63 protein-coding genes (2 of these 63 only partly in view) are annotated in these 54637 nt (G+C 71.4%); 28 read left to right on the top strand and 35 right to left on the bottom strand.

Annotated features, from left to right (window positions below; genetic code table 11):
* The 6 genes in view from ITJ60_RS03905 to ITJ60_RS03880 are tightly spaced (at most 55 nt apart) and all read right to left on the bottom strand, a layout consistent with a single transcriptional unit that may run on beyond the window.
* On the bottom strand, positions 1-786 hold the start of the coding sequence (locus ITJ60_RS03905; protein WP_194646983.1) for an amidase. 882 nt of this gene lie to the left of the window's left edge; the window shows 786 of its 1668 coding nt (coding positions 1-786); its start codon is at positions 784-786; the stop codon falls past the left edge of the window.
* Positions 783-1694, bottom strand: a complete 912-nt coding sequence (locus ITJ60_RS03900) for a carbon-nitrogen hydrolase family protein (protein ID WP_194646982.1) — start codon at positions 1692-1694, stop codon at positions 783-785. Before ITJ60_RS03900 ends, ITJ60_RS03905 begins: the two co-directional genes overlap by 4 nt.
* On the bottom strand, positions 1691-2791 hold the full coding sequence (gene rutA, locus ITJ60_RS03895) for a pyrimidine utilization protein A (RefSeq protein ID WP_131846595.1): 1101 nt from the start codon (positions 2789-2791) through the stop codon (positions 1691-1693). Before rutA ends, ITJ60_RS03900 begins: the two co-directional genes overlap by 4 nt.
* Before the next feature lie 55 nt (positions 2792-2846).
* Positions 2847-3884, bottom strand: a complete 1038-nt coding sequence (locus ITJ60_RS03890; RefSeq protein ID WP_194646981.1) for an ABC transporter permease — start codon at positions 3882-3884, stop codon at positions 2847-2849.
* The gene (locus ITJ60_RS03885) at positions 3884-5497 is read right to left on the bottom strand and encodes a sugar ABC transporter ATP-binding protein (RefSeq protein ID WP_323749090.1); all 1614 of its coding nucleotides are present in this window, start codon (positions 5495-5497) and stop codon (positions 3884-3886) included. The genes ITJ60_RS03890 and ITJ60_RS03885 overlap by 1 nt, the downstream gene beginning before the upstream one ends.
* A complete protein-coding gene (locus ITJ60_RS03880) occupies positions 5494-6675 on the bottom strand; it encodes a sugar ABC transporter substrate-binding protein (RefSeq protein ID WP_194646980.1) in 1182 nt (393 codons plus the stop codon). Before ITJ60_RS03880 ends, ITJ60_RS03885 begins: the two co-directional genes overlap by 4 nt.
* Positions 6676-7283: 608 nt before the next feature.
* Between ITJ60_RS03880 and ITJ60_RS03875 the strand changes: the two genes are divergently transcribed.
* Positions 7284-7799, top strand: a complete 516-nt coding sequence (locus tag ITJ60_RS03875) for an NADPH-dependent FMN reductase (protein WP_194646979.1) — start codon at positions 7284-7286, stop codon at positions 7797-7799.
* Positions 7796-8299: a flavin reductase family protein gene (locus tag ITJ60_RS03870; protein WP_123673676.1), complete on the top strand. Its 504-nt coding sequence runs from the start codon at positions 7796-7798 to the stop codon at positions 8297-8299. The genes ITJ60_RS03875 and ITJ60_RS03870 overlap by 4 nt, the downstream gene beginning before the upstream one ends.
* 137 nt (positions 8300-8436) lie before the next feature.
* Here ITJ60_RS03870 and ITJ60_RS03865 read toward each other — a convergent pair whose 3' ends face one another.
* The 4 genes from ITJ60_RS03865 to ITJ60_RS03850 form a co-directional block, all read right to left on the bottom strand.
* Positions 8437-9513, bottom strand: coding sequence for an ABC transporter permease (locus tag ITJ60_RS03865; protein ID WP_194646978.1), 1077 nt, complete (start codon positions 9511-9513; stop codon positions 8437-8439).
* Complete coding sequence (locus tag ITJ60_RS03860) at positions 9510-10391, bottom strand: ABC transporter ATP-binding protein (RefSeq protein ID WP_123341174.1); 882 nt, start codon at positions 10389-10391, stop codon at positions 9510-9512. Before ITJ60_RS03860 ends, ITJ60_RS03865 begins: the two co-directional genes overlap by 4 nt.
* 342 nt (positions 10392-10733) lie before the next feature.
* Complete coding sequence (locus ITJ60_RS03855; RefSeq protein WP_194646977.1) at positions 10734-11438, bottom strand: response regulator; 705 nt, start codon at positions 11436-11438, stop codon at positions 10734-10736.
* Entirely contained in the window at positions 11420-12691 is a 1272-nt protein-coding gene (locus ITJ60_RS03850) for a sensor histidine kinase (protein WP_323749089.1), read from the bottom strand. Before ITJ60_RS03850 ends, ITJ60_RS03855 begins: the two co-directional genes overlap by 19 nt.
* A gap of 126 nt (positions 12692-12817) precedes the next feature.
* Here ITJ60_RS03850 and ITJ60_RS03845 point away from each other — a divergent pair, with 126 nt between their 5' ends.
* The 6 genes from ITJ60_RS03845 to ITJ60_RS03820 all read left to right on the top strand — a co-directional run bounded on the left by ITJ60_RS03845 (position 12818) and on the right by ITJ60_RS03820 (position 16780).
* Positions 12818-13003 (top strand): hypothetical protein, encoded by a 186-nt coding sequence (locus ITJ60_RS03845; protein ID WP_194646976.1) that lies wholly within the window; start codon positions 12818-12820, stop codon positions 13001-13003.
* Positions 13003-13185, top strand: a complete 183-nt coding sequence (locus ITJ60_RS03840; protein ID WP_194646975.1) for a hypothetical protein — start codon at positions 13003-13005, stop codon at positions 13183-13185. The genes ITJ60_RS03845 and ITJ60_RS03840 overlap by 1 nt, the downstream gene beginning before the upstream one ends.
* 220 nt (positions 13186-13405) lie before the next feature.
* On the top strand, positions 13406-15220 hold the full coding sequence (locus ITJ60_RS19240; protein WP_194646974.1) for an alpha/beta fold hydrolase: 1815 nt from the start codon (positions 13406-13408) through the stop codon (positions 15218-15220).
* An 8-nt stretch (positions 15221-15228) separates the two neighbouring features.
* On the top strand, positions 15229-15756 hold the full coding sequence (locus tag ITJ60_RS03830; protein WP_194646973.1) for a DUF5819 family protein: 528 nt from the start codon (positions 15229-15231) through the stop codon (positions 15754-15756).
* On the top strand, positions 15753-16511 hold the full coding sequence (locus ITJ60_RS03825; protein WP_194646972.1) for a class I SAM-dependent methyltransferase: 759 nt from the start codon (positions 15753-15755) through the stop codon (positions 16509-16511). The genes ITJ60_RS03830 and ITJ60_RS03825 overlap by 4 nt, the downstream gene beginning before the upstream one ends.
* A gap of 101 nt (positions 16512-16612) precedes the next feature.
* Complete coding sequence (locus tag ITJ60_RS03820; protein ID WP_194626511.1) at positions 16613-16780, top strand: hypothetical protein; 168 nt, start codon at positions 16613-16615, stop codon at positions 16778-16780.
* Between the two features lie 67 nt (positions 16781-16847).
* On the opposite strand, the gene ITJ60_RS03815 is transcribed toward ITJ60_RS03820, so the two are convergent.
* From ITJ60_RS03815 to ITJ60_RS03800, 4 genes are read right to left on the bottom strand one after another with little or no spacing between them, the layout of a single operon-like run.
* On the bottom strand, positions 16848-17159 hold the full coding sequence (locus tag ITJ60_RS03815; RefSeq protein ID WP_194646971.1) for a transcriptional regulator: 312 nt from the start codon (positions 17157-17159) through the stop codon (positions 16848-16850).
* Positions 17156-17566 (bottom strand): hypothetical protein, encoded by a 411-nt coding sequence (locus ITJ60_RS03810; RefSeq protein ID WP_194646970.1) that lies wholly within the window; start codon positions 17564-17566, stop codon positions 17156-17158. Before ITJ60_RS03810 ends, ITJ60_RS03815 begins: the two co-directional genes overlap by 4 nt.
* 28 nt (positions 17567-17594) lie before the next feature.
* Complete coding sequence (locus ITJ60_RS03805) at positions 17595-18290, bottom strand: ABC transporter permease (protein ID WP_194646969.1); 696 nt, start codon at positions 18288-18290, stop codon at positions 17595-17597.
* Positions 18287-19204, bottom strand: coding sequence for an ABC transporter ATP-binding protein (locus ITJ60_RS03800; RefSeq protein ID WP_194646968.1), 918 nt, complete (start codon positions 19202-19204; stop codon positions 18287-18289). Before ITJ60_RS03800 ends, ITJ60_RS03805 begins: the two co-directional genes overlap by 4 nt.
* Before the next feature lie 164 nt (positions 19205-19368).
* On the opposite strand from ITJ60_RS03800, the gene ITJ60_RS03795 reads away from it, so the two are divergent.
* The 3 genes from ITJ60_RS03795 to ITJ60_RS03785 all read left to right on the top strand — a co-directional run bounded on the left by ITJ60_RS03795 (position 19369) and on the right by ITJ60_RS03785 (position 21481).
* Entirely contained in the window at positions 19369-20451 is a 1083-nt protein-coding gene (locus ITJ60_RS03795; RefSeq protein WP_194646967.1) for a sensor histidine kinase, read from the top strand.
* Positions 20448-21050, top strand: a complete 603-nt coding sequence (locus tag ITJ60_RS03790) for a response regulator (RefSeq protein ID WP_194646966.1) — start codon at positions 20448-20450, stop codon at positions 21048-21050. Before ITJ60_RS03795 ends, ITJ60_RS03790 begins: the two co-directional genes overlap by 4 nt.
* Before the next feature lie 92 nt (positions 21051-21142).
* Positions 21143-21481 carry a YciI family protein gene (locus tag ITJ60_RS03785; protein ID WP_194646965.1) on the top strand — a complete coding sequence of 113 codons (339 nt, stop codon included), beginning with the start codon at positions 21143-21145 and terminating at the stop codon, positions 21479-21481.
* On the opposite strand, the gene ITJ60_RS03780 is transcribed toward ITJ60_RS03785, so the two are convergent.
* A complete protein-coding gene (locus tag ITJ60_RS03780; protein WP_194646964.1) occupies positions 21387-22613 on the bottom strand; it encodes an MFS transporter in 1227 nt (408 codons plus the stop codon). The two genes, ITJ60_RS03785 and ITJ60_RS03780, sit on opposite strands and share 95 nt — an antisense overlap.
* 53 nt (positions 22614-22666) lie before the next feature.
* Between ITJ60_RS03780 and ITJ60_RS03775 the strand changes: the two genes are divergently transcribed.
* Together ITJ60_RS03775 and ITJ60_RS03770 are read left to right on the top strand one after the other, a co-directional pair.
* Positions 22667-23227 (top strand): TetR/AcrR family transcriptional regulator, encoded by a 561-nt coding sequence (locus ITJ60_RS03775; protein WP_194646963.1) that lies wholly within the window; start codon positions 22667-22669, stop codon positions 23225-23227.
* Between the two features lie 119 nt (positions 23228-23346).
* Complete coding sequence (locus tag ITJ60_RS03770) at positions 23347-24240, top strand: alpha/beta hydrolase (RefSeq protein ID WP_228509699.1); 894 nt, start codon at positions 23347-23349, stop codon at positions 24238-24240.
* Between the two features lie 118 nt (positions 24241-24358).
* Here ITJ60_RS03770 and ITJ60_RS03765 read toward each other — a convergent pair whose 3' ends face one another.
* The 3 genes from ITJ60_RS03765 to ITJ60_RS03755 are packed head-to-tail and all read right to left on the bottom strand — an operon-like array spanning position 24359 to position 25980.
* Positions 24359-24841 (bottom strand): ATP-dependent zinc protease, encoded by a 483-nt coding sequence (locus ITJ60_RS03765; protein WP_194646962.1) that lies wholly within the window; start codon positions 24839-24841, stop codon positions 24359-24361.
* A 33-nt stretch (positions 24842-24874) separates the two neighbouring features.
* Positions 24875-25507: an RES family NAD+ phosphorylase gene (locus tag ITJ60_RS03760; RefSeq protein ID WP_194646961.1), complete on the bottom strand. Its 633-nt coding sequence runs from the start codon at positions 25505-25507 to the stop codon at positions 24875-24877.
* Complete coding sequence (locus ITJ60_RS03755) at positions 25504-25980, bottom strand: hypothetical protein (protein ID WP_148053910.1); 477 nt, start codon at positions 25978-25980, stop codon at positions 25504-25506. The genes ITJ60_RS03760 and ITJ60_RS03755 overlap by 4 nt, the downstream gene beginning before the upstream one ends.
* A 336-nt stretch (positions 25981-26316) precedes the next feature.
* Between ITJ60_RS03755 and rimK the strand changes: the two genes are divergently transcribed.
* Genes rimK through ITJ60_RS03735 form a run of 4 tightly spaced genes read left to right on the top strand, consistent with a single transcriptional unit; the run spans position 26317 to position 32418 of the window.
* Positions 26317-27495 carry a 30S ribosomal protein S6--L-glutamate ligase gene (rimK, locus tag ITJ60_RS03750; protein WP_123291758.1) on the top strand — a complete coding sequence of 393 codons (1179 nt, stop codon included), beginning with the start codon at positions 26317-26319 and terminating at the stop codon, positions 27493-27495.
* A 53-nt stretch (positions 27496-27548) separates the two neighbouring features.
* On the top strand, positions 27549-28655 hold the full coding sequence (locus ITJ60_RS03745; RefSeq protein WP_111084764.1) for a 3-oxoacyl-ACP synthase III: 1107 nt from the start codon (positions 27549-27551) through the stop codon (positions 28653-28655).
* Between the two features lie 8 nt (positions 28656-28663).
* On the top strand, positions 28664-31435 hold the full coding sequence (locus ITJ60_RS03740) for an alpha/beta fold hydrolase (RefSeq protein ID WP_228509832.1): 2772 nt from the start codon (positions 28664-28666) through the stop codon (positions 31433-31435).
* Positions 31432-32418, top strand: coding sequence for an NAD-dependent epimerase/dehydratase family protein (locus tag ITJ60_RS03735; RefSeq protein WP_194646960.1), 987 nt, complete (start codon positions 31432-31434; stop codon positions 32416-32418). The genes ITJ60_RS03740 and ITJ60_RS03735 overlap by 4 nt, the downstream gene beginning before the upstream one ends.
* Positions 32419-32500: 82 nt before the next feature.
* Here ITJ60_RS03735 and ITJ60_RS03730 read toward each other — a convergent pair whose 3' ends face one another.
* From ITJ60_RS03730 to ITJ60_RS03670, 13 genes are all read right to left on the bottom strand, one after another.
* The gene (locus ITJ60_RS03730) at positions 32501-33076 is read right to left on the bottom strand and encodes a gamma-glutamylcyclotransferase family protein (protein ID WP_323743123.1); all 576 of its coding nucleotides are present in this window, start codon (positions 33074-33076) and stop codon (positions 32501-32503) included.
* Between the two features lie 82 nt (positions 33077-33158).
* Positions 33159-33992, bottom strand: a complete 834-nt coding sequence (locus ITJ60_RS03725; RefSeq protein WP_194646959.1) for a hypothetical protein — start codon at positions 33990-33992, stop codon at positions 33159-33161.
* Positions 33982-34521 carry an RNA polymerase sigma factor gene (locus ITJ60_RS03720; protein ID WP_123341163.1) on the bottom strand — a complete coding sequence of 180 codons (540 nt, stop codon included), beginning with the start codon at positions 34519-34521 and terminating at the stop codon, positions 33982-33984. Before ITJ60_RS03720 ends, ITJ60_RS03725 begins: the two co-directional genes overlap by 11 nt.
* A 100-nt stretch (positions 34522-34621) precedes the next feature.
* The gene (locus ITJ60_RS03715; protein WP_194646958.1) at positions 34622-34813 is read right to left on the bottom strand and encodes a hypothetical protein; all 192 of its coding nucleotides are present in this window, start codon (positions 34811-34813) and stop codon (positions 34622-34624) included.
* Positions 34814-34851: 38 nt separating this feature from the next.
* Positions 34852-35268, bottom strand: coding sequence for an MFS transporter permease (locus ITJ60_RS03710; protein ID WP_194646957.1), 417 nt, complete (start codon positions 35266-35268; stop codon positions 34852-34854).
* Positions 35265-36350 (bottom strand): Asp23/Gls24 family envelope stress response protein, encoded by a 1086-nt coding sequence (locus ITJ60_RS03705; RefSeq protein WP_194646956.1) that lies wholly within the window; start codon positions 36348-36350, stop codon positions 35265-35267. The genes ITJ60_RS03710 and ITJ60_RS03705 overlap by 4 nt, the downstream gene beginning before the upstream one ends.
* Positions 36351-36426: 76 nt before the next feature.
* The gene (locus tag ITJ60_RS03700; protein WP_123341159.1) at positions 36427-36600 is read right to left on the bottom strand and encodes a CsbD family protein; all 174 of its coding nucleotides are present in this window, start codon (positions 36598-36600) and stop codon (positions 36427-36429) included.
* Positions 36601-36698: 98 nt separating this feature from the next.
* Positions 36699-37262, bottom strand: coding sequence for a hypothetical protein (locus ITJ60_RS03695; RefSeq protein ID WP_123339563.1), 564 nt, complete (start codon positions 37260-37262; stop codon positions 36699-36701).
* Complete coding sequence (locus ITJ60_RS03690) at positions 37259-37834, bottom strand: DUF6286 domain-containing protein (RefSeq protein WP_123673696.1); 576 nt, start codon at positions 37832-37834, stop codon at positions 37259-37261. The genes ITJ60_RS03695 and ITJ60_RS03690 overlap by 4 nt, the downstream gene beginning before the upstream one ends.
* 9 nt (positions 37835-37843) lie before the next feature.
* On the bottom strand, positions 37844-38161 hold the full coding sequence (locus ITJ60_RS03685; protein WP_123291765.1) for a hypothetical protein: 318 nt from the start codon (positions 38159-38161) through the stop codon (positions 37844-37846).
* Positions 38158-38349 carry a DUF2273 domain-containing protein gene (locus tag ITJ60_RS03680; protein ID WP_123291766.1) on the bottom strand — a complete coding sequence of 64 codons (192 nt, stop codon included), beginning with the start codon at positions 38347-38349 and terminating at the stop codon, positions 38158-38160. Before ITJ60_RS03680 ends, ITJ60_RS03685 begins: the two co-directional genes overlap by 4 nt.
* Positions 38346-38819, bottom strand: coding sequence for an Asp23/Gls24 family envelope stress response protein (locus ITJ60_RS03675; protein ID WP_194646955.1), 474 nt, complete (start codon positions 38817-38819; stop codon positions 38346-38348). Before ITJ60_RS03675 ends, ITJ60_RS03680 begins: the two co-directional genes overlap by 4 nt.
* 162 nt (positions 38820-38981) lie before the next feature.
* Positions 38982-40190 carry an AraC family transcriptional regulator gene (locus tag ITJ60_RS03670; protein ID WP_194646954.1) on the bottom strand — a complete coding sequence of 403 codons (1209 nt, stop codon included), beginning with the start codon at positions 40188-40190 and terminating at the stop codon, positions 38982-38984.
* A 114-nt stretch (positions 40191-40304) separates the two neighbouring features.
* On the opposite strand from ITJ60_RS03670, the gene ITJ60_RS03665 reads away from it, so the two are divergent.
* From ITJ60_RS03665 to pgi, 4 genes are all read left to right on the top strand, one after another.
* Positions 40305-40595: a metal-sensitive transcriptional regulator gene (locus ITJ60_RS03665; RefSeq protein ID WP_194646953.1), complete on the top strand. Its 291-nt coding sequence runs from the start codon at positions 40305-40307 to the stop codon at positions 40593-40595.
* 35 nt (positions 40596-40630) lie between these two features.
* Entirely contained in the window at positions 40631-40849 is a 219-nt protein-coding gene (locus ITJ60_RS03660) for a heavy-metal-associated domain-containing protein (RefSeq protein WP_323749088.1), read from the top strand.
* Positions 40846-43083 (top strand): heavy metal translocating P-type ATPase, encoded by a 2238-nt coding sequence (locus tag ITJ60_RS03655; protein WP_323749087.1) that lies wholly within the window; start codon positions 40846-40848, stop codon positions 43081-43083. Before ITJ60_RS03660 ends, ITJ60_RS03655 begins: the two co-directional genes overlap by 4 nt.
* A 167-nt stretch (positions 43084-43250) precedes the next feature.
* Positions 43251-44972 carry a glucose-6-phosphate isomerase gene (gene pgi, locus ITJ60_RS03650; protein WP_194646952.1) on the top strand — a complete coding sequence of 574 codons (1722 nt, stop codon included), beginning with the start codon at positions 43251-43253 and terminating at the stop codon, positions 44970-44972.
* 184 nt (positions 44973-45156) lie between these two features.
* On the opposite strand, the gene ITJ60_RS03645 is transcribed toward pgi, so the two are convergent.
* Complete coding sequence (locus ITJ60_RS03645; protein WP_194646951.1) at positions 45157-46059, bottom strand: LysM peptidoglycan-binding domain-containing protein; 903 nt, start codon at positions 46057-46059, stop codon at positions 45157-45159.
* A 140-nt stretch (positions 46060-46199) separates the two neighbouring features.
* Between ITJ60_RS03645 and ITJ60_RS03640 the strand changes: the two genes are divergently transcribed.
* The 4 genes from ITJ60_RS03640 (at position 46200) to ITJ60_RS03625 (ending at position 49744) form a co-directional block, all read left to right on the top strand.
* Positions 46200-46754 (top strand): hypothetical protein, encoded by a 555-nt coding sequence (locus ITJ60_RS03640; protein WP_194646950.1) that lies wholly within the window; start codon positions 46200-46202, stop codon positions 46752-46754.
* A complete protein-coding gene (locus ITJ60_RS03635; protein ID WP_123338485.1) occupies positions 46751-47554 on the top strand; it encodes a zeta toxin family protein in 804 nt (267 codons plus the stop codon). The genes ITJ60_RS03640 and ITJ60_RS03635 overlap by 4 nt, the downstream gene beginning before the upstream one ends.
* 40 nt (positions 47555-47594) lie before the next feature.
* Complete coding sequence (locus ITJ60_RS03630; RefSeq protein ID WP_159573412.1) at positions 47595-48128, top strand: hypothetical protein; 534 nt, start codon at positions 47595-47597, stop codon at positions 48126-48128.
* Between the two features lie 158 nt (positions 48129-48286).
* Positions 48287-49744 carry a sugar porter family MFS transporter gene (locus ITJ60_RS03625; RefSeq protein ID WP_194646949.1) on the top strand — a complete coding sequence of 486 codons (1458 nt, stop codon included), beginning with the start codon at positions 48287-48289 and terminating at the stop codon, positions 49742-49744.
* A gap of 91 nt (positions 49745-49835) precedes the next feature.
* Here the strand turns inward: ITJ60_RS03625 and ITJ60_RS03620 are convergent, their stop codons facing one another.
* The 3 genes from ITJ60_RS03620 to ITJ60_RS03610 form a co-directional block, all read right to left on the bottom strand.
* Positions 49836-50810 (bottom strand): zinc-binding dehydrogenase, encoded by a 975-nt coding sequence (locus ITJ60_RS03620; protein ID WP_194647082.1) that lies wholly within the window; start codon positions 50808-50810, stop codon positions 49836-49838.
* 27 nt (positions 50811-50837) lie between these two features.
* Positions 50838-51260, bottom strand: a complete 423-nt coding sequence (locus tag ITJ60_RS03615; protein WP_017885422.1) for an organic hydroperoxide resistance protein — start codon at positions 51258-51260, stop codon at positions 50838-50840.
* A 91-nt stretch (positions 51261-51351) separates the two neighbouring features.
* Positions 51352-51807 carry a MarR family winged helix-turn-helix transcriptional regulator gene (locus ITJ60_RS03610; protein ID WP_194646948.1) on the bottom strand — a complete coding sequence of 152 codons (456 nt, stop codon included), beginning with the start codon at positions 51805-51807 and terminating at the stop codon, positions 51352-51354.
* Between the two features lie 81 nt (positions 51808-51888).
* On the opposite strand from ITJ60_RS03610, the gene mvk reads away from it, so the two are divergent.
* The 3 genes in view from mvk to ITJ60_RS03595 are tightly spaced (each overlapping or abutting the next) and all read left to right on the top strand, a layout consistent with a single transcriptional unit that may run on beyond the window.
* On the top strand, positions 51889-52884 hold the full coding sequence (gene mvk, locus ITJ60_RS03605) for a mevalonate kinase (RefSeq protein WP_194646947.1): 996 nt from the start codon (positions 51889-51891) through the stop codon (positions 52882-52884).
* Positions 52884-53909, top strand: coding sequence for a diphosphomevalonate decarboxylase (gene mvaD, locus ITJ60_RS03600; RefSeq protein ID WP_228509698.1), 1026 nt, complete (start codon positions 52884-52886; stop codon positions 53907-53909). Before mvk ends, mvaD begins: the two co-directional genes overlap by 1 nt.
* On the top strand, positions 53906-54637 hold the 5' portion of the coding sequence (locus ITJ60_RS03595; protein WP_111084745.1) for a phosphomevalonate kinase. It continues 351 nt past the right edge of the window; only the first 732 of its 1083 coding nucleotides appear in the window; its start codon is at positions 53906-53908; its stop codon lies beyond the right edge, outside the window. Before mvaD ends, ITJ60_RS03595 begins: the two co-directional genes overlap by 4 nt.

Raw genomic sequence — 54637 nt, 5'->3', positions numbered from 1 at the left:
CGGCACGCGGATCGATCCGCCGGTGTCCGATCCGAGCGCCAGCGGGACGATCCGGGCGGCGAGCGCCGAACCCGACCCGGTCGACGAGCCACCGGTCCAGCGCTCGGGGTCCCAGGGGTTCCGCACGGCACCGTACCGGGCGTTGTGCGGCCCACCGCAGGCGAACTCCGTCGTGGCCGCCGTGAACACGGGGATCGCGCCGGCTGCACGGAGTCGGGCGACGACGGTCGCGTCGGCCGGGGCCACACGGTCGCCGGTCTGGAGCGAGCCGCTCGTGACGATGGTCCCCGCGACGTCGATGATGTCCTTCACGGCGAACGGGATGCCCTCGAGCGGTCGGGCCTCGTCGTCCGCCCAGCGGCGGGTGGACTCGGCGGCGGCCGCCTCGGCTCCGTCCACCAGGCGCAGGACCGCGTCCGACCAGACGTCGTCGCTCGTCCAGTGCGGGGCGAGTGCGGCCAGGACGGCCGACGGGGTGGTGGTGCCGGACCGGTAGGCGTCGAGGAGCTCGACGACCGTGGCAGCGGCGGGGTCGGCCGCGGCGTCGGCGGCGGCGCCGGTGTCGGCGGCGGGGCGGCACGCCGACGGCGCGTCTTCGGGCCTCGCCGCGGTCGGCGCAGCGTCGATCGCGGCGTCGAGCAGCCGGCCGAACAGCTGCGCACTGTGTGCCGGTTCCGCGCGCAGCGCCGACGGGGCGGCCGGCAGCGGGTTCGCGCGGCTGGCGGCCAGCGCCCGGTCGAGCTGCGGGGCGATGGTGCCGCGGACCACGGCGGCGACATCGGTCACGCCGGGACCGCCGCCGGTGCGTGGGCGTCGGCGAGGTACTGGAACACCCCGGGCTGGCGGTCGCGTCCGAGCGGGAAGTCGTGGCGTGCCGCCGCGACCTCGCCGACGTCGATGGTGGCCCGGATGATCGGCCCCGCCTGGTGGGCCGGTGCCGAGACGACCAGGTCGCCCCGCGGTGAGACGACCGACGACCGACCGAAGTAGCTCACGGTCTTGCCGTCGACGGTCTCCTCGCCACCGCGGTTGGGGGCGACGATCCACGTCTGCGTCTCGAGCGCGCGGACCTGCAGTTCCTGGGTGAACAGGGTCTCGCGGAAGCCCATCGACGACACGAGCACGAGCATCACCTCGGCACCGGCGGCCCGCGATGCGAGCCAGTACTCCGGGAAGCTCCGGTCGTAGCAGATGAGCATGCCGAAGCGGGTGCCGAGCGCGTCGAACACGACCGGTCCGGAGCCGGCGGCGAAGTAGTGCTTCTCGTCGACGTCGGAGATCGCGTTGGTCGGGATCGAGGTCTTGCGGTACGACGCCACCTGCTCGCCGTGCACGTCGGTGCCGTGCACGAGCGTGCCGTCGGCGTCGATGAGCACGGCGCTGTTGTACTGCGCGTCGCCCGCGTCCTCGTACAAGCCGAAGGCGACGGCGGTGCCCAGACGCTTCGCCGCGGCGGCGAACCGGGCGGTCGCGGGGCCGGGGACGGGCTGCGCCCAGGCCTTGCGGCTGTCGTTGACCACGCCGCAGAAGTAGGGCGTGGTGCAGAGCTCGGGGAACACGACGAGGTCGGCGCCCTCGGCCGCCTGTTCGAACAGGGCGATGAGCTCGTCGAGCGCGACGTCGCCGTCGGCCGGGGTCTGTCCGGCCTGGACGACGGCCACCTGGATGACCGGTCGGCTCACTGCGGCGCTCATGCGGTGACCGCGCTCGGAGCAACGGACTCCACGCCCTCGCGGGTGCGCATGAGCGGCTGGATGCGGGTGCCGAAGTCGTCCATGCCCTGCAGGAAGTCGTCGAACACGACCATGATGCCCTTCGTGCCCTCGACGACGGCGGCCTCGTCGAGCATGGCCGCGACCTGCTCGTACGAGCCGACGAGCGTGCCCATGTTCATGTTCACGGCGCCTTCGGGCAGCGAGATCCGCTTGGCGGTGTTGCCCTCCTCGCCCTCGGTGTCGGTGAGTGCCTGACCCGTCATCCACGAGATCGCCTCGACGTCGACGCCGTCGTTGTAGAGCGCCCACTTGGCCTGGGCGGCCTCCTCGGTCTCGTCGGCGATGATCATGAACAGCACGTACGAGCCGACGTCGCGACCGGTCTTCGCCCGCGCCTCGATGAGGGCCTTGTTCTGGTCGGCGTAGGCGGTCGGGGTGTTCACGCCGACGCCCATCGAGAAGTTGTAGTCGGAGTACTGGGCGGCGAACGCCATGCCCTGCGACGACTGCCCGGCCGAGACGATCGGGATGTGTCCGGTCGGCTTCGGCAGCATCTTGCAGTCGTTCATCGTGAAGTAGTCGCCCTTGAAGTCGGACTCGCCGTGCTCCCACAGCTCCTTCATGACCTGCATGTACTCGGTCTGGTAGGCGTAGCGGCGCTTGAAGTGCACGTCGTCGCCGGGCCACAGGCCCATCTGGTCGTACTCGGCCTTCTGCCACCCCGCGACGAGGTTCAGGCCGAAGCGACCGTGCGAGATCGAGTCGACCGTCGCCGCCATGCGCGCCGCGATCGCCGGCGGGATCGTCAGGACCGCGGTGGTGGCGAACAGGCGGATTCGCTCGGTGCGGGCGGCGAGACCGGCCATCAGCGTGAACGACTCGAGGTTCTCGTCCCAGAACCCGCTCGGGCCGCCGTACCCGTGCAGCTTGATCATCGACAGCGCGAAGTCGAAGCCGTACGCCTCGGCCTTCTGCACGATCTCGAGGTTCAGGTCGAAGGACGGCTTGTACTGGGGCGACGTGGTGGAGATGAGCCAGCCGTTGCTGCCGATCGGGATGAAGACTCCGATGTCCATGGGGGACTCGCTTTCTGTGGTGGGTGTCGAGCAGGGAGGGGGAGGACGAGGTGGGTCAGGAACGCTTCGCGGCGGCCTTGGCGGCGGTCGCGACGGAGTGCCGCCGGATGGTCTGCGACACGGCCACGGCGACGATGAGCGCGCCGCCGTAGAACAGCTGCTGCACGAAGTTGTCGGCGCCGAGCATCTGCAGGCCGACGACCCCGGAGAACAGGAAGTACACGGCGATGAAGGTGCCGATCGCGTTGAACCGGCCCGGGACGACGGCGGTCGCGCCGAGGTAGCAGGCGGCGAACGCCGGGAGCAGGAACGACTGTCCGCTCGACGGGTCCGCGCCGCCGAGCGTGCCGGCGTAGACGACCCCGGCGACCGCGGCGGTGAGACCGGCGCCGACGAACGCACCGACCCGGAGGCGTCGGACGTTCAGCCCGGACAGCTCGGCGACGGTGCGGCCGGTGCCGACGAACAGCAGCCGTCGGCCGACCGGGGTGGCGCTCAGCACGACCAGGACGACGACGGTGGCGATCAGGCCGTAGACGAACGCGAGCGGCAGGCCGGCGAGCCCGCGCCACCCGACCGTGGCCTGCACGAGCGCGGGGTCGATGCCCGTCACCGACGACGAGGCGCTCATCCACTGGATGATCCCGATCATGAACGTCGAGGTGCCCAGCGTGACGATGAACGAGTCGATGCGGAACCCGACGGTGAGCAGGCCGTTGACGAGCCCCACCACGACGCCGATGACGAGACCGGCGACGATCGCGGGCACGAGCGGGACGTCCATCTTCGCGTTGAGCACGGCGATGGTCATGGCGGAGAGCGACATCGTCGAGGCGCCGGACAGGTCGAACTCGCCCGCGGTCAGCGGGAAGAGGAACCCGAGCGCCAGGATGAGCAGCACCGACTGGGACCCGAGGATGTTCTGCAGGTTGCCGAGGGTCGGGTACGTGTCGGGCAGCGCGATGCTGAAGGCGATGACGATGACGAGCCAGGCACCGAGCAGGGCGTACCGCTCGGTGTGCCCCCACGAGAAGCGCGGGCGGGTCGGACGGACGATCGAGGTCTCGAGGACGGGGTCGGCGGTGGTGGACATCAGGCGTTCTCCTTGACGAGGGAGGGAACAGCAGCAGGGGACGGAGCAGCGGCGGACGGCGCAGCGGGTTCGGCCGCGTCGACGAGGCTGGCCACGACCGCGGCCGCGATGACGTCGCGGTCGACGCGCTCGTCGGTCAGCACGTCGTGCACGCGGCCGTGGGCGAGGACGACGACGCGGTCGCACAGCTGCGCGAGCTGGTCGTAGTCGGTGGAGGCGCAGACGATGGCGACGCCCTGCTCCGCACTCCGGCGGAGCATCGAGAAGATGGCCGCGCGGGCTCCGACGTCGATGCCCTGGGTCGGTTCCTGCAGCAGCACGAGCCGGGGGTCGTCCTGCATCCACTTCGCCAGGACGGCCTTCTGCTGGTTGCCGCCGGACAGCGTGCCGAACAGGGCGGACGGGTCGGCGGGTCGGACGTCGTAGTCGCGGACCAGTCCCGCGACGTGCGACCGTTCCCGCCCGGGGGAGAGGCCGAGCAGTCCTCGGAGCTTCCCGAGGACGGGCAGGGTGACGTTCTGCTCGACGGACAGGGTGAGCGCCCCGCCCTCGCGCTTGCGGTCGGCGGGGACGTACACGACACGGCGGGCGATGGAGGAACCGGGTGAGACCCGGGTCAGGTCGGTCGGGGCGGCCTGCACCCCGTCGTCCCGCACGGTGAGCGAACCGGTCGCGGGTCGTGCGCCGTACAGGCCGGGCAGCACGTCCTCGACGCCCGACCCGGCGAGGCCCGTGATGCCGACGACCTCGCCGTCGGCGACGTCGAACGACAGGCCGTCGACGACACCGACTCGGAGGTCGCGGACCGCCACGACGGCGTCACCGGTGGTCGCCGGGCGCGGGGCCCTGGCTGCGGCGCCGTCGAGCCCGCGTCCGACGATGAGCGCGACGAGTTCGTCGGCCGTCGTCGTGGCGGTGTCACGGTGCGCCTGGACCCGGCCGGCCCGCAGGACGGTGACCCGATCGGCGTGCTCGAGGACCTCCGACATGTCGTGCGACACCAGCAGTGCCGAGGTGCGGCCGTCCGCGACCAAGTCCTTCACGACGCGGAACAGCAGGTCGGCGTCCTCCTTCGGCAGGAACACCGTCGGTTCGTCGAGCACGATGAGCGCTCGGTCGTCACCGAGTTCGGCGACGGCTCGCAGGATCGCGACGAGCGCCTTCTGGGTGTCGGAGAGCTCGTCGATCCGTGCGCGGGGGTCGATGTCGACCCCGTACCGCGCGAACAGCTCGGCGGCGGCGCGGTGCTCGGCGCCCCAGCGGACGAAGGGGCCCCGGCCGGCCACGACGGTCGCGAGCCGCAGGTTCTCGGTCACGCCCAGGGACGGGACGAGCGCGAGGTCCTGGTGGACGAAGCTGATCCCGACGCGGCGGAAGTACCCGGGCGGCACCGGCAGGGGCAGTCGGGCGCCACGGACCTCGATCGTCGCTCCCGGCTCCGGCGCGTAGGTACCGGACAGGATCTTGATGAGGGTCGACTTGCCGGAGCCGTTCTCGCCGAGGAGCGCGTGGACCTGGCCCGGCAGGACCTCGAGGTCGACGTCGTCGAGGGCGGTCAGTCCGCCGAAGCGCTTCGTGAGTCCGCTGATCCGCAGCACCGGCACGCCGCTCACTCGGCCGCGCCCCAGATGGCCTCGTAGCCGGTCTTGTACGCGTCGCCGTAGCCCTTGCTCGGTGCCGGCGGGGTGCCCGTCTCGTCGACGTTGTCCTTCGTGAAGACCTTGAGCGGGGTCTTCTCGTCACCGTCCTCGATGATCGGGGTGTCGGTCAGGACACGGCCGGCCTGGTCGAGCGTGGCGTACGCGAGCCACTCCATGTTCTCGCCGATGTCCATCGTGAGGACGCTGCCGTCCTGCAGGATCTTCAGCACGGCGGGGGTGCCGTTGTACGACGAGGTGAACACCTGGCCGGTCTTGCCCGCCGCGGTCACGCCGGCCTCGACGTAGAGGGTCATCGAGTCGTAGACCGGCAGCACGTAGTCGAGGTTCGGGTTGGACTGCACGGCGGACTGCACCGTCGACGAGATCTTCGTCGCCCAGTCGGCGACCGGCACGTTCGTCACCTTGACGCTGCAGCCGTCGCACTGCGCCTCGAACTCGTCCTGCATCGCCTGCACGATGCCGTCGGACGGCGGGACCTCGGAGGACGTGATGATGAGGACGTCGCCCTGGCCCTTCGTCTCCTTGATGGCCCAGTCGGCGTTGAGCTTCGCGGCCTCGTGGAACGGGGCGGTCACCTGCGCGGCGACGAGGTCCTGCAGCTGGTCCGGCAGCGCCTCGCCGGTCTGGTACGTGTGGCTGATCAGCACGGGGATCCCCGCGGCCTTCGCACGCTTCAGGGCCGGGACGATGAGTTCGCCGTTGACGCCCTGCGCCAGCACGATGATGTCGGCGCCTCGGCTGATCGCCTGGTCGATGCCGGCGGAGTGCTCGGTGGGCGTGCCCTGGTTCGTGTACTCGATCCACTTCGCGCCGTACCGCTCGGCGACCTTCTCGCCGGCCTCGTCGACCGCGGTGATGAAGGGGACGGCGGACGAGTTCGGGATGTTGAAGATCGTCTTGCCGGCGATCCCCGACATGTCGAAGGGCTCGCCCTCGAAGGTGAACTCGGGGTCGACGCTGGCGGCCTCGATCTGGCTCGTGGCGTGCTCGACCCCGGCGGAGTCGTCGCCGGAGCTCGTCGACGCGGTCGAGGTGGCCGAGCAGGCGGACAGGAACAGCACGCCGGAGAGTGCGGCGGCGAGGAGCGCGGGGCGGGGAAGACGCGTTCGGGACGGTGCGGGGGACGACATCGGTCGGGGACCTCCTGGACGGGTGGAGCAGGGAAGGTGCGGGGAAGCTGCAGCGGGTACGACGAACACCCCGCGGCGCGGGGTGGCGTGTGCTGGGAGCCGGGAGACGTTCACCGGCGGCGGGGCGTCGGGGTGACGCCGGCCGCTGCAGTGGGGCTGATGCGAATGTAACGGCAGTGGGGAGCCAGCAGGCGGTCGCCCGGTAACGGTCCTGTTAGGCGTTTGTTTCGCTGGTGTTAGGCCACCCGCGGCGATGGTGCGCGCGGGGCGTCCGCCGCGTGGTTCCGCGGGGAGCGACTGCGCCACCGAGGCCCGTGCACGTGCGGATCCGGGCGGTGACGCGGCGGCGGCGGCGGGGCGAAACACGCCGGACGCATCCGAGGCGACTTCCGGTAACGGCGCTCTCACAATTCGGTGCGACGGCCGCGCACGGCGGCTGGCGGAATGCCCAGGTGCCCCGGCCGCACAGCCGCGCTGACCGGGACATTCCGGCGTGGCCGGTCCGGGGGCCGCTGGCGTAACCCAGCCGATACGGATCCGGCACGGCGGCGAAACGAACGAGCGGTGGACTGCACGAGCACACCAGCCACCACGACAGGAGCACCCCGATGATCACCACCGTCGTCGCCGGCAACCCCAAGCCGGCCTCACGGACGCTCGACGCCGCGACGGTCGTGCTCGAACGCCTCACCGGTCGCGCCCCCGACCACGTCGTCGACGTCATCGACCTCGGCGCCGGCCTGCTCGGCTGGGGCGACACGGCGGTGTCCGACGCCGTCCGGACCGTCGCCGGCTCCGACCTCGTGATCGTCGCGTCGCCGACGTTCAAGGCGACCTACACCGGGGTGCTCAAGCTGTTCCTCGACCAGTTCGGCACCGGTGACGGGCTCGCCGGGGTCGTCGCGGTACCGCTCATGCTCGGTGCCGGTCCGGCCCACGCGCTCGCACCGGAGGTCTTCCTCAAACCGGTGCTGGTCGAACTCGGCGCGACCGTCCCCGCCCCCGCCCTGTACCTGAACGACAAGCAGTACTCGGACCCCGCATCGACCGACGTCTGGCTCACCCGCTGGCGGGACGTCGTCCTCGGTGCGACCGCCAGCCACCAGGAAGGAACCGCGTCATGATCAGCCCCTACTCCACCGAGGCCCCGGACCTGTCCGCACTCAAGCAGGCGTTCTCGGGCTTCCCCTGCGGTGTCGCCGCACTGTCCGCCGTCGTGGACGGGGAACCGACCGTGCTCGTCGCGTCGTCCTTCACCGTCGGGGTCTCGCAGGACCCACCGCTGGTGATGTTCGCCGTGCAGCACACCTCGACCACGTGGCCGGTGCTCCGCGACGCCGGCACGATCGGCGTCTCGATCCTCGGCGAGGGGCACGCGCAGGTCACGCGGCAGCTCGCCTCACGCGACAAGTCGGTCCGGTTCGTCGGGGTCGACACGACGGTCGCCGACACCGGAGCGGTCTTCCTGCAGGGGGCCCCGATCTGGCTGGAGTGCTCGGTCGAGCACACCTACCCCGCCGGCGACCACGACATCGTCGTGCTCCGCGTGCTCGGACTCATGTCCGACTTCGCGCACAGCCCGCTGGTCTGGCACCGGTCCGCCTTCGCGACGCTGAGCGCCTGACCGGCGCTGCGTGCCTGACCGGCGCTGCGTGCCGGACCGGTGCTGCGTGCCGGACCGGCACCGGGCAACGGACAGGAGGCCCGTCCCACGTGAGCGGTCTGCTCACGTGATCCGGGCCTCCCGTCCACACCGCGGCGTCAGCCGCGCAACGCCTCCGTCAGCTTCACGCGACTGCCCGTCCGCAGCAGCGCGTTCTCGTAGACGCGGGCGCCCACCAGGACGACCACGACCACCGCGGCGACCACGATCAGGAGCGACAGGATCGGCTCCCACCACTCGGCCGTGCCGAGGAAGATCCGCATCGGCATGCCGATCGGTGCACTGAACGGCACGTACGACATGATGCCGAGCACCGTCGGGTTGTTGTACGCGACGATGATCAGGATGTACGGGATCATCACGAGCATCATCACCGGCGTGGTGACGCTGCCGACGTCCTCCTGCCGCGACACCAGCACGGCCGCCGCGGCGAAGAGCGACGCGATGAGCACGAAGCCGACGGCGAAGAACCCGACGAACCACAGGATGCTGGGGCCGAGCATCGAGAACATGTTGTCCTGCCCGGTCACCGCCAGGGTGACGACCGCGGCGATGGCCACGGCGACGATCTGCGCGAACGCCATCACGCTGTTGCCGAGGACCTTGCCGGCGAGCAGCGCCCTGGCCGAGATCGCGGACATCAGGATCTCCACGACCCTGGTCGACTTCTCCTCGACCACGCTCTGCGCGATCGACTGGCCGAAGGTCACGGCCGAGGCGAAGTACACGACGCCGAACGCGATGGCGATGAGGTAGACGAGTCCGCCGGGCAGCGCGTCCGGGTCGAGCAGCTCGATCCGCGGTGTGACGCTCAGTGCGGAGACGACGTCGGTCGGGGCCTCGTCGAGGCCGACGACCTTGTAGCCGAGCGGGTCGTCGGACGGCACGATCGCCGCGTCGACGTCGCCGTCCCGCACGAGCCGTTCTGCGTCGGCCACGGAACCGGACTTCGTGATGTCGAGCCCGCTCGTGGTGGGCAGCGAGACGCCGTCGACCACGGCGACCGGCGTGGTGTCGTCGGCGGTGGCCTTGCCGACGATGCCGCCGACCACGATGGACGCGACGACCATGCCGATCAGGATGAGGGCGGAGACCACGAAGGCCTTGCTGCGGATGCGTGCCTGGATCTCGCGTGCGGAGACGAGCCGCACGGCCTGCACGAAGGAGTCGTTCATCGGATGACCTCCCGGAAGACCTCGCTGAGCCGCGGGACCCGCGGGGCGAACGACCCGACGGTGCCCTGCTGGACGGCCCGCTGCAGGACGTGTTGGGCGGTGGACGGGTCGGCCTCGAAGACGGCGTAGCCGCCGTCGAACTCGCGGACCGTCACACCGGGCTCGTCGCGGAGCCAGGCGACGTCGCCGTCGACCAGCAGCTCCCAGGCGGCGGGGCCGGCCTGCTTGCGGAGTTCGTCCTGCGGGCCGGCGGCACGGATGGTGCCGCCAGCGATCACGACGACGTCGTCGCAGAGCCGTTCGACGACGTCCAGCTGGTGGCTCGAGAACAGCACCGGGACCCCGCGCGCCGCGGTCTCGCGCAGGACGCCGAGCACGGTGTCGACCGCCATCGGGTCGAGGCCCGAGAACGGCTCGTCGAGCACCAGCACCTCGGGGTCGTGAGCCAGGGCCGCGGCGATCTGCACCCGCTGCTGGTTGCCGAGCGACAGCTTCTCGACGGCGTCGTCGGCGTGGCCGGTCAGCTCGAGCCGTTCGAGCAACTCGGTGGTCCGCGTGGTCGCCGCGCGCTTGTCGACGCCGTGTAACCGGGCCATGTAGGTGATCTGCTCGGCCACCGGCATCTTCGGGTACAGCCCGCGTTCCTCGGGCATGTAGCCGAAACGGCGGCGGTCGGCGGGCCGGACCGCGGTGCCGTCGATCGAGACGGATCCCGCGTCGGCCTGCAGCACGCCGAGCATGATGCGCATGGTGGTCGTCTTGCCGGCGCCGTTGCCGCCGACGAACCCGGTGAGGCGGCCGTTGCCGACCGTGAACCCCACGTCGTCGAGCACCCGGCGGTCGCCGAAGTGCTTCGTCACCCCTTCGATGGTGAGCATGTCGTACCCCTCTCGCGACGGCCTGCGCCGCCTGCGTCGACGCTATTGGCCGGGAGGCCCGGGGCGCCTCCGCCATCCGGCGGGACTTGGGTGGGTGGTCGGCTCCACCGCGCGGGGGAGCCGGTGGGCGGGGCGGGCGGGCGGCGTCGTCCCGCGGTGCCGTGACGTGCCTCCAGGCCGGATGCGTGTGCATCTTCCGACGTTCCACGCGTCGAACGACTCACGTTCTGTCGGAACATGCACCCGCACGCAATGCGTGTGCATCTTCCGACGTTCCACGCGTCGAACGTCTCGTGGAACGTCGGACTTCGCGGCGGCAGCCGGTCGGCGAGTCGGGCTCGGTCAGCCGGCGACGCCGTGCTCGAACGCCCAGACGACCGCCTGGATGCGGTCGCGCAGCGCGAGCTTCTGCAGCACGTTCGACACGTGGGTCTTCACGGTGGCGTCGCCGACGTACAGCTCGGCGGCGATCTCGGCGTTGCTGAACCCCCGGGCGAGCAGCCGGAGCACCTCGGTCTCGCGCTCGGTGAGCCCGGCGGCTGCCAGCGCGCCGTCCGCGGTCCGCGCGCTCGCCACCGGCGCGGCCGTCGCCCGGCTGATCACCCGGCGCGTGACGTCGGGCGCGAGCAGGGCGTCCCCGGCGGCGACGGTCCGGACGGCGTCGATCAGCCGTTCGGGGGAGGCGTTCTTCAGCAGGAAGCCGCTGGCACCCGCCTCGAGCGCCTGGAACAGTGCGTCGTCGCTGTCGAACGTCGTCAGGATGAGCACCGCCGGCGGGTCCGGCAACGCTGCGATCCGCCGTGCGGCCTCGAGCCCGTCGACGCCGGGCATCTGCACGTCGAGGCACACCACGTCGGGGCGCAGGGTCCGGACGGCCTCGACCGCACGGGCGCCGTCGGGGGCCTCGCCGACCACCCGGAACCCCGGCTCGGACTCCAGGATCACGCGGAACCCGGCCCGCACCAGCTCCTGGTCGTCGGCGAGCACGATCGTCAGGTCGGTCGTGCCGTTCTGGTCGTTCGTGTCGTTCACGTCGTCGGCAGCCATGCCCGCACCAGGTAGCCTCCCCGGGCGCGTGGCCCGATCTCGATCCGTCCGTCCACCGCAGCGACCCGCTCCCGCATGCCGATGTGCCCGAGGCCGCTGCCCGACGGATTCCGCGCAGCACGGTCGCCGTGTCCGTCGTCGGTCACCTCGACCTCGACGCCGTCGTCCAGGTACCGGAGCCGGACGTCCGCGCGAGCGGTGGGGCCGGCGTGCTTCAGGACGTTCGTCACGGCCTCCTGCACGATCCGGTACGCGACGGCGGCGACCGTCGGCGGCACGGGACGCTCGTCGCCCACGACCACGTACTCGGTCGGGTGACCGGCGACCCGGGCGGACTCGGCGAGCTCGACGATGCGGGCGATGCCCTCGGTGCTCGGAGCGTCCCCGGCACCGCGGTCACCGGCGCCCGGCTCGTCCGCCGACCGCAGGGTGCCGAGCATCCGCCGGAGTTCCTCGACAGCCGTGCGCGCGCTCTCCTCCACCACGCCGAGCGATGCCGTCGCCTGCGCGGGATCACGGTCGATGACCCGTCGGGCCGCGCCGGCCTGCACGCCCATCAGGGACACGTGGTGCGCGACGACGTCGTGCAGTTCGCGGGCGATCCGGACCCGCTCGATCGTCACGGCCTGTGCGGCGCTGCGCTCCCGTTCGGCCGCGAGCTCCGCGGTGCGTTCGTCGAGCTGGTGCCGGGCGACCGCCGAGGCCCACGCCCGGTTGCCCGCGTACCAGGCGGCGCCGAAGTAGATGACGTTGATCACGATGTTCAGGAGCGAGTACGCGATGTACGGCGGGATGAGGGAACCCGCGTCGTTCGGCAGCGCGTTCGGCACCGCCCACCCGAACGAGATCGCGAGGAACAGCCACGCGAACATCCCGCCGATGACGACCCACCGGACCACCTCGGCCCGCACCCGGTCGGCGCACCAAGCGCCGACGGAGTACAGCGAGATGAACAGGGTGAAGTTGACCAGGAACACCTCGGGCACGTGCAGCAGCTGCGTGGCCGCGAACGCCAGCGCGGACACCACGGCAGCGGACATCGGGAACCGGCGGCGGAACGCGATCGGGACGGCGTTCGCGATGATCATCAGGGCCGAGACCCACCAGGCAGCCTGGTCGTCGCCGTAGATGCCGGACGCCCCGTACAGGACGGTGGTGATCGCGAGCGCAGCGGCGAAGCCGACCGCGAAGACTGCGTCGCTGCGCAGCTTGGTCGGGCCGACGGGTAACCGTCTCCATTGCTCTGACCCCACGGCCGACACGCTAGCGGACCGCGCCGAACGCTCCAGCTCGTTCGTGACATTCGTCACTACAGCCAGCAGGTCCAGGAGGCCAGACTCCCGTTGGGGTCACGACAACCAACAGAAAAGGGGTGACGCGTGAAGGACGATCGCGTCTTGCAGATGGTCGCACAGCGGCTAGCCACGATGCCCGCGCCGGACACCAGCCGGGCGGTCATCGACGTCGAGCGGAACCATCCGGTCCTCGGCACACCGGCGATCGCCTTCTGGGGCGGGGCCACACTCGTCGCGGCGTTCTACGACGCAGGAAGGCAGGCAGGTTGATGTCCGTCCAGATGAAGATCGCCGAGATCCTCGACGAGACCGAGTGGGACACGGACAACGCGTCCATTGAGCCAACCCCTCGGCGGCCAGAACTCGGTCTCCCGGCCGTCGTCGCGACGCTCGGCGTCGCGAACGCCCTGGTGGCGGCCTACAACAAGGGCAAGGCCGACTGCGGCGGTTGACGTTCGTCGTCCAGGGCGACCCCGCTCGGTCAGGGTCGCCCTGGACCATCTCCACGGCGCCGGTTTTCCGTGGATGTGTCGGCGAGGGTCGAGTATTTGACGTTCATGAACAGTAAAGGTGAGATCGAGACTCATGTCAAGGCTTCCATCGTCACGGGCGAGGATCGTCGCTCCCCGGGCGACCGAACGGACCGTCGGCTCGACGCTGTACCGATCCGAGGTGATCGGAGCGGTCCCCGCACTGCTCGCCAGCGCTGAGACTCTCTACAACTCGGCCCGTCGAGCGCCGATGCTCACGGACTGGAGCATCTCCCGCCAGACCTATGCCGGAGCCCCTCGGATCGTGCGGGCCGGACTCGACCTGGTCGCTCGCGACCGTGTCAACACGGCGATGCACGTGATCAGGGTGGTCTCGAACGCGACGTTGCTCGTCGCTCCTCCGAAGTGGCGGCTCGTCAGGGCTGCTGCGAGTCTCGCCAGCGGCTTGAGCACGGCGCTCCTCTCGCCGCGCGAGCGGTACGGAAGCGACGGCGCTGACCAGGCCACCGCAGTGGTCCAGATCAGCAACGGCGTGGCACGCCTCGGACAGACGAGACCACGGGTCGTCGACGCGGCCGTCTGGAACGTCTCGCTCCAGTCCTGCTTGTCGTACACCGCGGCCGGCTGGATCAAGCTCGCAGGTGGGTCCTGGCGGGATGGGAGTGCCGTCACCGACATCCTGCGGACTCGTGCTTACGGGAACGAGCGAATGTGGCGACTGCTGGACCGGCATCCGGCCATCGGACGCGCGCTGACCTGGACGGTCCTCGGCTTCGAGTGTGCCTTCCCGGTGGTCTACGTCCTCCCGCCAGCTGCCGTCCGAGGCCTCATGACTGGTGCCCTGGCCTTCCACCTCGTCAACGGACACGCCATGGGGCTGTGGCGCTTCGTCTTCGCGTTCGCCAGCATGCACCCGCACCTGACGGCCACGACCAAGGACCGGCGCACGGGGATGTCGACGGCCACTCCGGTGATGGCGGTCACAGCGACCGGTGGTGCGATGGCCGTGTCGATGATCGCATCGATCCTCCGCCGTCAGCGGGTGCGGAACCAGACCACGATGCAGGTGGACTCCGGCGCGCGGCTCGGGGTCGAAGTGGTGCCGGGCGACGACTCCAAGCCCATCGTCGTGTTCGAGAGCGGGCTCCTTGGGCTGCCGGAGCACTACGCCTGGCTCCGCCGATCACTCCACGAGGCCGGGTACGCCACCGTCGCGTACTGTCGTCCGGGCTACGGAGCAAGCGGTGATGCCGACGGCGGGGACGTGTCCGTGTCGCGAGCAGCCACGAACCTCGCTGCCCTGGTTCGCTCCGTCCGCTCGGACCATCCAGGCGTCGTCCTCGTCGGGCACTCCCTCGGCGGCGAGATCGTGCGGCGGGTCGCCGAGACATCGGATGCGATCGCGGGCGTGGTCTACCTCGATCCCACGCACCCGGATCAGCTGAGTCGTTCCGAAGCGCAGCGAGCGACCGTGCGCGACTTCTCTGACAACCTCGCGTCGTTCGATATCTCGACCCGGTTGTCCCTCGGGACCTTCCTCACCGTCCCGGCGTGGATTCGCACGCTCCCGTCCGACGCTCAGGCGCGGGCGGCCGACCAATTCCGGGACGGCCGGCTCTGGCGCGCGGGTCGAAAGGAGTGGACCGCGATGCGACACGACCTCGCGCAGGGTGCCCCGGTGGGGCCGAACGCATCGGTGGCGGCGCTACTGGTGAGCGCAGGGCGGACGCTCCAGGGTGATCCGGACATCCTCGCCCTGCACAACGAGATCATCGACGCGCACGCCGGAAACGCCCTCGTGAGGAACGTGGTCATCGACGACGTTACACATGACTCGATGTTGACGAATCCTGACCATGCAGCGCGACTCGCACAGACGCTCCGCGCGTTCCTCGACGACCTCGGACCCGGCGGTGCGTACACCGTGGTCCGCGGCGACGGAGCGCGATCCGGTTCCGGGTTCCGTCCGGAGTCGCACGAGGAGGCAGCCGCATGATCGCCCCGATGGCGTTCGGGGCGCATCTCGCCGCGACGGTCTTCACGCAGCTGCCGGGCAACGGGTTCGGTCGAGTCCGCGAAGTCGATCTGTTCGCACTCGTACCGAGTTGGAGGTTCTTCGCGCCCAAGCCCGCCACGACCGACTACCACCTCTTCGCTCGCGGGCTCGACGCCGGAGGATCGACGACCAGCTGGATCGACCTCCACCCACCGGTAGATCGGACGTTGCGGCACGCGGTCTGGTTTCCCGAGCACCGGGTGCAGAAGGCCGTCTTCGACGTCATGACCGATCTGCTCAGTGTGTTCCGCTCCGTGGATGGGCTCTCGGTCAACGAGCAACCGCCCTATCGAGTGCTCGAGGGCTACGTGCGGCGCCTCGCGGACGTCCGTCCAGAACTGGCGGCGTCCGACGATGTCCAGTTCTGCATCGCCACGAGTACGGGCTTCGATGAGTCGATCGACCCCGCGGTGCTGTTCGTGTCTCGGCGGATACTCGTCACCGAGCCTGCCGACTCTGCAGCGGTGAGCGCATGACCGACGTGACCGACTACGGGGCACAGTTCGCTGACATCTACGACGACCTCATCCCGAGAGCGTCGTTCACCGACGACATGGTGCGGTGGGTGCTCGCGCTCGTCGACGAGGCGACTCCGTCTGTGCTCGAGTTGGGTGTCGGGACCGGACGCGTGCTCGTGCCGCTCGCTCGTGTCCTCCGCGAGCGCGGTTCGAACGCCTCGCTGGTCGGGGTCGATGCGTCCTCCGAGATGCTCGCGCGTCTCGAAGCCACCGCACTCGGCCTGGACGTGTGCGGCATCACGGCCGACATCCGGGCGTTCCGGACTGAGGAACGGTTCGACATGGTGCTCTGTGTCTGCAACACCATCGGGATGAGCATCGATCCCGGTGCGGAGGCCGAGGTGTTCCTGACTGCCGCAGCCGCGCTGCGGCAGGGCGGGGTGCTGGTCGTCGAGACACAGAACGCAGAGCTTGTCCGCGGGTTCTTCGGCCCGGATGGCCCGGGCGCCGTCTTCGCGCCGTACCCCGGGCGCACACGAGGCTTGGTCTCGTTCGGCTCGGTCGTCGATGACGTCTTCCACGCCGACCAGGTCTGGATCGACGGAGACCGCCTCATTCGACGAAGCGAATCGGTCCGCCTGGCCGACGTCGCCGACCTGGTCCGGTGGGCAGATGCCGCAGGGCTGCGGCTCGAGGGCCACTACACCGATCTCAGCGGACAGCCGGCCGACCGGCCGTCCGTACACGACGTCCTCGTGTTCCGGGCTCACTGACCCCACCGGGCGAGGGCGAGGGGCCGAGCCGACCGGCTCGGCCCCGCCACCGGTCCGGCGCTTCGTGCCGGACCGGATCCACTGAACACAAGGAGAACACGATGACATTGATCGAGAGCATCACCGAGCAGGCCAGCGTTCACGAAGCGAGAACCTCCCGAGACCGCGCAGCGTTGGTCGACTCGTCCGCAGACGTCGTGATGGGAACGCCGACGTTCTTCTTGGCCGGTGTCGGCGTTGCGCAACTGATTGTCACCACGCTCGACTGAGTACGCCACGACCGGGCGGTCCGAGTGGGTCCGTCCGGTCGTCCGGTCGATCATTCGCTGTGCCGTCTCAGGTGGAATGCGGGTCTGCGATGGTCCGCAGCACGGTCAGATGATGCTCGAAGGCGTCGCGCCCGTCGTCCGTGATTGCGAGCCAGCTCCGTGTACTGCGTCCGACCCGCAACCGACGAACCCTGACGAAGCCGGCGTCCCGGAGGACGGTGGCGGCCTGCGACAGCGTGGAGTCACTGACTTCGAGGGCATCGCGGACCGCGCTGAACTCGGCTTCGTCGACCGTGCGGAGCAGGGCCAGCAGCGAGAACCGAACCGGTGAGTGCACCCGGTCGTCGAGCTCGTGCCGTGGGTGCGGCCCCGGTGTCATCGGCGATGCGGCCGTGCGAGCACCGCAGCCACGATAAGGGGTGCGGCGACGACCAACGACGTCGCTCCCCAGGCCGCCACTGAAGCGGGGGCGTCGAGGCCTCGCAGTAGCAGGGCTTCGAGTGGCGCGACGGCGAGCAGGTACAGGATGCCGGTGGTCACCCACGCTGCTGTCATAAGCTTGTTGCCGCCTCGTGGCACGACGCGTCGAGTAGCGGCCACGAGCCAGAGTGCGACTACGACCGCTGCTGCGATGACGAGGCTGAGGAGTCGGGGGGCGCCCAGTCCTTCGACGAGGAACACGAACGCAGCGACGACCACGGCACTGCACAGGAACACCGGGGACTGCCATCCGCGGCCGTGTCCGAGGCGAGCTTCGGGTCCGGAGGATCGATCGAGAGCACTCATGTTCATAGATCCTAAACGTGTACTCGGGTCAGGACCTGATCTCCCAGCGGAACACCAGCTTCGCCACGAACCCGCCGAGTGCCACCCAGCCGAACGTGGGCAGCAGGAACAGCCAAGTCGCCCCGAGGTCCCCGGTCCACGACGCCTCGGCGAGCAGCGCGATTCCCCCACCGGGGAGCCACCCGGCGATCGGTTGGCCCGACATGAGGGCCCACACGGCCACGACGATGGTGCCCATGAACACCGGGAGGCACGTGTACTGCGCGCTCTCCGGCGAACCGGTCACTCCCGCAGTGGCCATCGCGAGGGCAATGAACATCGCCTCAGCGGCGATGACCGTGACGCCGAGCAACCACGGGTGCGCGAGCGGATCGCCCGTGGTCGCGCCCAGCACGATCAGGACTATCGCGAGCTGGACGAGGTTGACGACCACGATGGGGAGCGTCATCCCGAGCAGGATGTGCACATCGGAGGGCACGGTGCTCCGGAGGCGCTTCAAGAAGTGGGTCTGCCGTCGTGCCGCAAGCGTCGTGGTGGACACGGAGTAAGTACCCATCGCGCTGAGACCGACCACGATGCACGCACTCGCGTACGCGGCTGAGCCGTTGCGCGCTCCGGAGAACACGAAGAACGCGCCGAACGCGATCGGCAGGAGCACTGCACTCGCGAGGACAGTCCGGTTCCGGAGCAACATGAGCAGCTCGGCGCGGGCGATGGCGGTCACTGGTCGGTCTCCGCCCCGGGCTGGTCGCGACCGAGCCGGTCGAACACGGCCTCGAGCCGTGGTGCGGCCGTCGTGAGGTCCGCGACGCTTGCGCCGGTCCGGTCTGACCATGCGAAGACCGCTCGGACGGTCGACTGGACGTCGCCGGTCCGGATCGTCATGCGGCCGTCGTGGTCGCGGACGGCTTCGAGGTCCATGATCGCGGATCCCGAATCCGTCCGGAACGAAACGGCGCCAATCTCTCTCGCGAGGATCTCGCTCGCGCTGCCGTCCGAGACGATTCTGCCTGCGTGCATGAGGACGATGCGGTCAGCGTGCCGTTCTGCTTCTTCGAGGTAGTGCGTGGAGACCACCACCGTCGTCCCCTGTGCGCGGAGGCTGTCGATGTGTGCCCAGATCCCGGACCGTGCTGCCGGGTCCAGCCCAGTCGTCGGTTCATCGAGAAGCAGGAGCTCCGGTTCGCCCCACACGGCAGCGGCGAGGTCGAGTCGTCGGCGCTCTCCGCCGGAGAGTGACTTCACCGGACGACGAGCATGGTCGGTCAGGCCGACGAGGTCGAGCACGCGGCCCAGCTCGTCGTGTCTACCGGAGACCTCGCCGAGTACTCGGAGGCACTGCGTGACGGAGAGGTCCGGGGAGGTGCCGCCTTCTTGGAGCACGACGCCCGTCCGCCGGTGCACCTGTCGGCGGTCCCGAGGGTCGAGGCCGAACACCCGGACCGATCCCTGGTCCGGGGTGGTGTGGCCTTCAAGGACGTCGAACAAGGTCGACTTCCCTGCTCCGTTAGTGCCGAGCACGGCTGTCACTTGGCCGGCGGGGACGTCGAGATCGACGTGGCAGAGCACCTGGTTGCCCCCGAAGCGATGGTTGACGCCCCGGGCCTCGATGACGTGGTCCAGTGCAACAGGATGCATGGAGTCAGTCTGTGGCTCGAAGATGCTCTGGCACAGTGACAGACAGCAGCGTCGCGCATGACAATTGTCAGGTCGCGACGCTAGGCTCGGGCGAACGTCGGCGACACAATGTTAGATATCGGGGGATGTCCATGGCGATAGAGGCTGTTCGGCAGGGTGGACGAGTGGCAGTGGGGCTGCCGCATGTGGACCCAATGAGACGACTGCACCGCTACACGACGCTCAGCCTCGTCGCTGCACTGGCCCTGACCGCCGTTTCGCTGGCACCGCGAGTCGAGGACATTACCGTGCGGGCGATCTTCCTGATCGGCGCGGCCGTCGCCTCGCTGCTCGCAGTCTGGTGGGACCGCCGCGCTCCGAGCGCGCTCTTCGCCAGCGGAGTGGTGTTGACCGCTCCGCTTTGGGCTGTCGGCGCGCTCGCCGGAGAGGGCCTCACGGTCATCCCGGTCGCACTGGTCCTCGCGTTCCGTACGCCGCACGTCCGTCGAGTGGTCGTCCACGTGGCGGTACTGGTGACGGCGCTGATCGCCGTGCCCACCTTTGTCGCGTCGGCTGACCATGACGGCGGTACCTTCTTCGACATCGCGGTGATCGCGTTCGTCGGCTTCGGTGCCGCCTATGGGGTGGTGCTCCTCAACGGCTACGCCTGGCGCCTTGCTTCGGGCATCGCCGCGGCGGGACGGGCGGAAGCCGAGCTCGCTGTCCTTCGAGAGCGTGTTCGGTTCGCGAGTGATCTCCACGACGTGCAGGGACACAGCCTCCACGTGCTCCGGATGCGCCTCGCCACGGCTGAGGTACTCCTCGAGCGTGATGGCCGAGCGGCTGCGGACGAGCTCCGCGCGGCGTCCGAACTCGTCGAGGACTCGATCCGGATCGGTCGATCGCTCGCCTTCGGGGAGCGCGAGGTCGTGCTCGAACAAGAGGTGACGAACGCGGTGAACCTGTTCGACGCCGCCGCTATCCGATGCGAAGTCGATGCTCGCGGTACCGTGCCGCCCGAGCGGAACAGGCTCTTCGGTCAGCTCGTCCGGGAGAGCGCGACGAACATCCTTCGTCACGCGCAGGCGACGTGGGTGCGGATCGAGATCACCTCCGACAGCGTGCTGGTCGAGAACGACGGTGTGTGTCGGCCAGCTGCTGCGCCGCGAGGGCTCGCGACGCTCGGTGGCCGATTCCGAGCCGATGGCGGTTCGTTCTCGAGTGGCGTCGTCGACGACGTGTTCCGAGTCCGAGGTGTCGTCGCGTGACGACTGTGCTCGTCGCCGAGGACGAAGCGCTCCTGCGCGCGGCGCTCGTGTCGTTCATCGGGCACGCAGAAGGGGTCGACGTGGTCGCCGAGTGCGCGAACGGGGCCGAGGCAGTTGCCGCGCACGCGCGTCTCTCACCGGACGTCGTCGTGCTCGACCTGGAGATGCCGGTCCTCGACGGGCTCGATGCGGCCACGGCGATCCTCGCTGCGCGACCGGACGCAGCCGTGCTCATCGTCACGAAGCACGCTCGACCTGGAGTACTCCGTCGTGCGTTGCGTGCTGGTGTCCGCGGGTTCCTCTCCAAGGACGTCGGACCAGGCAAGCTCCTCGAGGTGGTGGAAGAGCTCGCGGCGGGCCGGCGCTACGTGGACCCCGAAATCACCGCGGCGGCGATGTCGGACGACAGCCCGCTCACCGATCGCGAGTCGGAGCTGCTCGAGTTGACCGAGCTCGGGATGAGCGTCCGCGAGATGGCGGCAGCCTTGCACCTCGCGCCGGGCACCGTCCGGAACTACCTCTCGACGGCCATGGCGAAGACCGGGACCTCGTCTCGTCTGTCCGCGGCGCGCGCCGCGCGCGCGCGGGGCTGGGCCTGACCTGACCCGACCTGAGTGCGGGTGCATCGCTCTGCGTTGGGCGGTCGGTGCGCGGCCGGAGTAGCCTCCCGCCATCGAGCAGGGGAGTCACCATGCAGTTCCTCGTCAACGTCATCGACGACGGGCAGGCCGACGCTGCCGGTCGGACGGAGTCCGCCACCCGGGCCGAGGCCACCGCGGTCGACGCCCTCAACGAACGCCTGGGTGACGCGGTCGTCTTCGCGGCCGGGGTGTCCGCCCCCGCCGACGGCACCGTCGTCGACGCCCGTGGCGGCGGTTCGGACACCACGCCCGGACTGGTGGCCGACAGCTCCGAGTTCGTCGCGGGGTTCTGGGTCATGGAGCTGCCCGATGCCGAGACGGCGCTCCGTGTGGCGCACGAGGCGTCGCAGGCGTGCAACCGGAAGATCGAGCTGCGTCCGCTCCTGTGACGGCGGCGTCACCGCGCGGAGGGCGTCCGCGCCTGCCGACCACGGCGGGCACGGCGCTCGCCGCCGTGACGAGCGCCCCGACCACGAACGTCACCGCGTAGCCCGCCGTGCCGACGAGTGCGCCCGACGCCGCCGCTCCCACCGCCTGGCCGAGCACGAGCGCGACGAAGAGCACCGACGTCCCGGCCGACGACCGCGCAGCGTCGAGTTCGGTCGTCCAGGCGATCAGTGCGCCGGTCGCCGCCGTGTAGCCCCAGCCGAACACCGCACACGCCAGCATCGCCACCGCCGTGGACTCCGTCGCGGCACCGAGTGCGACGACGGCGACCGCCACGGCGCCCGCGGTCACCGCCCAGAGCGTCCGTGCGCGGAGTCCACTCGTCCACCGAGCCGTCACGGCGACCGCAGCACCGCCGACCCCGAGCGCGATCCACGCCGACACCGACACCACGACGGGCGCGCCAGCGTCGACCAGCGCGGCGCGGCCGTAGGTCCACACGACCGCCGATCCGGCACCGAAGAGCAGTGCGAGCGCGATGACCCGTCGGTGCGCCGCGAACCACGCCGTCCCCGGTGTGGCTGGCCGGTCGCCGCCGGACCCGCTCCCGCGGGACACCACCAGCAGCACGACGCCGACGACGAGTGCGAAGACCCCGGACCACGCCCAGGCCGTCCGCCAGTCCGGCAGGAGCACGAGTGCGAGCGCCCCGGCGGCGACCAGCCCCGGACCTGTCCCCGAGTTGACGACCGCCTGCGCCGTCCCCTGCGCGGACCCCGGCACCGCGCGCGACACGAGCTGCACGAGGGCCGGGGAGGCGAGCCCGGCCCCGGCCGAGGCGACCACCGCGGCGGTCCCGAAGGACCACGGCCCCGGCGCCGCTGCCATCGCGAGCGCACCGCCCCCGGCGACCACGGCGGCTGCGGCGAGGAGCACCCGGGGGACGCGTGCGGCGACCAGGAACCCGACCACCGCGCCGACGCAGTACATCGCCGAGGCCCCCGAGGAGACCCACCCGGCGGCGTCCTGGCGCAGGCCGAGGTCGCGTTGGACGTCGGGCAGGAAGAGGCCGAACGCCAGGCGCACCAGCCCGTACGTCGCGGCGATGAGCGCCAGCCCGCTGCCGAGGAACACCCACTGTCGTAACGAAAACGATCGTTTCACTTTTGAGAGCCTAGGGTGCTTGCATGGCGATGCGTCCAGGAACCGAGCAGCGGCTGCTCGACGCGGCCGAGGAGCTCTTCTTCACGCGGGGCATCGCCGCCACCCCGATCGACGCCGTGCTCGACCGCGCCGGGATCTCGAGCGCCACGCTCTACCGCGGGTACGCGAGCAAGGAAGCCCTGGTCGCCGCGGCCCTCGATCGGCGGCACGATGACTGGCTCGCCACGTGGGACCGCGCTGTCGACGCCGCTCCGGACGACCGTGGCCGTCTGCTCGCGGTGTTCGACGCGCTCGACGACTACCGGTCGACCGCCGCCGGCTCGCGCTGGTGCGCGTTCCTCGGGACCGCTGCTGAGTACGCGGACGCCCCCGCCGAGGTGCACGAGGTGCTCGACCGCGAGACCGGTGCGCTCCGGACCCGGCTGACCGAACGTGCCGCGCCCGTCGTCGGCGAGCGCGCCGACACCCTGGCCGACCAGCTGCTGCTCGTCGTGTCCGGGTACCTGGCGATGCGCCTGCGCGATCCGTCGGTCGGCACGGCGACGGCGCGCGCGGTCGCCGTGGCGCTCGTCGCGGCAGCCTGACCGCTCGTCAGCGCCCCGGGGTTCTCCGACGCTGCGCTGGGTATCTTGCCCGGTGTGCAGCGACTCTCCTCGACCCTCGTCATGCAGCGCGTGACCTCTGACGGAACGGTGTCCCTCGGATGACCCGTCCGCGTGCGTCGACGATCACCCGTCGGTCGCTGCTGATCGGGGGAGTCGGCATCGTCGCCGCGGGTGCAGCCGCCGAGGCGGTGAACCTCGACCTGCTGCCCGGCCGGTCGACGATGTACCGCGTGCTCGGGCTGAACGGCACTGACGGCACGATCCCCGACGTCGACCCGGTCCCCTCGGTCTCCGGCACCTTCGTGTCGGCGGCCCGGGCGGGGCGCACGGTCGGCTGGACCATCGCCGCTCCGGAGTCGGACACCCCGCTGCCGGTGGCCGTCGCGTTGCACGGCTACGGCGACGACCACTCGGCGTTCTTCGGGCGGGAACTCGGCTGGGACCGGTTCCTCGCGGCGCACATCACGGGTGGCGGCGCTCCGTTCGCGATCGCCTCGATCGACGGCGGCAACCGCTACTGGCACCACCGTTCCGACGGGGACGACCCCGCGGCGATGGTCGTCGACGAGTTCCTGCCCCGGATCGCTCGGCGCGGGTTCGACACCGACCGGCTCGCGCTGACCGGGTACTCGATGGGCGGGTTCGGCGCCCTCCGGCTCGGCGGGGTGCTCGGTGCGTCTCGCGTCCGCGCAGTGTCGGCGATCAGTCCGGCGCTCTGGACGGCAGCAGCGGACACCGCCCGCGGAGCCTTCGACGACGCGGCCGACTTCCGTGCGAACACGGTCCTCGGTCGGCAGCGCGCGCTCGACGGGGTCGCCGTCCGTGTCGACTGCGGCAACGGTGACGGGTTCGCTCCGGCGGCGCACGCCTACGTCGACGGATTCGCGACGCCGCCCGCCGGGGGCTTCGAGCCCGGCGCGCACACGCACGGCTACTGGCGCCGCCTGGCACCGCAGCAGCTCGCCTTCCTCGGCCGTCACCTGGGTCGCTGACCCAGCCCGCGCCCTGGGCGGTCGCCGAGGCGGACGGGAGGCCCGTGGCGGCCCCGCACCGCGCCTCCAGGCCGCCGACCGGTCGCGCCCACGGCACGCGACGCGTGAGGGGGAGCGCTCAGCCGCGCCCGCGGTTGCGGCGCCGGATCTCCTTCGGAGCCCGTCCGGCCATGAAGGACCTCGCAGGGTCGACGAGGAAGCCCTGCCGCAGGGCCTCGCGCCCGACGAGCATCCGGAACCCCATCTGGTCGCGGTTGCTCAGGGTGACCTCGGACACGACGGCGCGCCCGGCCAGGGTGATCGTGGTGAGCACGACGATGCGCTCCTGGGTGTGCCCGGTCGAGCTGCGGATGATGCGCCGGTCGTGCACGTCGCACGCGATCGTGACGGCGTCGGCATCGGTGTCCTGCCACGGGTGCACCGAGAACCGGACCCGGTTGTCGGGGAGTTCTTCGAGGTCGAACGCGTGCAGTGCCGAGCTGCGCGCACCGGTGTCGAGCTTGACCTTGATCCACGGCAGCCCGAGGTCCGGCAGGCCGGCCCACTCGCGCCAGCCGGCGACGACGAGTCCGCCGTCGGGGGACTTCGGAGCACGGGCCATGTGCCCATCCTGTCCCATGCACGACCCGGCCGGTCAGGCGGGCGGGTCCGGCACCATCCGCACGGCGCTCTTCCGCGGCGGTCCGGGCAGCACCGAGACGCCGGCTGCCTCGACCGCACGTGCTCCGTCGATGACTGCGGCCGCGCCGCCGAGCGACGGCGCCGGGCCGGCGGTTCCGAACAGTGCCCACGCCTCGCCCCCCGGGTCGAACCGCGAGTCGTAGCGGAGCGCATCGACCTGGTCCTTGAACAGCTCGGCCCATGCCTGCGTGACGGCGTAGTCGCCCATGGTCGTGAGTTCGCTCGTGACCCCGAAGCGTGCGGCGCCGGCGCCACTGACGTGGGCAGAGCTCGCATCGGACGGCGGCGTGATCGTCGAGACGCGGAGGACGGCAGCGTCGGCAGCGCTCACTTCGTTGCGGCGGACCTTCGGGCCGAAGAACTCTCGGACAGCGGTCGAGGCCGCGGCTGCGAAGCAGCACGTGCCGTTCGGGTCCCGGAGGTTGAAGCGACCGTGGGGGTGGCTGGCGAAGTACCAGGGCGCGAACTCGGCGAGGTGCGCGCGGAACGCCTCGGCGGGGAGTCTGCCCCCGTCGGGGAAGCCGGTCAGGTCGAGACCGGCCGGTGGTGCGGTCTGGACGACGTCGGTGCGTGCGGCGGTGCTCATCCGAGTCGGAACGCCCCGGCGAGGGCGGCGAGACGGACCGCTTCGTCCGCGCGGTCCGTGCGGAGCGCCTGGGCTGGCGTGAGTCCGTCGAGTTCGTCCGCCGGCGCGTTCAACCACACGGCATCGCCCCAGGGGTCGACCCGCTCGGGGTCCAGGCCAGCCAGGACGTCACGCAACCGTGGCAGCAGGATGCCCCGTGCATCGAACTGGAACGACGGGTAGAGCCGGAAGCCATCGGCTGACATCACGCAGAGCACGTCGCCGACCTTGGCTTGCGCGTCGAGGGTCTGGCGGCTCATCCGGAACCAGTTCCGCAGGCCGGCGGTGTCGTAGAACGGTCCGACGCGGTCGTCGAGCACATCGGCGCCGGGGATGCTGGCGAGCATCCGCTCCGCGACGGCGTCCATCGATCCGTTCACGCGCTCGACCTCGGCGAGGTCGATCAGGTCGACGTGCCGCAGGAGTGCGGCCACGAGGCGATCCCGGAGGTCGTCGGCCGGACCGGTGGAGGTGGCGGTCGGCGCCGTGACCGCCTCGGTCGAGGACGGTCTCCGCGATCGGACACGCCACTCTGACGACGCGGCTTGCCGCGACGCCGACCGTCCGGACCCTGCGAGCCGAGGGGTCCGGTTGCTCCGGGTCGCCCGGAGACCGTGCTGGTTCTTCGTCATTGCACCCCGTCCGATCAGTCAATCCACGATAGCGCACACGCGTCAAAAACGTACAACACGCGGTGGTCGGCGGTGCCGCGGCCCGGGCGTGCTTGGATGGACCGTCGCCGTCGATCCCACCCCGCGGAGAACCCCTCGATGAAACTCGCCATCCTGTCCCGCGCCCCGCAGGCGTACTCGACCCAGCGCCTCCGTGCTGCGGCGCTCGACCGCGGCCACGACGTCAAGGTGCTGAACACGCTGCGCTTCGCGATCGACCTGTCCGGCGAGGACCCGGACCTGCTGTACCGCGGCAAGCTCCTGTCCGACTACGACGCGGTGCTGCCCCGGATCGGCAACTCGATCACCTACTACGGCACCGCGGTGGTGCGGCAGTTCGAGCAGATGGACGTGTACACGCCGAACACCGCGACCGGCATCACGAACTCCCGCGACAAGCTCCGGGCGAACCAGATCCTGTCCCGCCACCACATCGGCATGCCCGCGACGACGTTCGTGAACAGCCGGGCCGACGTCCGCGGCGCGATCGAACGGGTCGGCGGGGCCCCGGTCGTGATCAAGCTGCTCGAGGGCACGCAGGGGATCGGCGTGATCCTGGCACCGGAGGAGAAGGTCGCCGAGTCGATCGTCGAGACCCTGCACTCGACGAAGCAGAACGTCCTGATCCAGTCGTTCATCTCGGAGAGCCGTGGCCGTGACATCCGCGCCCTCGTCGTCGGCGACCGGGTGGTGGCCGCGATGCGCAGGACGGCGTCGGGGGACGAGTTCCGGTCCAACGTGCACCGTGGCGGCACCGTCGAGAAGGTCACGCTGTCGCCCGAGTACGAGGCGGTCGCTGTTCGGTCGGCGCAGATCATGGGGCTCAAGGTCGCCGGTGTCGACATGCTCGAGGGCAACGACGGTCCGCTCGTGATGGAGGTCAACTCGTCACCGGGGCTCGAGGGGATCGAGCGCGCGACGGGCCTCGACGTCGCGGGCGCGATCATCGACTTCATCGGCAACCAGGTCGCCTTCCCCGAGATCGACGTGCGCCAGCGGCTCAGCGTCTCGACCGGCTACGGCGTCGCCGAGCTGCTCGTCCACACCAACGCCGACCTGGTCGGGAAGACGATCAAGGAGTCCGGACTGTGGGACCGGGACATCACCGTGCTGACCCTGCACCGGGGCGCGACCGTCATCCCGAACCCTCGCAGTGGCGTCGAGCTGCAGGCCAGTGACCGGCTGCTCTGCTTCGGCAAGCTCGAGGAGATGCGCTCGATGGTGCCGGACCGTCGACGCCGTCGCAGCAAGATCCGGAAGCTCCCGAAGGACGCCTGACACCGCGCGTCCAGCCGAGCCGGACTGCACACACAGGTGAAATGAGGAAGTATGTGTCGGTGACGATCATGACGGAACGGCCGGTCGACCGGGCAGCGAGCAGTGACCGGGCGCCGAGCAGTGAACCCGAGCAGCCCGGCAACGCCACGGCGAAGCACCACAACGTCTCGCTGCTCTCCGTGGCGACGACGACCGCCGAACGCGTGACGACCTCTGCGGACATCGAAGCGCGGCTGCGCGGCGTGCTCCGCCGCCTCCGCCTGCCGATGGGACTGCTCGAGCGGGTCGCCGGTGTGATCGAGCGCCGCAACTGGGGCGAGGGCCAGACCTTCCAGGACGCCGCCATCGACGCCGGCCGTCGTGCCATGGCCGAGGCGGGGGTACGCCCGGACGAGATCGGCCTGCTGATCAACACCTCGGTGACCCGTCCGCACCTCGAGCCGTCGGTCGCCGTGCGCCTGCACCACGGGCTCGGTCTGCCGTCGTCCGCGATCAACTTCGACATCGCGAACGCCTGTCTGGGGTTCGTCAACGCCATGAGCGTCGCCGCGGGCATGATCGACTCCGGTCAGATCAAGTACGCGCTCGTCGTCGACGGCGAGGACGCCGACCAGGTGCAGCTCAACACCATCGACCGCCTGAACCAGGGCGGTCGGAACCGCAAGGACTTCATGAGCGAGTTCGCGAGCCTGACCCTCGGGTCCGGTGCCGCGGCCGCCGTGCTGGGCCCGGCGGACCTGCACCCCGAGGGACACCGGATCGTCGGCGGCGTCACCCGCGCGGCGACCCAGTGGTACGACCTGTGCGTCGGCAGCGTGGACGGCATGTTCACGGACGCCAAGATGCTGCTCAAGGGCGGCATGGAGCTCGTCGTCGCGGCCTGGACCGAGGCCCGCGCCCACTTCGACTGGGCCGACATGGACCGCTACGTCCTGCACCAGGTCTCCGACGTGCACACCAACGCGTTCGTCGAGGCCATCGGCATCCCGCGCGACAAGGTCCCCACCACCTACCAGCGCTTCGGCAACGTCGGCCCGGCGTCGATCCCGATCACCCTGGCCGACGAGGTCGAGTCCGGCGGCATCCGCCGCGGTGACCGCGTGTTCCTGGGCGGCGTCGGTTCCGGCATCAACACGGCGATGATGGAACTCCACTGGTGAGGTCCCGGCTGCCCCGCGTCGCCGCGAGCACGGCTCCGGCGACGCAGCCGCCCTCCCTGCCCGGACTCGACCCGGCCTGGTCGCGCCTGGTCACGGTGCCGGAATGGTCCGAGAGCCGGTCAGGAGGTGGGCCCACGCGGGCCGGTTCCGGGGCGTCGCGGAGCTTGCGGAGCGACGTTCCGGCCGAGCCCGTGGGGACGGATCGCGCCGCGCGCACCTGGCACCTCCTCGACACGGCCGGGTCCCTGGCCGCGCTCGGCGTGGAACCGGTCGGTACCATCCTGTGCGTGCACGGCAACCCCACGTGGTCGTACCTGTGGCGGTCGGTGCTCCGCACCTCGCTCGAGGTCGCGCAGGCCGGTGGCCCGGCCTGGCGCGTGGTCGCCGTCGACCAGCTCGACATGGGCTTCTCGGAGCGCACCGGGGTGGAACGGGGGCTGCCGCAGCGCGTCGCGGACCTCGGCGCCCTGACCGACGAACTCGGGCTAACCGGCCCGGTCGTCACCCTCGGCCACGACTGGGGCGGTGTGGTGTCGCTCGGCTGGGCGGTCGACCACCCCGACGTCCTGGCTGCCGTGGTGACGTGCAACACCGCCGTGCACCAGCCCGACGACGCCCCGATCCCGGCGCCGCTGCGGCTCGCCCTGGGCCCGGGGCTGCTCGGCCGTGCGACCGTCGTGACGCCGGCGTTCCTCGAGACGACGCTCGGCATCGCGCACCCGAAGCTCGACCGTGCCGTGGCCGACGGCTACCGTGCTCCCTACCGCGGTGCCGCGCGTCGTGGTGGCATCGGCGGCTTCGTGGCGGACATCCCCGTCGACGCCCGGCACCGGAGCGCGCCCGAGCTCGACCGGATCGCCGCCGGGGTCGCTGCGCTCGACGTCCCGGCGCTGCTGCTCTGGGGTCCCCGCGACCCGGTGTTCCTGGAGCGCTACCTCGACGACCTGTCCGAGCGGCTGCCGCAGGCCGACGTGCACCGCTTCGAGGGTGCCGGCCACCTGCTGCCCGACGACGCCGACGTGGCGGGGGCGGTGTTCGACTGGATCGGCGACCGCCTGCCGGACGGACACGTGCCTGCTCCAGCCGAGAAGGGCCTCCCGGTCGACGCCGACCAGTCGACCGACGTGAGCCGCCCGCTCGGCGCCGCGCTCGAGGACCTGCGCGACAGCGACGAACCCGCCCTGGTCGAGATGGCCGCGGCCGGGGGTCCCCGCACGATCACGTGGCGCCTGCTCGCCCGTCGGGTGGACGAGATCGCCGCCGGGCTGGACGACCTCGGTGTCCGGAGCGGTGACCGTGTCTCGCTGCTCGTCACCCCGGGAGCCGACCTGACGGCCGTCCTGTACGCCTGTGTGCGGATCGGCGCGGTCGTCGTGGTGGCGGATGCCGGGCTCGGTCTGCGCGGCCTGACCCGTGCGGTCCGCGGAGCCCGCCCCGACTGGATCATCGGCGCGCTGCCCGGCCTCGGAGCCGCTCGTGCGCTCGGCTGGCCGGGGCGGCGCATCGCGACCGTCCCGCTGCCCGCACCCGCACGGCGTGCGCTGCGCGTCGAGCACACGCTCGTCGACGTCGCCCGGCGGGGTGCCCGTCGGCTCGCTAACGGTTCCGGGCTGCCCACGCTGCCGGCGTCCGACGCTCCGGCCGCGATCCTGTTCACCTCCGGGTCGACCGGACCGGCGAAGGGCGTCGTCTACACGCACGGACAGCTCGGTGCCGTCCGCGACGTCCTGGCGGCCCAGTACGACATCGGTGTCGGCACCGGCCTCGTCGCGGGCTTCGCCCCCTTCGCGCTGCTCGGTCCGGCCCTCGGCGCCCGGTCGGTGGCGCCGGACATGGACGTCACCGCGCCCCGGACCCTGACGGCGCGCGCCGTCGCGGCCTCGGTGGCCGCGGCGGACGCGACCGTGGTGTTCCTGTCGCCGGCGGCGTTGGCGAACGTCGTGGCGACGGCATCGGTCCTGACCGACGCCGACCGCGCGGCGCTCGCGCGCGTCCGGTTGTTCCTGTCGGCGGGCGCCCCGGTGTCGGCCGCGCTGCTGACCGCGGCGACCGAGCTGATGCCGAACGCGAGTGCGCACACCCCCTACGGCATGACCGAGGGGCTGCTCATGACCGACGTCGACCTGGACGGCGTCCGTTCGGCAGCGGCCTCGGACGACGAGGGCATCTGCGTCGGACTCCCGGCGGCGAACGTGCGGGTGCGGATCGCGCCGCTCGACACCGCGGGTGCTGCGACCGGTGCGCTGACCGAGGCGGCGGGCGTCACGGGCGAGATCGTCGTGGTGGCACCGCACGTGCGCGACCACTACGACCGGCTCTGGCGGACGAACCGCGTCGCGCGGCTCGGCGTCCAGGACCCGCGCGGACACCGCACCGGTGACGTCGGACACCTGGATGCCTCCGGGCGCCTCTGGGTCGAGGGGCGGATGCAGCACGTGCTCACCACCCCCGACGGTGTCGTCACCCCGGTCGGACCGGAGCAGCGCATCGAGGGCGTTCCCGGGGTCGGCCGTGCCGGCGTCGCGGGGATCGGCCCGCGCGGGACGCAGCAGGTCGTGGCCGTCGTCGAGACCACCGGAGGGCGACGTGCCCGACGGCCCGCCCTGGCTCCGCCGGCGTTGGCCGCGTCGGTCCGGGCCGCGGCCGGGGTCCCGCTCGCAGCGGTGCTGACCGTGCCCGTGCTGCCGACCGACATCCGGCACAACTCGAAGGTCGACCGCGCCCGGCTGTCCCGCTGGGCCACCGTGGTGCTGTCGGGTGGACGGATGGTCCGCCCGTGACGGTCCTGGTCACCGGAGCGAGCGGGTTCCTCGGACAGGCGACGGCCGCAGCCGTGCGGGACGCCGGACACGAGGTCCGCACGTTCCAGCGACGGCCGTCCGGGGTCGCCGGCGTGCAGGACGTCGCCGGATCGATGACCGACGTCGCAGCCGTGGCACGCGCGGTCGACGGTGTCGACGCCGTCGTGCACCTCGCCGCGAAGGTCTCCCTGGCCGGTGATCCGGCCGACTTCGTCCGCGTGAACGTCGACGGCACCCGAACGCTCGTCGACGCCGCACGTCGTGCCGGTGCCCGGCGCTTCGTGTTCGTGTCGTCGCCGTCGGTCGCGCACACCGGGTCGTCGCTCGTCGGGGCCGGAGCGGGTGTCGCCGAACCGCAGCACGCGCGCGGCGACTACGCCCGCACGAAGGCCGCGGCCGAACTGCTCGCGCTCGACGCCGACGCTCCGGGGTTCCCCGTCGTCGCCGTCCGGCCGCACCTGGTGTGGGGCCCGGGGGACACACAGTTGATCGGCCGCATCGTCGAGCGGGCACGGGCCGGGCGACTGCCGTTGCTCGACTCCGGTGCCGCCCTGATCGACACCCTGTACGTGGACAACGCCGCGTCGGCCATGGTCGCGGCGCTCGAGCACGCTGCCGACCACGGGGTGCACGGCAACGCCTACGTCGTCACGAACGGCGAGCCCCGGCCGGTCGCGGACCTGCTCGCCGGGATCTGCGCGGCCTCGGGGGTCGCGGCACCGCGGTGGCACGTGCCGGCAGCGGTCGCACGGGCCGCGGGGTCGCTGGTCGAGGCCGTGTGGCGGGTGCGTCCGGGGCAGGACGAGCCGCCGATGACGCGGTTCCTCGCCGAGCAGCTCTCCACGGCGCACTGGTTCGACCAGCGCCGCACCCGTGCCGACCTGCAGTGGGCCCCGTCGGTGTCGATCGACGAGGGCCTCGCGCGCTTGGCAGCGGCGGACGGCACCCGAGTCTCGCGCTGAGCGACAGTTCTCGGACGCTGCGCCCTGAGGAGTGTCGCTCAGCCCGAGTCTCGCGCACACGCGAACGAGTCTCGGCAGCGGCTCAGACCTCGTCGGCCGCCACGTAGACCCAGGCCGACAGACCCGAGGTGAGCTCGACCCGGATGCGCTGGTAGTCCGACACCTCGTAGGCGTCGACGGCACGCAGGTGCCACTCGTGGCCCAGGGTCAGGGCCACGCCGTCGACGACGTCGCCCGCTGCGCCCCGGCGGAGGATCGGGTGGCGGTCCGAGCCACTGGCCCGGATGACCTCGGGGTCGGTGATCGTCACCCAGTCGAGTCGCCAGCCGGGCAGCGTGTCCGGGGTGGTGGGGACGTGTTCGCCGAACAGCGACTCCTGCACGAGCGGCTGCCGCAGCGTGCCGTACGAGAACACCCGGTGCGTGGTGCCGGGCCACGCTGCGGAGCGTCGGATCGGCTTCGGACCGATCGTCGGGGTCGACGTCCACACGAGTGCTCCGGTGACTCCGGTGAGGCCGAGGTGGAGCAGCCCGGCGACGACGAGGAGGATCCCCCAACCGGCGCCGACGGCGATCGCGATGATGCCGACGACGAGACAGACGAGCGCGAACGCGCCGAGACCGATGACCCAGCGCTGGCCGGGGGAGAGACGCTTCACGTCGCGAGGGTAGCGGACGGGAGGCCCGGATCACGTGCGCCGATCGGCGCAGGTGATCCGGGCCTCCCGTCCGGATGCGGCGTCAGCCGCAGAACTCCGTCGGTGGCGACTGGTCGACGGTGCTGACCCAGACCGAGTTCGCCCGCTCGCCCGAGCCCACGGGTGGGAACCGGAAGCTCACGAACACCCCGTTGACGGTGGTCGTCCAGCCGCCGTAGGGCGAGTCCGACGGCTGGGCGGCGTCGTTGCCCGGCTCCGTGTAGTGCAGGTCCGGGTACGCCGCTCGCAACTCGGTGAGGGTGCTGCCGGTCCCGAGTCCCGCAGCCGTCGTCGGTCCCGCCACCTCGTCGGAGTTCATCCCGACCATGACGCTCGCGATCGTGCCGTCGTCGCCCTTCACGACGGTCAGTGCCGGGTTGTTGCGGTCGTCGGCGTACCAGAACACGACGTTCGGGTTGAGGCAGCCGTCGCTCGCCGTGTACACGCCGTCCAGGTCGTCCGTCTCGGCGGTGTACTCCCCGCCGAGCGCGATCGGCCCCACCTCGCTGCCGGAGATCGTCCACGTGTCCGGGTCCGACAGCGAGTACGGCGCCCGTGTGGAGGTGGGCGTCGCCGATGGTGTCGTCGTCGGCGTCGGCTGTCCGACGACCGGGGCGCCCGACGGCGTCTCGGTCGGCGTCGGTTCCGTGGACGGTGACGCGGTCGGAGTGGGCTCCGCGGTGATGGACGTCGGGATGAGGCCGAGTGCGACCCCACCGCCGGCGGCTCCGAGCAGGAGCACCCCGACGACGCCGATCGCGATGCCGACACGACGGCCGTGGCGCTTCGGGCGAGGGGTGGCCCGCTCGAGGACGTTCTGCTTCATCGAGACGAGCATGCGCTGCAGGTCGTCTCCCTCGGGAGGTTCAGTGTTCATCGTGCGTCACCGCCTTCCTGAGTCGTCGGCGGGACCGCGAGACCCGCTGGGTGACCGCTCCGACACTGAGTCCGAGCAGCTGTGCGGCCTCGGCGTACGAGTACCCCTGCAGCAGGCACAGCTCGCAGATGCGGCGATCGGTCTCCGGCAGCGCGGCGATCTCGCTCCGGACCCACCGGAGTTGCTCGGAAGCATCGGTGGTGTCGGCGGGGGCGGCGAGGTCGAAGGGCAGTTCGTCGCCGGCGTGCTTCGCGTTGCGGCGACCGAGGTTCTTCGCGTGGTTGCGGCACACGACCAACAGCCACGGCAGGAGCGTGCCGGTGGGGAGCTGGAGGCCGTCGGCGCGTTGCCAGAGCGTCAGGAACGTGTCCTGGACCAGTTCCTCGACGTCCTGCTTGCTGCCCGCGATCGCCCACGCGTACCGGGTGAGCGTGGGCGCGAACCGGTCGAACGCGGTCGCGAGTGCTGCTCTGTCCCCCGAGGCGAGGCGCCGTGCGAGGCCGGCGTCGTCATCTGCGGTGTTGTCCACGGTGCTCCCTTCACTACGACAATGTCGTGAAGAGGCCGAACATGACACGGATCACGACACGATTCGTCCGTGTCGTGATCCGATGGTGATGCGGGAGGTGTCAGCCGTGCCGCTTCGCGGCCTTGGCGATCTTCTTGCCCAGCTTCTTGCGGGCCTTGCGGGCGTGCGGGTCGTTCCAGGCCTTGCGGACGGTCTCGCCCTTGGACGTCTTGATCACCGGACGGTTGGCGCGGGAGCCGAACCAGAACCCGACGAGGACGATCAGGCCGATGACGATGATGCGGTTGCGCATGGTGGGACTCCTTGGTCGATGGTGCGGGTGCCGGCGGATCAGCCGGTGAAGCGTTGCCAGAGCTCGGTGATGATGGGCCACACGTCGCCGGCGCGGTCGGCGGACCCGACGGCCACCAGCACCACGGGGACGATCGTGACGGCGATGCTCACCAGGACGGCGAGCACGACCGAGATCGTCGCCGTCGTGGTGTGCCGACGGGTGAGCGCCGTCGCGAGGAGCGCCAGCACGACGACCAGCCCGAGGACCGCGACGACCGTGACCCGCACGAACGGGAACGGCACGAGACCCGCGGTCGTGGCGGTGATGCCGCCGAGGAACCCGACCAGGGGCAGGAACGCCCCGAGCAGGACCCCGGCGACCAGGACCACACCGACCGCTCCGGCGATCCAGACGCCGCGCGGCCGGGGTCGTCGGGTGCGGGGCCGACGACCGCCGGACCAGGCGGTGGTCACGGTCGGTCCGTGGTCGGGGCGGCCGGCTGGTCGCCGTCGCGGGCTGCTGCCCGCGCTGCCTCGCTCGCGTCGGCTGCGGCGTCGGCGGCGTCCTGCGCGGCGTCCTCGGCGGAGTCGGCGGCACGCACGGCGGCGTCGGCAGCCGTCTCGGAGGCCACGACGGGGGTCGCAGTGTCCTCGTCAGCTGCGACGGCCGCACGTGCACGGCCGGCGGCGTCGCGCGCGGTGTCAGCGGCGTCCCGTGCGCCCTCGGACGCACGGTCGAGCGCATCGGACGCGGCTTCGTGCACACGGCCGGCGGTGGCGGTCGTCGCGTCCACGGCCTGTTCTGCGGCGTCCGCAGTGACGTCGGCCGCACGCTTGGTGGCGTCGGCGGTCGCGTCGGCAGCCTGCTTGGTCGCCTCGGCGGTGGCCGAGGCAGCACGCTTGGCGGTGTCGACCGTTGCGTCGGCCGCACGCTTGGTGGCGTCGGCGGTGACCTCGGCGGCCTGCTTCGTGACGTCGGCCGTGGCGTCCGCAGCACGCTTCGTCGCCTCTGCCGTCGCCTCGGCCGCCTGCTTCGTGGCGTCGACGGTCGCCGTCGCCACACGCTTCGTGGTCTCGCTCGTCGCCGTCGCGGCGTCCTGCACGGCATCGCCGACAGCAGTGGCCGCTCGCTCGACGGGCGAGGGCTCGTCGTCGAACGGTCCGTGCACGTCGAGCACGCGGACGTCCACGGTCGTCGGCACGGATGCGACCTGGCCGGCTGCTGCAGCGACCTGTCGTTTCACCTCGTCGGCGACCTCGCGGACGTTCCGCGGGTAGGTCACGATCACGGAGACCTGCACCGCGAAGGTGCCGTCCTCGTCGTCGACCTGCACACCGGCGGTCCCGGCGGAGCGGCCGAGCCGCTTCCGCAGTTCGTCGGCGGCTCGGGACACGGTCCCGCCGAGGTGGTGCACGCCGGGCACGCCGAGCGCCGTCTCCGCCGCGGTTCGCGCGATGAGCATCGCGGGGGTCGCGTCGTCGGGCAGCGGCTCCGTCAGTTCTGCGGGCAGGGCCACCTCGGTGACCTGCGTGTGCGCATGGGGGTCGTGCTGCATGGTTCCTCCTCGTTCGGGTCCGCGGAACGCATCGGGGCACTCGACGTCGCGAGTGCCCCGACACGCATCGAGCGTCCTAGTTCTTGAAGACGTCCTTGACGTCCTCGCCGGTCTTCTTGACGCTCGCGGAGGCCTGGTCCTTCTGGCCCTCGGCGACCTTGGAGTCGTCGTTCGTGGCGTTCCCCACTGCCTCCTTCGCCTTGCCGGCGAGGTCCTGGGCAGCGTTCTTGATCTTGTCGTCGAGTCCCATGACGGGTCCTTTCATCGGTCGGGCGTTCGCCCGGTGGTGGGTGTTGCGTGGGTCTTCGGTGGGCCGGGAGGCCCGGGGTCGCGTCCGGCTGACGGGTGTCAGTGGACGCGGGTCGACTTCGCGAGCGCCGAACGGGTCCCACCGGTCAGGTGGACCAGGACGGGCACCTCGCGGCCGAGCGTGCGGTCGAGGACCGCGACGGCGCGGTCGACGGCGTCGAGCACGGAGACGGCGTCCCCGCCGCGGCGGACCGCGACGCGGATGCGAGCGGCACGCTGCTTGCGCACCAGGTAGGTGTCGACGCGGGAGCCGACGACGTCGCGGACACCGGCGAGCTCGTGCTCGACGACGTCGCGGACGAGTGCGACGTTCACCGTGACGGCGTCCTCGCCCGAGCGCTCGCGGACGGCGACGGACGTGCCGCCCCCGCCACGGGTGAACACCCAGACCAGGGCGAGCACGATCACGACGGCGCAGGCGGCGGCGACGATCCAGAGCGAGGACGCGGGGACGTCCAGGCTGCTCGGCAGGTCGATGGTGGGCTTGATCGCGTCCTGCACGGCGGGCACCACGCCCGCGCCGATCGTGAGACCGACGACGACGGCGACGAGGCCGAGGACGAAGAGGATGATCCGGTTCATGGTCCGGTTGCTCTTGGTCATGCGAGGGTCCCCTTCTCGTCGACGCGGACGCGGATGTTCCGGCCGAATCGTTCGTCGAGACCACTGAGGCGGTCGCGGACAGCTGCCTGCACGGCCTGCTCGTCGACCGGGATGCCGGTGACGGGCACGATCCGGACGTCGGTGCGCCGACCGCGGGCGGTGGCCGAGGCGTTGCCCTCGGGGACCCCTGCTGCCGTGCCGGCGGCGTTGGCCGCCGTGGAGGCGACGATGCGGGTGTCGATGACGACGGCACCACGGTCGTGCTGGACGACCGAGCGGTGCTGGCGACCCGGCTTCAGGGCCAGGACGATCAGCACGATGCCCAGGACCACGAGCACGACGGCGATGACCTCGGCGATCGTGACGAACGCGGCGTCGGGCTGCAGTGCGGCGTCGACGGCGGTCTGCGGGTCGGCGAGGAGCGGAGGCCGCCCGATCGCCCGCAGGACCGACTCCGTGCCGATCCACGCGGCGACCAGTGCGAGGACCACCAGCGCCACCGCCACTGCGGTCGAGCGGGAGCGGTGCACGCTCCGACGACGGATGCGTCGTTCGACGGAACCGTTGCTCATGATGGTCTCCTACCGGGTTCGGGACTCGCGCTCGCGCACGATCCCGGTGAGTTCGATGTGGGCACTGCCGACGCGTCGGCCGGTGAGTTCGCTCACGCGGCGCTTGACCTCGTCGGCGACCTGGGCCGAACGGGCGACGAGGTCGTCGCCCGCGGCGATCGGGCCGGTGACGTCGAGGGCCATCGCTCCGGCCGCGTCTCCGAGACCGACCCTGACCCGCTTGGCGGGGGCGCCGAGCCGTTCGGCTGCGACGGCCCGCGCCAGCGAGGTCAGTGCACGAGCGGTGATCTCGACGCGGCCCGGGACGACGTCCGGGCCGGCGTTCACCGGGAGCTCCGGCGCCCGGTGAGCACGTCGGTCAGGGCGCCACGGTCGATCTTGCCGGTGGCGAGGGCGGCCACGAGGGCCCCGATCGCACCGAAGACGATGACCAGGACGAAGCCCCAGAACCCGAACTGCAGTGCGACGACTGCGAGGACGGCGCCGATGAGGGCACCGATCAGTGTGTTGCTCATGCGACTCGCGCTTCCTTCTTCTCGTCGTTGTCGTTGTCGTTGTCGTCGTCGTCACCCGGGATGAAGACGTCCTGGACGGTCACGTTGACCTCGGCGACCTCCATGCCGACGATCTGCTCGAGGGCACGTGCGACGCTGCTGCGGACGCCGTCGGCGACCTGCTGGAGCGACACCGGGTACTCGGCGACGATGACGATGTCCGCGGCGACCTGCTTCTCGCCGACCTCGACCTTGACGCCCTGACCGAAGTCGCGCTGGCCGATCGCGTCGCGGAGGGCGCCGATCGCACGGGCAGCGCCGCCGCCGAGCGAGTGCACGCCGTTGACCTCGCGGGCCGCGATGCCGGCGACCTTCGACACGACGGTGTCGTCGATGACGGTCTTGCCGGTGACGCCGCTGTTCGAGCCGGCGTGCGAGGTGGCACGGGCCGCAGCGGTGGTTGCCGGGGTGGTGGTGATGGAGTCAGCCATGGTTCGTTCCTTCCGAGTGACCCGCCGGGCGTTCCCAGCGGTTGCTGTTCACGGATGAGACGGGCTGCACCAGAGATTCGTCACACATGACTTTTCGGATTCGGCGGAAATCCAGGAATCCCCGGAAACACGGGGATGTGGCTGTACCCCCTGGCCGTCCGCTCAGGCGGTTTCGCGTGTTCCGTCCGCCGCGTTGCGTTCTGCAGCGGCGCGGATCGCCCGGGCGCACGCCATCGGGGACTCGCCCCGCTCGGCCCGGAAGAGCTGCTGCAGGCGTCGCGGCAGGACCCCGGCGGCGTCGGCGATGTCCTGCAGGGAGAGGTCCTCGTCGGTGTGCTCCTCGATGAACGCGACCGCGCGGCGGACGCGCCACGACGACCGACCGCTGTCGGGGCGTGCGGACAGCGACGTGCGGAGCGTGGTGGCGGGGTCCTCGCCGAACCGCTCGCGGTAGGCGGTGGCGAACCGGCCCGGGTTGGTGAAGCCCCACCGGCGCGCGACCACGGCGACCCCGTCCGCACCGGGGGCCCGGTCGTCGCCCGCGCGCAGGAGCTCACTCCGGGCACGGTCGAGCCGGTGCTCGCGCAGGAACCGGTGCGGCGTGGAGTCGAGGGTGCGGGCGAACACGTCCTGCAGTCCCCGCTGGCTGAGCCCGCACGCCGCGGCGATGTCCGACACCGCCGGACGTTCGGCGGCGTGCTGCTCGACGTAGCGGATCGCGTCGCGCAGGCGGTTCGCGACGGGGACGTCGTCGCCGCGGTTGCGGATCGGGAAGGTGTCGAGCACGACGATCGCCAGGCGACGGTTCAGGGCCGTCCGCATCGGACCGACCACGCGGTCGTCCACGAGTGCCGGGCCGAGCTCCCCGATCAGGTGGCGCAGGGGTTCGCGGCGGGCGATGACCTCGTCCTGCTGCTCGAACAGCAGCGGGCCGTCCGGCAGTCGGTAGCCGAGGTCGCGCCCCACGGTCCGCAGGAACGAGTCGGCGATGTGCACCCCGTTGTAGACGGTGCCGTCCGACTCGAAGCGGTACGCCTCGGACGCACTCGCGATGTACGGGCTGCCCGGCTCGACCACGCGCGTGCGGTCGGGGAAGTGCATCTCGAGTCGGCCCCTGGTGAGCCAGAAGACCACGTGGTCCTCCCGCGCCCCGATCACCCCGCCGCGTCGCCCACCCTCGGCGCGCATGGTCCGCAGCGTCAGGTCGTCGTCGCCCACCACGGTGTACTCGTAGCGGGTGTCGTTCGTCGCGTACGTCTCCGAGGCGAAGTCGGACCCGTGGTACTCCGCCTCGAAGATGTCGGAGTAGTCGGAACCGTCGCCGTCGGCGAACCGCAGTCTGCGGAAGCCGTTCGTCGCCGGATCGGTCATGGTCGAAATCATGACATCGACGGCACGGCGAGGTGAATACCCTCGTTCGTGTCCGCGGGTCGATCGGAGGGAATACCCTAGGGGGGTACCGTATTGAGGACCGTGGAGGCCACCATGCACGAACACGTCGGGTACATCGGCGACAAGGACGACCTGCTCAAGCGGCTCCGTCGCGCCGAGGGCCAGGTACGCGGCATCGCCCGCATGGTCGAGGACGAGACGTACTGCATCGACGTCCTCACCCAGATCTCGGCGGCGAACCGGGCGCTCGAACGCGTGGCGCTGTCGCTGCTCGCGGACCACCTCAAGCACTGCGTCGCCGAGGCGGTCGCCGAGGGCGGCGACGCCGCGGACGAGAAGGTCCGCGAAGCGAGCCAGGCCATCGCCCGGCTCGTGCGCTCGTGACCGCCGCCCGCACCCGAACCACAGGAGGAGACACCGTGACCACCGAACTGCTGCTCGTCGAGGGCATGACCTGCGAGCACTGCGTGCTGAGCGTGACCGAGGAACTCACCGAAATCGAGGGGGTGTCCGACGTCGCTGTCGCGCTCGTCCCCGGCGGTGCCTCGTCGGTGACCGTCACCTCGGACGCACCCGTCGACGCCGGTGCCCTCCGCGGTGCGGTCGCCGAGGCGGGGTACGAGGTCGTGCCGTCGTGACGGACGACATCGTCGAGCTCGACATCACGGGCATGACCTGCGCCTCGTGCGCGAACCGCATCGAACGGAAGCTCGGCAAGCTCCCCGGGGTCACCGCCACCGTCAACTACGCCACCGAGAAGGCACAGGTGCAGGTCGCCGCGGACGGCCCCGCCGACCCCGCTGCCCTCATCGCCGCCGTCGAGTCCGCGGGCTACGGTGCGACCGTCCCCGCGCCGCCGGCCGACACGACGGAGCCGGACGACGACGCCGACGACCCGGCCGGTGCGCTGCGCCGACGACTCGTCGTGTCGACGGTCCTGGCCGTGCCGGTCGTCCTGCTCTCGATGGTGCCGGTCCTGCAGTTCCCGAACTGGCAGTGGCTCGCGCTGACGCTCGCCGCGCCCGTCGCGGTGTGGGGTGCGCTCCCGTTCCACCGCGCCGCGTGGGTGAACGCCCGACACGGTGCCGCGACCATGGACACCCTGGTCAGTGTGGGTGTGCTGGCGGCCTTCGGCTGGTCCCTCTACGCCCTCTTCTTCGGCGACGCCGGCACCACCGGCATGCACATGACGTTCTCGTGGATCGCGACCGACCCCGAGGCGACCGACCTGTACCTCGAGGTCGCCGCGGCCGTGACGGTGTTCATCCTGGCCGGCCGGTACATGGAGGCCCGCGCCAAGAAGCAGTCCGGGGCGGCACTCCGCGCCCTGCTCGAACTCGGCGCGAAGGAGGCCACGGTGCTGCGCGACGGCGTCGAGCAGCGGGTCGCCGCGTCGGCGCTCGTCGTCGGGGACGTCGTCGTCGTGCGGCCAGGGGAGCGGATCCCCAGCGACGGCCTCGTGCAGGACGGGTCCTCGGCCGTGGACCGCAGCATGGTCACCGGCGAATCCGTCCCGGTCGAGGTCGGACCGGGCGACCGGGTGACCGGCGCGACGATCAACGTCGGCGGCCAGCTCGTGGTCGCCGTCACCCGCGTCGGCGCCGACACCGAGCTCGCCCGGATGGGACGGCTCGTCGAGGACGCGCAGACCGGCAAGGCCGACGTCCAACGCCTGGCCGACCGGGTCTCCGGCGTCTTCGTGCCGATCGTCATCGGGCTCGCCGTGCTGGCGTTCGTCGGCTGGCTCGTGCTCGGCGGTTCGGTCACGGCAGCGTTCACCGCCGCCGTCGCCACGCTCATCATCGCCTGCCCGTGCGCCCTCGGGCTCGCGACACCGACCGCCCTGCTCGTCGGGACCGGCCGCGGGTCCCAGCTCGGCATCCTGATCGGCGGCCCGCAGGTGCTCGAACGGACCCGTGGCGTCGACACCGTCGTGCTCGACAAGACCGGCACCGTCACCACCGGCGAGATGACCCTGCGCGCCGTGACCTCGACGGACGCGGCCCTCGACGCGGACGCCGTGCTCCGACTGGCCGCCGCCGTCGAGCACGGATCGGAACACCCCGTGGCACGAGCGGTCGTGCTGGCCGCGACGGCCCGGCAGCTCGACGTCCCGACCGCCGAGCAGTTCGACTCCACCCCCGGCGCCGGCGTGCAGGCCGTCGTGGACGGCGACGTCGTGCTCGTCGGCGGGACCCGCTGGCTCGCAGCGTCCTGGGCGGTCGTGGTGCCCGACGAGGCCTCGGCCGCGGTCACCGCCGCCGAGGCCGACGGGGGCACCGCGGTCGTCGTCGCGCGGAACGGCCGCGTGCTGGGCGTCGTGGTCGTCGGCGACACCGTGAAGCCCGAGGCAGCCGACGCGGTCGCGCGCTTCGTGGCGCTCGGCCTGCACCCCGTCCTGCTCACCGGCGACAACGACGGCGCCGCACGGGCCGTCGCCGCACGGGTCGGCATCGACGAGGTGCACGCCCGCGCGACCCCGGCCGGCAAGCTCGACGCCGTCCGGGGCATGCAGGCCCAAGGACGGAGCGTGGCCATGGTCGGTGACGGCGTCAACGACGCTGCGGCGCTCGCCGCGGCCGACCTCGGCATCGCGATGGGGGCCGGCACCGACGCCGCGATCGCGGCCAGTGACATCACGGTCGTGAGCGGTCGGCTCACCGTCGTCGCCGATGCCGTCCGACTGTCGCGCGCCACGCTCGGCATCATCAAGGGCAACCTGTTCTGGGCGTTCGCGTACAACGTGGCGGCGATCCCGCTCGCGATGGCGGGGCTGCTCAACCCGGTGCTCGCCGGCGCCGCCATGGCGTTCTCGTCGGTGTTCGTCGTGACGAACAGCCTGCGGCTGCGGCGTTTCGCACCCCGGCCCTGAGGTCGACCACCCGCCGGACGTGACGCGCGCAGCGAACGCGCCCCGTGCCTCCCGTCCGGCGGTGCGCGCGACGGTGCCGACGGCACTACGCTCGAAGACGGTCCGCGACGCACTGGTGCGGTGACCTGCGGGCTGTACGTCTCGAACGTGATCCCAGGAGGACCGAAGTGACCGAATCCGCTCCCGTCGACCCCACATCGACCGAAGGCTGGAAGAAGCTCGACAGCATCGCTGCCGACTTCACCCCTGACCTGCGCGGGTGGTTCGACAGCGACCCCGGCCGTGCCGAGCAGTACACGTTCCAGGCAGCCGACCTGACCGTGGACCTGTCGAAGGGCCTCGTCACCGAGGACATCCTCGCCGCCCTGCTGCAGGTCGCGAAGGACACCGGCGTCGCCGAGCGCTTCCAGGCGATGCTCTCCGGCGAGCACATCAACGTCACCGAGGACCGCGCCGTCCTGCACACCGCGCTCCGCCGTCCGAAGGCGACCGAGGGGCTCGTCCCGGCGGCGCCGCTGACCGTCGACGGCCAGGACGTCGACGCCGACGTGCACGCCACGCTCGACAAGGTCTACGCGTTCGCGTCGCAGGTGCGTGACGGCTCGTGGACCGGTGTCACCGGCAAGCGCATCGAGACCGTCGTCAACATCGGCATCGGTGGGTCCGACCTCGGCCCCGTCATGGTCTACGAAGCACTCAAGCCGTACGTGCAGGCCGGGCTCGAAGCCCGCTTCGTGTCGAACATCGACCCCGCGGACATCTACGAGAAGACCGTGGACCTCGACCCCGAGACCACGCTGTTCATCGTCGCGTCGAAGACCTTCGGCACCCTCGAGACCCTGACGAACGCGCGCCTCGCACGCCAGTGGCTGTGGGAGCGGCTCGGCCTGACCGACGCCGGTGACGACGAGAAGAAAAACGCCGTCGCGAAGCACTTCGTCGCCGTCTCCACTGCGCTCGACAAGGTCGAGGCCTTCGGCATCGACCCCGAGAACGCCTTCGGGTTCTGGGACTGGGTGGGCGGCCGCTACTCCGTCGACTCCGCGATCGGCACGAGCGTCATCGTCGCGATCGGCCAGGAGAACTGGGAGCAGTTCCTCGCCGGCTTCCACGCCATCGACGAGCACGTCCGCACCACGCCGCTCGAGCAGAACGTCCCGGTCCTGATGGGCCTGCTCAACGTCTGGTACACGAACTTCCTCGGTGCGCAGAGCCACGCGGTCCTGCCGTACACGCAGTACCTGCACCGCTTCGCCGCGTACCTGCAGCAGCTCACCATGGAGTCGAACGGCAAGCGCGTCCGCTGGGACGGCTCGCCCGTCACCACCGAGACCGGCGAGGTCTTCTGGGGCGAGCCCGGCACGAACGGCCAGCACGCGTTCTACCAGCTCATCCACCAGGGCACCCGCCTGATCCCGGCCGACTTCATCACGGTCGCGAACCCGGCCCGTCCGCTCAAGGACGAGACGGGCGACGGCAAGGGCGTCGCACCCGGCACCGACGTGCACACGCTGTTCCTGGCGAACTTCTTCGCGCAGACCAAGGCGCTGGCGTTCGGCAAGAGCGCCGACGAGGTCCGGGCCGAGGGCACCACCGACGCCGGCATCGTCGCGGCGCGCACCTTCCCGGGCAACAAGCCGACGACGTCGATCCTGGCGCCGGAGCTCACCCCGAGCGTGCTCGGTCAGCTCATCGCGCTCTACGAGCACATCGTGTTCACCGAGGGCACGATCTGGGGCATCGACTCGTTCGACCAGTGGGGCGTGGAGCTCGGCAAGCAGCTGGCGCTGCAGGTCACGCCCGCCGTCGAGGGCGACCAGGCCGCGCTCGACGCGCAGGACGCCTCGACCAAGGCGCTCATCGCGAAGTACCTGGAGCTGCGCAAGTAGCGAGGTGCCCACCTGACGGACGGGAGGCCCGTGGCGGATCCGCCACGGGCCTCCCGTCCGTCTGCCGGTCGCTGCCAAAGCGACAGTTGCGCCCGACGGAGCGCCGTCAGGCCCGCGAAGGCGACAGATGTGCGCCGATGTTCCGCGGAAGAGTGTCGCTTTCGCAGAGGGGTCACCGCCGCGGTCAGCGAGCGAGCGGGTCGAGGTTGAGCGTCGTTCCCTCGTAGAGGTGCTGGTCCGTCCCGAACACCTGCACGCCCGCGTTGAGCCAGACGAGCGCCCGCACGCTGATGCCGAACCGCGCGGCGACGTCCCCGATGAGGTCGCCCGGCGCCACCGTGTACGACCGCGGCGCCCCGCCGGTCGTCGTCGCGGTGACCGGACCGGTCGCGTTCGCCCGGGCACCGGCGTCCTTCGGGTGCACGTTCGTCTGCCGCGCCGGGACGGACCACCGCACGGTGGTCACCGCGAGCACCTTGCCGGCCCCGATCTCGACCGGGACCTCCTGCCCCGGAGCCGCCGCGGAGTAGGTCACGAGCGTGGTGAGGTGCGACGGGTCGACGCCGGAGCCGCTCAGTGGGACGTCCACCGCGGTCGCCGTGCTGGTCGGCCCACCGAGCGTCCGGTCGCCGACGCCGGGGTAGGTCAGGCCGTCGCCGACCGCGCGCGGCAGGTCGAACAGGCCGACCCCGACCGGCACCGGCAGGGTCGAGGTGAAGCCGGAGTACTGCGCGGTGAACGTGTCGTCGCCGACCGCGACCACGCGGAACCGGAAGTGCACGCTGCCCTTCGGCGACGCGACGTCACCCTGGGCGAGGACGGTCCCGGCGGGGATCGGCGTCAGCGTCGGAGCCGGAGCCGCCGACTCGGTCGGTTCCGGGGTCGGCGTGCGGGGGTGCGCCGACGACTCGAGGAGGTCACCCTCCGGGTCGGCGCCGAGCGTCGGCGTCGGGGTGGCCGACGAGCTCGGCGTCGTCGCCGGGGTGGACGGGGCGGGAAGGGCTCGGTCCGACCCGCGCAGCAGCGAGCACCCCGACAGTGCCACGGTGGCCGCGACGACGACCCCGATCGCGAGCGTTCGGTTCATGATTCCCCCTCAGCTCGATGCTAACCGCGCGGTGCCCCCGGGGCGAACGCCGTGCTCCCGCCGTGTGTCTGCGGACGTACCGCGGATCCTCGGTCGTCCACGACGAGTGATACCATCGGTATCAACGAGAGCAGGTGGTCATGGGCGTCAGGGTAATCCCCGGGCGACGCGGTGGGTCGGACCCCCGTCGGCCCGACATGGAAGCCGTCGTGCGAGCGTTGGCCGGTCGGACCGACAGTGCGCCCGCGACCGTCCGTGCGGCGGTCGAGCACGTCCTGCACAGTCGTGAGCAGCAACACCACGCCGAGATGGAACTGCGGCGCGGGATCTTCAAGCTCGCCGACCTCGGCGTCCCGCAGCGCGAGATCGCGAAGCTCGCCGGGATCTCCCAGCCCGAGGTCTCGCGGCGGCTCTCCCGTCGAACCCTGACCACCAAGCGGCCGTCTCCGCGTGAGGTCATCTCCCGGCGCGAGGGCGGCCAGATCGACTCGGAGACGATGCTGCGCGAGCTGTCGTCGATGGCGTTGACGCACCGCACCCCGAAGCGTGGTGCGGCGTTCGACGGTGCCGCCTCGGCCACCGGCACCACCAAGGAACTCGCGGCGGCGTTCCAGGACGGCCTCCTGTCCGAGGTCGAGTACGAGACCGTCCGCCGGGCGATCGCCGAACGGCAGACCCGCAAGCGCACCCGGTGACGGAGCTCCGCGACCGGGTGGCCGTCGAGCTGGGCCGAGCGCTCCGGGCCGACTCGCTCGACAACCCCTGGTCGGACACGGCGGGCGCGAGCACCAGGACGATCTACGCGCCGGACGGCTTCCTGTACGAGGCGAGTCGTCTGCGGTTCCACGAGTCCGTGCTCGAGGAGCACCGCGCGCTGACCCCGTCGCCGGTCACCGACGGCTCGCTCGCCGTGGTCGTGACGGCCGGTCCGCCGGGGTCGGGGAAGTCGACCGCCCTGGAGCGGATGCCGGAGCTGTGCGGGTACCGGTCGATCGACGCCGACGAGTTCAAGGACCCGCTGCTCCTGCGCGCACAGGCGGACGGTCTGGTGGACCGGTGGACGGCTCGCCGCCTGGCCGACGACCGGCCGGTGCAGCTGCGTGAGATCGCCGGGTTCGTGCACGCCGAGTCGACCACCGTGGCCGACACGCTGCGCCGCCGCGCCCTCCGCAACGGCGAGAACGTCGTCGTGCACGGCACCCTGTCGAGCGTGGACTACCTCGACGACCTCCTCGCCGAGCTCGACGACGCCGGGTACGAGAAGCTGCGCATCGTCACCGTGGAGGTCCCGCTCGAGACGGCGATCGCCCAGGCGACCGATCGGTGGTGGAGCGTGCGTGATGCCGCCACGGATCCGCTCGGTGGTCGGTTCGTCCCGGAAGCAGCCATCCGTCGCTACTACCCGACCGGATCGACCGAGTCGGTGTGCGGCGCGAACGCCCGGGTCCTCGGTGACCGGGCCGCCGACCTCGGCTGGGACGTGTCGATCGTCTGAGCGGTCGCCGGTGTCGGTCGGAACGGCTACCGTCGAGGCCATGGAGCGTTCGGAGATCCTCGCCGCGGCTGCCGCCGCGCACGCCGCCCGCATCGCAGAAGAAGGCGGTGACGACGGCGCTGCTCGTGAACGGGCGGAGAGTGTCCGGCGCCGGGCCGACGGCCTCACCGACCGGTACGACACGGTCGAGGGCGCGAGCGAATCCGACGCGCGTGACGCCGCGCGCCGTCGAGCGGGCGAGGCCGACCGGGCGGCCTCCCGGACCGAGGGCGTGCTGTCCGACTGGCACCGCATGGGCACCCGCCGCGGTGTGACGCCGGACGCCCAGGTGCGCACGGCGTGGACGGTCACCGGGGTGCCCGAGCGCGGTGACGCCCGAGCACTGGCGAACGTGCTGCTCTCGACGGCGGGGCACGCGGGCCGGGTGGCCGACGCCGCGCGACGCAACCCGGCGCTGTCCGGTGCCGCGAGCGCAGCTGCTCGACGGACCGTCCGGCGCTACACCGACCACGGCGCGGACATGGCGTCGCTCGGCGACGTGCTGGGGGACAGCCCGGAGCCCGACGGGTCCTGATGCTCACCCGGAGTGCGTTGGAGCGCTCCCGCTCTGACCAGGCGTTATGTGGACCGATCCAATCGTCCTGACGACAGAATGTCCAATTGACAGGACATGGATTCGGGTTACCATCGGTGCACGCACTGAAGCGCGATCACCGACGAAGGAGTCACCGAATGGTCGACATCAAGCCGACAGCCCCGACTGTCGCACTGCCCCCGATCGGGACCGGACCGCACCGCCGACGCCTCGGCGTCCTGGCCCTGGTCGCCACGTTCGGCGGGCTGCTCTTCGGGTACGACACCGGTGTCATCAACGGTGCCCTGAACCCGATGAAGGCCGAACTCGGCCTCACGAACTTCACCGAGGGCGTCGTCACCAGCTCCCTGTTGTTCGGCGCCGCGATCGGTGCCATGCTCGGCGGCCGCATCGCCGACGGCTGGGGGCGTCGCAAGACGATCATCGCCCTCGCCGTGACGTTCTTCCTCGGCACCCTCATCTGCGTCTTCGCACCGACGTTCGGCGTCATCGTCGTGGGCCGTGTCCTCCTCGGCCTCGCGGTGGGTGGTGCATCGACCGTCGTCCCGGTGTTCCTCGCCGAACTCGCGCCGTACGAGATCCGGGGTTCGCTGTCCGGCCGCAACGAGCTCATGATCGTGATCGGGCAGCTCGCCGCGTTCGTGGTCAACGCCATCATCGGCAACCTGTGGGGTGAGGGCAACGGCGTCTGGCGCGTCATGCTGGCCGTCTGTGCGCTTCCTGCCATCGCACTCTTCGTCGGCATGCTCCGGGTGCCGGAGTCGCCGCGCTGGCTCGCGTCCAAGGGGCGCTACGACGAAGCGCTGTCCGTCCTGCAGCAGGTCCGCACCACGGAGCGTGCGACCGCCGAACTCGACGACATCAAGCGGAGCAACGACCTCGAGGCGAAGGCCGAGCGCGTCAGCGGGTGGCAGACGCTGCGTGGCAACAAGTGGCTCATCCGCATCGTGCTCATCGGTGCCGGGCTCGGCGTCGCCCAGCAGCTCACCGGCATCAACTCGATCATGTACTACGGCCAGACCGTCCTCATCGAGTCCGGGTTCCAGGCGTCGGCAGCCCTCATCGCGAACATCGCCCCCGGCGTGATCGCCGTGGTCGGTGGCGTCATCGCGCTGTACAACATGGAGAAGATCAACCGCCGCACCACCCTGATCATCGGGTTCTCGCTCACGACGGTCTGCCACTTCCTGATCGGCATCGCCTCGGTCGCACTGCCCGAGGGCAACCCGGCTCGTCCGTGGGTGATCCTGTTCCTCGTCGTCGCGTTCGTCGGCTCGATGCAGACCTTCCTCAACATCGCCGTGTGGGTGGTGCTGTCGGAGATCTTCCCGACCCAGATCCGCGCGCTCGGCATGGGCATCTCGGTGTTCTGCCTCTGGATCGCCAACGCGTTCCTCGGGCTCTACTTCCCGACCATCGTCGCCGCCACCGGCATCACCGGGACGTTCTTCGGCTTCGGCATCGTCGGTCTGCTCGCGCTGCTCTTCATCTGGAAGTTCGTGCCGGAGAGCCGCGGCCGCACCCTCGAAGAGGTGGAAGAAGGCGTCACCACCGGCAACATCTTCACGGTCCCGCAGAAGGCGTCGCGCGGCTAGGTCACGCGCGTGGCGCGGTGATCGCGCGTGCAGACGGACGGGAGGCCCGGTGCCAGCTGGCACCGGGCCTTCCGTCCGTCCGCTGGTCCCGCTACGGGCGCAGGAGCACCTTGCCGACGCGGCCGGCGGTGTCCGAGGCACGCACGGCGTCGCGGACGTCCTCGAACGCGAAGGTCTCCGCGACGGGGAGCGTCAGCGAGCCGTCCAGCACGCGTGTGATGAGCTCGCCGAAGAGCTGGCCCTTCGTCTCGGCCGGCATCGTCTTGCTGACGACGCTGCCCCAGAAGCCCTTCACGGTGAGCTGGCCGAAGATGACCTTGCCGGACGGGATCTCGAGCGTGGGCGAGGCCATCGCGCCGAAGACGACGAGGGCGGCGTTCTCGCCCAGGACGCTGGCGATGTCGCCGGCGGCCTTGCCACCGACGGACTCGACACCGGCGACGATCGGGGCGCCTCCGGTGATCGCGGCGACCTGGTCCTTCCAGTCGTCCGCGTCGGTGGCGACGATGCGCTCGACGCCCTGCTCGCGCAGCTCCTCGACACCGGCGGCGCGGCGCACCAGGCCGATGACGTTGATGCCGCGGGCCGCGCCGAGCTGGGCGACCATGCGCCCGACGGCACCGTTGGCGGCGTTCTGGATGAGCCAGTCGCCCTCGTGCAGGTCGAGCGAGTGCAGCAGGCTGATGGCGCTGAACGGCATCGAGACGAGCTGTGCTGCGGCCTCGTCGGTCATGGCGTCCGGCACCGGCACGAGCCCGGCGGCGTTCGCGGTGTAGTACTCGGCCCAGACGCCGAACGCACCGCCGGCGACGCGCTGGCCGACCGTCAGGTTCGTGACGCCCTCGCCCAGGGCCTCGACGACGCCGAGCGCCTCGGTGCCCGAGGCGGCGGGCAGCTCGGGCTTGAAGCCGTAGGTGCCGCGGACGGTCCACAGGTCGTGGTTGTGGATGGGGGAGAGGACCGTGCGGACGAGGACCTCGCCGGCGCCGGGCGTGGGGACCGGGCGCTCCTGGACGCCGAGGACCTCGGCGGGCTCGGCGAAGGTCTCGTGGACGACGGCGCGCATGGTGGTGGGGGTGGTGGTGCTCATGGGTCAGTCCTCCGAGACGACGATGGTGACGTCGATGTTGCCGCGGGTCGCGTTCGAGTACGGGCAGACCTGGTGGGCTGCGTCGGCGAGTGCCTGGGCCTGGTCGTGCTCCAGGCCGGGGATGACGACCTCGAGCATGACGGCGAGCTGGTAGCCGCCGTTGCCGTTCGGGCCGATCTGGACGCGGCCGCCGACGGACGAGTCGGTGATCTTCACCTTCTGGCTGCGGGCGACGCCCTGCAGGGCGGAGTGGAAGCAGGCGGCGTACCCGGCGGCGAAGAGCTGCTCGGGGTTCGCGCCGTTGCCGGAGCCACCCATCTCCTTGGGGATGGCGAGGTCGAACTCGACCGTGCCGTCGCTCGTGGCGACGTGGCCGTTGCGGCCTTCGCCGGTGGCCAGGGCCTCGGCGGTGTAGAGGGCTTCCATGGTGTTCCTTCCTTCGTGGGGTCAGTGGCGGCCTGGCCCGAGACTCGGGCTGGCCGACAGATCTCGGGCGCTGCGCGGCGAGAAGTGTCGCTCAGGCCGAGTCTCGAGCCGGTGCGTTCGTGGCCGCAGCGTGCATCGTCTCGGTCAGCCGGTGCAGGGTCGCGATGAGCTCCGTGGCGGCCTGCTCGTCGGGGAGCCCCATGCCGGCGGCGATCGTCGCCGGGATGTGTGCGAGGTCGGCGCGGATGGTGCGGCCGCGGTCGCCGAGCGTGATCGTCACGACGCGCTCGTCGGCGCTGCGGCGTTCGCGGCGGACCAGCTCGGACTGCTCCATGCGGCGGAGCAGGGGCGACAGGGTGCCGGAGTCGAGCTGCAGGTGGTCACCGAGGCTCGAGACGGTCTGGTCGCCCTCGATCCACAGGGTCACGAGCACCAGGTACTGCGGGTAGGTCAGTCCCCAGGGTTCGAGCAGCGAGCGGTACGCCTGCGTGGTCGCGCGGCTCGCTGCGTAGAGGGAGAAGCACACCATCTCGTCGGTCACGGGCATGTCACCAGGATCGCACGCAACTCGGTTGTGCACAACCCAACACGTGCTCCGGCCCGGACGGTTAGGCTGACGTGACCCACGATGACCAGCAGCGACCTCGACTCCACCACGACCCCCGGCTCCGGGACCGCGTCGTCCCACGGCAAGACGATCTTGATCGGTGAGCACGCCGTGGTCTACGGCGCACCCGCACTCGTCCTGCCGGTGCTCGACGCCCGGGTCGTCGCGACCGTGAGCCCCGTCACCGCCGGCGTCGACGAGGCCACCGGCACGGTCGTCGGGCACACCCTCGAGTCCACGGTGCACACCGGTCCCCTCGACCTCGCGCCCGCCGCCGTGATGCCGACCGTCACCGCCGTCACCGCGACCCTGCGGCACTTCGGGGTGACCGACCGGCACTTCCACGTCCGGGTCGACAGCGAGGTCCCGACCGCCCGGGGCATGGGGTCGAGCGCAGCGGTCGCCGCCGCCGTGACGGCAGCCGTCGCGGACGCCCTCGGCGAGACCCTCGACGCCGAGACCCACCACGACCTCATCCAGGAGTGCGAGCGGGTCGCCCACGGCCGTCCGTCGGGACTCGACGCCCGCGGTGTCGTCGCCGCGGTGCCGGTCTGGTTCGAGGGGGGCCGCATCGAGCCCGTCGCCCTCGGGGCCCGCTTCACCTTCGTCGTCGCCGACACCGGTGTCCCCGGCCACACCCGGCAGGCGGTCGCGGCCGTGCGGGAACGGCACGACCAGGACCCGGTCGCCGTCGACGCGGTCATCGACCGGATCGGCGCGCTCGCACGCCGGGCGCGGGGGACACTCGAGGCTGGCGACGCACAGGGGCTCGGTGCCACGATGGACGCCGCGCACGACCTGCTCAGCGCACTCGACGTGTCGAGTGCCGACCTGGACGGGCTCGTCGACGCCGCACGTGCTGCGGACGCCCTCGGCGCGAAGCTGACCGGCGGCGGGCGGGGCGGGTGCGTGCTCGCACTCGCCGCGGACGACGACCACGCGGACCGCATCGCGGCCGCACTCCGCGGCGCAGGGGCCGCAGCCACCTGGACCACCACGATCGGAGCCCGCGCTTGATGACCGCCACCGCCGTCGCGCACCCCAACATCGCCCTCGTCAAGTACTGGGGCAAGGCGGACGCGCAGCTCGCGCTGCCCGCCACGGGCAGCGTCTCCATGGGCCTCGACGTGTTCCCCACGACGACCACCGTCACGGTGGACGGCGGCTCCGGCGACGTCCAGGAGGCGCGTGACCGGTTCACGCTGAACGGTCACGTCGTCGAGGACGGCGCCCTGGTGCGCGTGCAGCAGTTCCTCGACCTCGTGCGGGAGCTCGCCGGCAGCGACGCCCGCGCGTCCGTCGTGTCCGAGAACACCGTGCCGACCGGTGCCGGACTCGCCTCGAGCGCGTCGGGGTTCGCGGCGCTCGCCACCGCGGCCTCGGCGGCGTACGGCCTCGACCTTTCCCCGCGCGACCTCTCCCGCCTGGCCCGACGCGGTTCGGGGTCCGCGACGCGGTCGATCCCCGGCGGCGTCGCCGTGTGGCACGCCGGCGACGACCAGGGGTCCTTCGCCGAGCCGATCCCGGCACCGCCGATGGCCATGGTGGTCGTGACGATCGACGCCGGACCGAAGCCCATCGGTTCGCGCGAGGCGATGCGGCGCACCATCGCGACGTCGCCGTTCTACCCGGCGTGGGTCACGTCGACCACCGAGACCGTCGGCGACATGCTCGACGCCTGCGCAGCCGGCGACTTCACGCGCATCGGCGAGATCACCGAGAGCAACGCGCTGCGCATGCACGCCACGATCGAGGGCGCCTTCCCGCCCATCCGCTACCTCAACGCGCGCAGCGTCGCCGTGTTCGACGCCGTGGGCGAACTCCGCGCCGCCGGGCTCGAGGCCTACGCCACCGCCGACGCCGGCCCGAACGTGGTCGTGCTCTGCCGGCCCGAGGACCGCTCCGCCGTGGCCACCGCGCTGGCGTCCTTCGGCGACGTCATCGAGTCCGGCACCGGACCTGCCGCTCGGGTGCTCCGCTCCGAAGAGATCGGGGTCGCCGCAGCGAGCGACAGCCCCGACCAGAAGGAGTCCGTGCAGTGATCGAGTTCCGCGCCCACGGCAAGCTGTTCGTCGCCGGCGAGTACGCCGTCGTCGAGCCCGGCCAGCCGTCCGTCCTCATCGCCCTCGACCGCGCCATCACGGCACGCGTGTCCGAGGCGCACGGTGCGGGCAGCGTGCACTCGGAGGAGTACGGCCACCTGCCGCTGACGTGGACGCGCGACGAGGACGGCCTCGCCCTGGACCGCGAGCACCACCCCTACGACTACGTGATGGCGACGATCGACCTCGTCGAGAAGCTCCGCGCCGAGCGGGGGATCGCCCCGCGCTTCCACGACCTGCGGATCGAGAGCCAGCTCGACGACGCCAGCGGCCGGAAGTTCGGGCTCGGATCCTCGGCGGCGGTGACCGTCGCGACCGTCGGTGCCCTCGACCGCTTCTACGGGATCGGCCTGACGCAGCGGCAGCGCTTCCAGGTCGCCCTGCTCGCCACCATCCGGGTGAACCCGCGGGCATCCGGCGGGGACCTCGCCGCGAGCACCTTCGGTGGGTGGCTGCGCTACAGCGCCCCGGACCGCGACCACCTCGCCTCGTTCGTCGACGAACGCCGCGTGTCCGACATCCTCACCGACGCCGACGCGTGGGCGGGCTTCGACGTCCAGCGGCTGCCGGCCCCCGAGAACCTGCAGCTCCTGGTCGGCTGGACCGGCTCGCCGGCCTCGACCACGAAGCTCGTCGGTGTGGTGCGTCGGCACCGCAACGGCGGGTAC

It is taken from the genome of Curtobacterium sp. VKM Ac-2884, from assembly GCF_015350945.1.
Taxonomy (GTDB): Bacteria; Actinomycetota; Actinomycetes; order Actinomycetales; family Microbacteriaceae; genus Curtobacterium.
Note: the sequence above shows the minus strand (reverse complement) of the source record. Positions and strands in the feature narration are given on the sequence as shown.

Coding starts and splice junctions, on each gene's coding strand:
- ITJ60_RS03865 (WP_194646978.1), bottom strand. CDS start 9,513: ATGAACGACTCCTTCGTGCAGGCCGTGCGGCTCGTCTCCGCACGCGAG.
- ITJ60_RS03690 (WP_123673696.1), bottom strand. CDS start 37,834: ATGAGCAACGGTTCCGTCGAACGACGCATCCGTCGTCGGAGCGTGCAC.
- ITJ60_RS03900 (WP_194646982.1), bottom strand. CDS start 1,694: ATGAGCGCCGCAGTGAGCCGACCGGTCATCCAGGTGGCCGTCGTCCAG.
- ITJ60_RS03800 (WP_194646968.1), bottom strand. CDS start 19,204: ATGCATCCTGTTGCACTGGACCACGTCATCGAGGCCCGGGGCGTCAAC.
- rimK (WP_123291758.1), top strand. CDS start 26,317: ATGAAACTCGCCATCCTGTCCCGCGCCCCGCAGGCGTACTCGACCCAG.
- ITJ60_RS03830 (WP_194646973.1), top strand. CDS start 15,229: ATGGCGTTCGGGGCGCATCTCGCCGCGACGGTCTTCACGCAGCTGCCG.
- mvk (WP_194646947.1), top strand. CDS start 51,889: ATGACCAGCAGCGACCTCGACTCCACCACGACCCCCGGCTCCGGGACC.
- ITJ60_RS03675 (WP_194646955.1), bottom strand. CDS start 38,819: ATGGCTGACTCCATCACCACCACCCCGGCAACCACCGCTGCGGCCCGT.
- ITJ60_RS03700 (WP_123341159.1), bottom strand. CDS start 36,600: ATGGGACTCGACGACAAGATCAAGAACGCTGCCCAGGACCTCGCCGGC.
- ITJ60_RS03870 (WP_123673676.1), top strand. CDS start 7,796: ATGATCAGCCCCTACTCCACCGAGGCCCCGGACCTGTCCGCACTCAAG.
- ITJ60_RS03770 (WP_228509699.1), top strand. CDS start 23,347: ATGACCCGTCCGCGTGCGTCGACGATCACCCGTCGGTCGCTGCTGATC.
- ITJ60_RS03890 (WP_194646981.1), bottom strand. CDS start 3,884: ATGTCCACCACCGCCGACCCCGTCCTCGAGACCTCGATCGTCCGTCCG.
- ITJ60_RS03815 (WP_194646971.1), bottom strand. CDS start 17,159: ATGACACCGGGGCCGCACCCACGGCACGAGCTCGACGACCGGGTGCAC.
- ITJ60_RS03785 (WP_194646965.1), top strand. CDS start 21,143: ATGCAGTTCCTCGTCAACGTCATCGACGACGGGCAGGCCGACGCTGCC.
- ITJ60_RS03810 (WP_194646970.1), bottom strand. CDS start 17,566: ATGAGTGCTCTCGATCGATCCTCCGGACCCGAAGCTCGCCTCGGACAC.
- ITJ60_RS03640 (WP_194646950.1), top strand. CDS start 46,200: ATGGGCGTCAGGGTAATCCCCGGGCGACGCGGTGGGTCGGACCCCCGT.
- ITJ60_RS03680 (WP_123291766.1), bottom strand. CDS start 38,349: ATGAGCAACACACTGATCGGTGCCCTCATCGGCGCCGTCCTCGCAGTC.
- ITJ60_RS03855 (WP_194646977.1), bottom strand. CDS start 11,438: ATGGCTGCCGACGACGTGAACGACACGAACGACCAGAACGGCACGACC.
- ITJ60_RS03610 (WP_194646948.1), bottom strand. CDS start 51,807: ATGCCCGTGACCGACGAGATGGTGTGCTTCTCCCTCTACGCAGCGAGC.
- ITJ60_RS03665 (WP_194646953.1), top strand. CDS start 40,305: ATGCACGAACACGTCGGGTACATCGGCGACAAGGACGACCTGCTCAAG.
- ITJ60_RS03825 (WP_194646972.1), top strand. CDS start 15,753: ATGACCGACGTGACCGACTACGGGGCACAGTTCGCTGACATCTACGAC.
- ITJ60_RS03860 (WP_123341174.1), bottom strand. CDS start 10,391: ATGCTCACCATCGAAGGGGTGACGAAGCACTTCGGCGACCGCCGGGTG.
- ITJ60_RS03630 (WP_159573412.1), top strand. CDS start 47,595: ATGGAGCGTTCGGAGATCCTCGCCGCGGCTGCCGCCGCGCACGCCGCC.
- ITJ60_RS03715 (WP_194646958.1), bottom strand. CDS start 34,813: ATGCGCAACCGCATCATCGTCATCGGCCTGATCGTCCTCGTCGGGTTC.
- ITJ60_RS03725 (WP_194646959.1), bottom strand. CDS start 33,992: ATGAACACTGAACCTCCCGAGGGAGACGACCTGCAGCGCATGCTCGTC.
- ITJ60_RS03625 (WP_194646949.1), top strand. CDS start 48,287: ATGGTCGACATCAAGCCGACAGCCCCGACTGTCGCACTGCCCCCGATC.
- ITJ60_RS03880 (WP_194646980.1), bottom strand. CDS start 6,675: ATGTCGTCCCCCGCACCGTCCCGAACGCGTCTTCCCCGCCCCGCGCTC.
- ITJ60_RS03775 (WP_194646963.1), top strand. CDS start 22,667: ATGGCGATGCGTCCAGGAACCGAGCAGCGGCTGCTCGACGCGGCCGAG.
- ITJ60_RS03670 (WP_194646954.1), bottom strand. CDS start 40,190: ATGACCGATCCGGCGACGAACGGCTTCCGCAGACTGCGGTTCGCCGAC.
- ITJ60_RS03820 (WP_194626511.1), top strand. CDS start 16,613: ATGACATTGATCGAGAGCATCACCGAGCAGGCCAGCGTTCACGAAGCG.
- rutA (WP_131846595.1), bottom strand. CDS start 2,791: ATGGACATCGGAGTCTTCATCCCGATCGGCAGCAACGGCTGGCTCATC.
- mvaD (WP_228509698.1), top strand. CDS start 52,884: ATGACCGCCACCGCCGTCGCGCACCCCAACATCGCCCTCGTCAAGTAC.
- ITJ60_RS03645 (WP_194646951.1), bottom strand. CDS start 46,059: ATGAACCGAACGCTCGCGATCGGGGTCGTCGTCGCGGCCACCGTGGCA.
- ITJ60_RS03705 (WP_194646956.1), bottom strand. CDS start 36,350: ATGCAGCACGACCCCCATGCGCACACGCAGGTCACCGAGGTGGCCCTG.
- ITJ60_RS03760 (WP_194646961.1), bottom strand. CDS start 25,507: ATGAGCACCGCCGCACGCACCGACGTCGTCCAGACCGCACCACCGGCC.
- ITJ60_RS03695 (WP_123339563.1), bottom strand. CDS start 37,262: ATGACCAAGAGCAACCGGACCATGAACCGGATCATCCTCTTCGTCCTC.
- ITJ60_RS03620 (WP_194647082.1), bottom strand. CDS start 50,810: ATGCGCGCCGTCGTCCACGAGACCTTCGCCGAGCCCGCCGAGGTCCTC.
- ITJ60_RS03840 (WP_194646975.1), top strand. CDS start 13,003: ATGTCCGTCCAGATGAAGATCGCCGAGATCCTCGACGAGACCGAGTGG.
- ITJ60_RS03615 (WP_017885422.1), bottom strand. CDS start 51,260: ATGGAAGCCCTCTACACCGCCGAGGCCCTGGCCACCGGCGAAGGCCGC.
- ITJ60_RS03765 (WP_194646962.1), bottom strand. CDS start 24,841: ATGGCCCGTGCTCCGAAGTCCCCCGACGGCGGACTCGTCGTCGCCGGC.
- ITJ60_RS03875 (WP_194646979.1), top strand. CDS start 7,284: ATGATCACCACCGTCGTCGCCGGCAACCCCAAGCCGGCCTCACGGACG.